This window comes from Acidovorax sp. GW458-11-26-14-TSB4, assembly GCF_059423865.1.
In genome coordinates, this window is sequence record NZ_JBWKYR010000024.1 from 1 (window position 1) to 56508 (window position 56508).

Annotated in this window: 51 protein-coding genes and 1 riboswitch (1 of these 52 only partly in view); of the genes, 40 read left to right on the forward strand and 11 right to left on the reverse strand. The window is 69.1% G+C overall.

Annotation, left to right across the window (positions count from 1 at the left end; all coding sequences use genetic code 11):
* Positions 1–168: 168 nt before the first annotated feature.
* On the reverse strand, positions 169–615 hold the full coding sequence (locus AC07X5_RS28130) for a universal stress protein (protein ID WP_409957489.1): 447 nt from the start codon (positions 613–615) through the stop codon (positions 169–171).
* 99 nt (positions 616–714) lie between these two features.
* On the opposite strand from AC07X5_RS28130, the gene AC07X5_RS28135 reads away from it, so the two are divergent.
* From AC07X5_RS28135 to AC07X5_RS28180, 10 genes are all read left to right on the forward strand, one after another.
* The gene (locus tag AC07X5_RS28135) at positions 715–3168 is read left to right on the forward strand and encodes a heavy metal translocating P-type ATPase (protein ID WP_494772808.1); all 2454 of its coding nucleotides are present in this window, start codon (positions 715–717) and stop codon (positions 3166–3168) included.
* Complete coding sequence (gene ccoS / locus AC07X5_RS28140; protein ID WP_007860012.1) at positions 3168–3305, forward strand: cbb3-type cytochrome oxidase assembly protein CcoS; 138 nt, start codon at positions 3168–3170, stop codon at positions 3303–3305. Before AC07X5_RS28135 ends, ccoS begins: the two co-directional genes overlap by 1 nt.
* A gap of 62 nt (positions 3306–3367) precedes the next feature.
* On the forward strand, positions 3368–4813 hold the full coding sequence (gene ccoN, locus AC07X5_RS28145; RefSeq protein WP_494772809.1) for a cytochrome-c oxidase, cbb3-type subunit I: 1446 nt from the start codon (positions 3368–3370) through the stop codon (positions 4811–4813).
* A gap of 27 nt (positions 4814–4840) precedes the next feature.
* Positions 4841–5479: a cytochrome-c oxidase, cbb3-type subunit II gene (gene ccoO, locus AC07X5_RS28150; protein WP_494772810.1), complete on the forward strand. Its 639-nt coding sequence runs from the start codon at positions 4841–4843 to the stop codon at positions 5477–5479.
* Between the two features lie 139 nt (positions 5480–5618).
* The gene (locus AC07X5_RS28155) at positions 5619–5756 is read left to right on the forward strand and encodes a cbb3-type cytochrome oxidase subunit 3 (RefSeq protein WP_184864295.1); all 138 of its coding nucleotides are present in this window, start codon (positions 5619–5621) and stop codon (positions 5754–5756) included.
* Between the two features lie 57 nt (positions 5757–5813).
* Positions 5814–6740 carry a cytochrome-c oxidase, cbb3-type subunit III gene (ccoP, locus tag AC07X5_RS28160; protein ID WP_494772811.1) on the forward strand — a complete coding sequence of 309 codons (927 nt, stop codon included), beginning with the start codon at positions 5814–5816 and terminating at the stop codon, positions 6738–6740.
* A gap of 116 nt (positions 6741–6856) precedes the next feature.
* Positions 6857–8317, forward strand: a complete 1461-nt coding sequence (gene ccoG / locus AC07X5_RS28165; RefSeq protein WP_494772812.1) for a cytochrome c oxidase accessory protein CcoG — start codon at positions 6857–6859, stop codon at positions 8315–8317.
* Between the two features lie 45 nt (positions 8318–8362).
* The gene (locus tag AC07X5_RS28170) at positions 8363–8647 is read left to right on the forward strand and encodes a FixH family protein (protein ID WP_494772813.1); all 285 of its coding nucleotides are present in this window, start codon (positions 8363–8365) and stop codon (positions 8645–8647) included.
* 160 nt (positions 8648–8807) lie between these two features.
* Positions 8808–9101: a hypothetical protein gene (locus AC07X5_RS28175; RefSeq protein ID WP_494772814.1), complete on the forward strand. Its 294-nt coding sequence runs from the start codon at positions 8808–8810 to the stop codon at positions 9099–9101.
* Between the two features lie 131 nt (positions 9102–9232).
* Positions 9233–10003 carry a helix-turn-helix transcriptional regulator gene (locus tag AC07X5_RS28180; RefSeq protein WP_494772815.1) on the forward strand — a complete coding sequence of 257 codons (771 nt, stop codon included), beginning with the start codon at positions 9233–9235 and terminating at the stop codon, positions 10001–10003.
* A gap of 19 nt (positions 10004–10022) precedes the next feature.
* Here AC07X5_RS28180 and AC07X5_RS28185 read toward each other — a convergent pair whose 3' ends face one another.
* Entirely contained in the window at positions 10023–11018 is a 996-nt protein-coding gene (locus AC07X5_RS28185; RefSeq protein WP_494772816.1) for an MBL fold metallo-hydrolase, read from the reverse strand.
* A 37-nt stretch (positions 11019–11055) separates the two neighbouring features.
* Positions 11056–11739 carry a glutathione S-transferase family protein gene (locus AC07X5_RS28190; RefSeq protein WP_494772817.1) on the reverse strand — a complete coding sequence of 228 codons (684 nt, stop codon included), beginning with the start codon at positions 11737–11739 and terminating at the stop codon, positions 11056–11058.
* Between the two features lie 97 nt (positions 11740–11836).
* On the opposite strand from AC07X5_RS28190, the gene AC07X5_RS28195 reads away from it, so the two are divergent.
* Complete coding sequence (locus AC07X5_RS28195) at positions 11837–12748, forward strand: LysR family transcriptional regulator (protein WP_494772818.1); 912 nt, start codon at positions 11837–11839, stop codon at positions 12746–12748.
* A 2-nt stretch (positions 12749–12750) separates the two neighbouring features.
* Here the strand turns inward: AC07X5_RS28195 and iaaH are convergent, their stop codons facing one another.
* The 3 genes from iaaH to AC07X5_RS28210 form a co-directional block, all read right to left on the reverse strand.
* A complete protein-coding gene (gene iaaH / locus AC07X5_RS28200) occupies positions 12751–14196 on the reverse strand; it encodes an indoleacetamide hydrolase (protein ID WP_494772863.1) in 1446 nt (481 codons plus the stop codon).
* A gap of 205 nt (positions 14197–14401) precedes the next feature.
* Positions 14402–16741: a cytochrome P450/oxidoreductase gene (locus AC07X5_RS28205; RefSeq protein WP_494772819.1), complete on the reverse strand. Its 2340-nt coding sequence runs from the start codon at positions 16739–16741 to the stop codon at positions 14402–14404.
* A 60-nt stretch (positions 16742–16801) separates the two neighbouring features.
* Complete coding sequence (locus tag AC07X5_RS28210; protein ID WP_494772820.1) at positions 16802–17608, reverse strand: IclR family transcriptional regulator; 807 nt, start codon at positions 17606–17608, stop codon at positions 16802–16804.
* Positions 17609–17694: 86 nt separating this feature from the next.
* On the opposite strand from AC07X5_RS28210, the gene AC07X5_RS28215 reads away from it, so the two are divergent.
* The 3 genes from AC07X5_RS28215 to AC07X5_RS28225 all read left to right on the forward strand — a co-directional run bounded on the left by AC07X5_RS28215 (position 17695) and on the right by AC07X5_RS28225 (position 20346).
* Positions 17695–18678 (forward strand): Bug family tripartite tricarboxylate transporter substrate binding protein, encoded by a 984-nt coding sequence (locus AC07X5_RS28215; protein WP_494772821.1) that lies wholly within the window; start codon positions 17695–17697, stop codon positions 18676–18678.
* Positions 18679–18794: 116 nt separating this feature from the next.
* Complete coding sequence (locus tag AC07X5_RS28220) at positions 18795–19766, forward strand: MBL fold metallo-hydrolase (RefSeq protein ID WP_494772822.1); 972 nt, start codon at positions 18795–18797, stop codon at positions 19764–19766.
* On the forward strand, positions 19744–20346 hold the full coding sequence (locus tag AC07X5_RS28225; protein ID WP_494772823.1) for a histidine phosphatase family protein: 603 nt from the start codon (positions 19744–19746) through the stop codon (positions 20344–20346). The genes AC07X5_RS28220 and AC07X5_RS28225 overlap by 23 nt, the downstream gene beginning before the upstream one ends.
* 12 nt (positions 20347–20358) lie before the next feature.
* On the opposite strand, the gene fnr is transcribed toward AC07X5_RS28225, so the two are convergent.
* Positions 20359–21078, reverse strand: coding sequence for a fumarate/nitrate reduction transcriptional regulator Fnr (fnr, locus tag AC07X5_RS28230; protein ID WP_184864259.1), 720 nt, complete (start codon positions 21076–21078; stop codon positions 20359–20361).
* 443 nt (positions 21079–21521) lie between these two features.
* Between fnr and hemN the strand changes: the two genes are divergently transcribed.
* The 4 genes from hemN (at position 21522) to AC07X5_RS28250 (ending at position 27733) form a co-directional block, all read left to right on the forward strand.
* Positions 21522–22904 (forward strand): oxygen-independent coproporphyrinogen III oxidase, encoded by a 1383-nt coding sequence (gene hemN / locus AC07X5_RS28235; RefSeq protein ID WP_494772824.1) that lies wholly within the window; start codon positions 21522–21524, stop codon positions 22902–22904.
* Positions 22905–22906: 2 nt separating this feature from the next.
* A complete protein-coding gene (locus AC07X5_RS28240) occupies positions 22907–23644 on the forward strand; it encodes a sulfite exporter TauE/SafE family protein (RefSeq protein ID WP_494772825.1) in 738 nt (245 codons plus the stop codon).
* 295 nt (positions 23645–23939) lie between these two features.
* Positions 23940–25268 carry a cyclic di-GMP phosphodiesterase gene (locus AC07X5_RS28245; protein ID WP_409956146.1) on the forward strand — a complete coding sequence of 443 codons (1329 nt, stop codon included), beginning with the start codon at positions 23940–23942 and terminating at the stop codon, positions 25266–25268.
* A complete protein-coding gene (locus AC07X5_RS28250) occupies positions 25265–27733 on the forward strand; it encodes a putative bifunctional diguanylate cyclase/phosphodiesterase (RefSeq protein ID WP_494772826.1) in 2469 nt (822 codons plus the stop codon). Before AC07X5_RS28245 ends, AC07X5_RS28250 begins: the two co-directional genes overlap by 4 nt.
* Positions 27734–27756: 23 nt before the next feature.
* Here AC07X5_RS28250 and AC07X5_RS28255 read toward each other — a convergent pair whose 3' ends face one another.
* The 4 genes from AC07X5_RS28255 to AC07X5_RS28270 form a co-directional block, all read right to left on the reverse strand.
* Positions 27757–28572, reverse strand: a complete 816-nt coding sequence (locus AC07X5_RS28255) for a sulfite exporter TauE/SafE family protein (RefSeq protein ID WP_494772827.1) — start codon at positions 28570–28572, stop codon at positions 27757–27759.
* Positions 28573–28703: 131 nt separating this feature from the next.
* On the reverse strand, positions 28704–29291 hold the full coding sequence (locus AC07X5_RS28260; protein ID WP_409956143.1) for an ankyrin repeat domain-containing protein: 588 nt from the start codon (positions 29289–29291) through the stop codon (positions 28704–28706).
* A gap of 361 nt (positions 29292–29652) precedes the next feature.
* Positions 29653–30069, reverse strand: coding sequence for a cell division protein ZapA (locus tag AC07X5_RS28265; protein ID WP_494772828.1), 417 nt, complete (start codon positions 30067–30069; stop codon positions 29653–29655).
* Positions 30066–30290: a hypothetical protein gene (locus tag AC07X5_RS28270; RefSeq protein WP_007858570.1), complete on the reverse strand. Its 225-nt coding sequence runs from the start codon at positions 30288–30290 to the stop codon at positions 30066–30068. The genes AC07X5_RS28265 and AC07X5_RS28270 overlap by 4 nt, the downstream gene beginning before the upstream one ends.
* A gap of 36 nt (positions 30291–30326) precedes the next feature.
* Positions 30327–30565, forward strand: a riboswitch (cobalamin riboswitch).
* An 88-nt stretch (positions 30566–30653) separates the two neighbouring features.
* Here AC07X5_RS28270 and AC07X5_RS28275 point away from each other — a divergent pair.
* From AC07X5_RS28275 to cobT, 22 genes are all read left to right on the forward strand, one after another.
* Positions 30654–32528: a TonB-dependent receptor domain-containing protein gene (locus AC07X5_RS28275; RefSeq protein WP_494772829.1), complete on the forward strand. Its 1875-nt coding sequence runs from the start codon at positions 30654–30656 to the stop codon at positions 32526–32528.
* A gap of 41 nt (positions 32529–32569) precedes the next feature.
* Positions 32570–33937, forward strand: coding sequence for a cobyrinic acid a,c-diamide synthase CobB (locus AC07X5_RS28280; protein WP_494772830.1), 1368 nt, complete (start codon positions 32570–32572; stop codon positions 33935–33937).
* The gene (locus tag AC07X5_RS28285) at positions 33934–34524 is read left to right on the forward strand and encodes a bifunctional adenosylcobinamide kinase/adenosylcobinamide-phosphate guanylyltransferase (protein WP_494772831.1); all 591 of its coding nucleotides are present in this window, start codon (positions 33934–33936) and stop codon (positions 34522–34524) included. Before AC07X5_RS28280 ends, AC07X5_RS28285 begins: the two co-directional genes overlap by 4 nt.
* Complete coding sequence (locus tag AC07X5_RS28290) at positions 34524–35429, forward strand: ABC transporter substrate-binding protein (RefSeq protein WP_494772832.1); 906 nt, start codon at positions 34524–34526, stop codon at positions 35427–35429. The genes AC07X5_RS28285 and AC07X5_RS28290 overlap by 1 nt, the downstream gene beginning before the upstream one ends.
* Positions 35426–36460: a FecCD family ABC transporter permease gene (locus AC07X5_RS28295; protein ID WP_409956137.1), complete on the forward strand. Its 1035-nt coding sequence runs from the start codon at positions 35426–35428 to the stop codon at positions 36458–36460. Before AC07X5_RS28290 ends, AC07X5_RS28295 begins: the two co-directional genes overlap by 4 nt.
* The gene (locus tag AC07X5_RS28300; protein ID WP_409956136.1) at positions 36457–37230 is read left to right on the forward strand and encodes an ABC transporter ATP-binding protein; all 774 of its coding nucleotides are present in this window, start codon (positions 36457–36459) and stop codon (positions 37228–37230) included. The genes AC07X5_RS28295 and AC07X5_RS28300 overlap by 4 nt, the downstream gene beginning before the upstream one ends.
* 52 nt (positions 37231–37282) lie before the next feature.
* Entirely contained in the window at positions 37283–37960 is a 678-nt protein-coding gene (locus AC07X5_RS28305; protein WP_494772833.1) for an energy-coupling factor ABC transporter permease, read from the forward strand.
* A gap of 831 nt (positions 37961–38791) precedes the next feature.
* A complete protein-coding gene (cobO, locus tag AC07X5_RS28310; protein WP_494772834.1) occupies positions 38792–39361 on the forward strand; it encodes a cob(I)yrinic acid a,c-diamide adenosyltransferase in 570 nt (189 codons plus the stop codon).
* A 17-nt stretch (positions 39362–39378) separates the two neighbouring features.
* Positions 39379–40236, forward strand: a complete 858-nt coding sequence (locus AC07X5_RS28315) for an ABC transporter substrate-binding protein (protein WP_494772835.1) — start codon at positions 39379–39381, stop codon at positions 40234–40236.
* A 43-nt stretch (positions 40237–40279) separates the two neighbouring features.
* Positions 40280–41338: a cobalamin biosynthesis protein CobW gene (gene cobW / locus AC07X5_RS28320; protein ID WP_494772836.1), complete on the forward strand. Its 1059-nt coding sequence runs from the start codon at positions 40280–40282 to the stop codon at positions 41336–41338.
* Between the two features lie 10 nt (positions 41339–41348).
* The gene (cobN, locus tag AC07X5_RS28325) at positions 41349–45146 is read left to right on the forward strand and encodes a cobaltochelatase subunit CobN (RefSeq protein ID WP_494772837.1); all 3798 of its coding nucleotides are present in this window, start codon (positions 41349–41351) and stop codon (positions 45144–45146) included.
* Positions 45143–46222, forward strand: coding sequence for a magnesium chelatase ATPase subunit I (locus tag AC07X5_RS28330; RefSeq protein WP_494772838.1), 1080 nt, complete (start codon positions 45143–45145; stop codon positions 46220–46222). Before cobN ends, AC07X5_RS28330 begins: the two co-directional genes overlap by 4 nt.
* A complete protein-coding gene (locus AC07X5_RS28335; RefSeq protein WP_494772839.1) occupies positions 46201–46920 on the forward strand; it encodes a vWA domain-containing protein in 720 nt (239 codons plus the stop codon). Before AC07X5_RS28330 ends, AC07X5_RS28335 begins: the two co-directional genes overlap by 22 nt.
* Positions 46921–46958: 38 nt before the next feature.
* The gene (locus AC07X5_RS28340) at positions 46959–47354 is read left to right on the forward strand and encodes a DUF1636 family protein (protein ID WP_494772840.1); all 396 of its coding nucleotides are present in this window, start codon (positions 46959–46961) and stop codon (positions 47352–47354) included.
* Positions 47355–47415: 61 nt separating this feature from the next.
* Positions 47416–49536 (forward strand): TonB-dependent receptor, encoded by a 2121-nt coding sequence (locus tag AC07X5_RS28345; RefSeq protein WP_494772841.1) that lies wholly within the window; start codon positions 47416–47418, stop codon positions 49534–49536.
* Between the two features lie 19 nt (positions 49537–49555).
* On the forward strand, positions 49556–51121 hold the full coding sequence (locus AC07X5_RS28350) for a PepSY domain-containing protein (protein ID WP_494772842.1): 1566 nt from the start codon (positions 49556–49558) through the stop codon (positions 51119–51121).
* The gene (gene cbiB, locus AC07X5_RS28355; RefSeq protein WP_494772843.1) at positions 51109–52110 is read left to right on the forward strand and encodes an adenosylcobinamide-phosphate synthase CbiB; all 1002 of its coding nucleotides are present in this window, start codon (positions 51109–51111) and stop codon (positions 52108–52110) included. Before AC07X5_RS28350 ends, cbiB begins: the two co-directional genes overlap by 13 nt.
* Positions 52107–53207 (forward strand): aminotransferase class I/II-fold pyridoxal phosphate-dependent enzyme, encoded by a 1101-nt coding sequence (locus AC07X5_RS28360; RefSeq protein WP_494772844.1) that lies wholly within the window; start codon positions 52107–52109, stop codon positions 53205–53207. The genes cbiB and AC07X5_RS28360 overlap by 4 nt, the downstream gene beginning before the upstream one ends.
* Positions 53207–54001, forward strand: coding sequence for a HipA family kinase (locus tag AC07X5_RS28365; RefSeq protein WP_494772845.1), 795 nt, complete (start codon positions 53207–53209; stop codon positions 53999–54001). The genes AC07X5_RS28360 and AC07X5_RS28365 overlap by 1 nt, the downstream gene beginning before the upstream one ends.
* Positions 53988–54386, forward strand: a complete 399-nt coding sequence (locus AC07X5_RS28370) for a DUF3037 domain-containing protein (RefSeq protein WP_409960826.1) — start codon at positions 53988–53990, stop codon at positions 54384–54386. Before AC07X5_RS28365 ends, AC07X5_RS28370 begins: the two co-directional genes overlap by 14 nt.
* A gap of 38 nt (positions 54387–54424) precedes the next feature.
* Complete coding sequence (locus AC07X5_RS28375; protein ID WP_494772864.1) at positions 54425–55885, forward strand: cobyric acid synthase; 1461 nt, start codon at positions 54425–54427, stop codon at positions 55883–55885.
* 27 nt (positions 55886–55912) lie between these two features.
* On the forward strand, positions 55913–56508 hold the 5' portion of the coding sequence (cobT, locus tag AC07X5_RS28380) for a nicotinate-nucleotide--dimethylbenzimidazole phosphoribosyltransferase (RefSeq protein ID WP_494772846.1). Its footprint extends 460 nt past the window's final position; only the first 596 of its 1056 coding nucleotides appear in the window; the start codon lies at positions 55913–55915; its stop codon lies beyond the right edge, outside the window.

Below are 56508 nucleotides of genomic sequence, written 5' to 3' on the forward strand. Positions count from 1 at the left end.
TTCTTTGGGGTACGTTTCTTTGGCGACGCAAAGAAAGGTACCTCGGCCGCCGGGCCGAGACCCGGCTCCCGCCCTCAGCAAAGGCAAGCCCTCAAAACAGCCACGCCGCCGGGCGCACATCCCTGCCCGCGCCCTCAACCAAGGCACGCAGCAACCACCGACAGCAAGCTACCTCAACACCAAAACAGGAATGTGCGAATGGGTGAGCACATGCTGCGTCTCACTCCCCATCAACATCCTCTTCACCCCTTTGCGCCCATGCGAAGCCATCACGATCAAATCCGCCTTGTGCTTCTTCGCCGCAGCGATGATCGCCTCGGCCACCAGATCGGACTTGCTCACCACGGCCTTCACCGTGATGCCCCGGGCCTTGCCCCGCGCCTGCACGGCATCGACCAAAGCCTGCGCCGCATCATTCCACTGCTGCTCGATACGCTTCACATCGGCCAGCTCCACGGACACGCCGCCCTCGAAGTAACTGCGCGGATAGCGCGGCACGACCTTGATAGCGATGGCCGTGGCGCCGGACAGCTCCGCCAGTGCCAGGCCATGGTCAACAGCCTTCTCGGACAGGGTGGAGCCATCAGTGGCGATCAGGATGCGTTGGTAGTACATGGTCGTCTCCTTGTAGATACCGCAAGCGTACGGACCATGATGTTCCTCGCCTTGATCCAGGTCAACCCGCCAACCCTGCTGCGGCGATAGGCTTGAGCCATGTCAAATGCCACCCCCATCTCCGCAGAGCCAGACGTGCCGGTGGGCCCCTGGCAGCAGCGGCAGGACCACCAAGCCGCGCTGCTCGACGACCCGCAGGAGTGGGCGTCGTTCGGCCGTCCATGCGCCGCAGGTGGCGCACCGGTCGAATGGCCGCCGGGCGCAGCCCCGCAGGACGCGCCGGCCTGGGAGTCGCATGTGGTGCTCTCGGGCATGCACTGTGCAGCCTGTGCCCTCACCATCGAAGAGGCGCTGCGCAGCGTGCGTGGCGTGCTGCAGGCCGATGTGAGTGCCACCACCCACCGCGCACGCGTGCTGTGGCAGCCCGCGCAGGTGCAGCCCTCGGGCTGGATGGCGGCCGTGGCCCGCGCTGGCTACCAGGCGCTGCCGGCGGTGGATGCGTTCGCGCGCACGGCGCGCCAGCAAGAGAGCCGGCGCGCGCTGTGGCGCTGGCTGGTGGCCGGCTTTTGCATGATGCAGGTGATGATGTACGCATGGCCCGCCTACGTGGCGCAGCCGGGCGACCTGTCGCAGGAGATGGAAACCCTGCTGCGCTGGGCCTCATGGGTCATCACGCTGCCGGTGGTGTGCTTTGCCTGCGGGCCTTTCTTCTCCAGCGCGCTGCGCGACGTGCGGCTGCGTCGCGTGAGCATGGACCTGCCCGTGGCGCTGGGCATGGCCATCACCTTTGCGGTGAGCACGGCGGGTACCTTCGACCCCGCGGGCATCTTCGGCAGGGAGGTGTTCTTCGACTCGCTCACCATGTTCGTGTTCTTTCTGCTCACTGGCCGCTGGCTGGAGCTGCGCTTGCGCGACCGCACGACCGGCGCGCTGGAGGCGGTGATGAACCGCCTGCCCGACAGCGTGGAGCGGCGGGATGCCGACGGGGCTACCTTCACCCGCGTGGCCACGCGCCGCCTGGCCGTGGGCGATGTCATCCGCGTGTTGCCGGGCGAGGCCTTTCCGGCCGACGGCCGCATCACCGAGGGCAACACCCAGGCCGACGAGGCGTTGCTCACGGGCGAGTCCACGCCCGTCGACCGACCCCTGGGCAGCCGCGTGGTGGCAGGCAGCTACAACCTGCAGGCACCCGTTCAAGTGCGTGTAGAGAGCGTGGGCGGCGACACGCGCTTTGCGCAGATCGTCGCGCTGATGGAAAGCGCATCGCTGCAAAAGCCCCGGCTGGCGCAACTGGCCGACCGCGTGGCGCGTCCCTTCCTCGCCGCCGTGCTGGTGGCAGCGGTGCTGGCCGCTGCGTACTGGTGGCGCAGCGATCCGGGCCATGCACTCATGGTGGCGGTGGCGGTGCTCATCGTCACCTGCCCGTGTGCGCTGTCGCTGGCCACGCCGGTGGCCATGCTCACGGCCGCGGGCACGCTGGCGCGCCACGGCCTGCTGGTGCGCAACCTGCAGGGCCTGGAGGCGTTGGCCGCAGTGGACACCATCGTGGTTGACAAGACCGGCACGCTCACGCGCGATGGCATGGCGCTGCAGGCGGTGCACACAAGCATCGCCGGCCTGGCGCACAGCGATGCGCTGGCGCTGGCCGCCGCGCTGGCGCGCCAGTCGGTGCATCCGGCATCGCGCGCACTGTGCGCGGCGGCGCCTGCAGACGCGGGGCGGTGGGTCGCCACGCAGGTGGTCGAAGAGGCCGGCAGTGGCCTGACTGCATTTGTGACAGATGCCCAGGGTGCTGCAGCTCCGCGCAGGCTGCGCCTGGGCTCCGCGCGCCATGCGGGCGTGGGTGCGGGGGAGGAGGGCGCCCACGGCGCCGCGCTGCAGGTGGTGCTGTCCGAAGAGGTCGACGGGCAGGGCACGGCCGTGGAACTGGCACGCTTCACCCTGGCCGAGCAACTGCGGCCCGAGGCCCGCGCCGTGGTGCAGGCCCTGCAGCACGAAGGCGTGGCCGTGCACATGCTCTCCGGCGATCGCATGGCGTCGGTGCAGCGCGTGGCCGGGCAGGCCGGCATCGACCGGGCGCAGGGTGACTGCACGCCGGCCGGCAAGCTGGCCGCACTGCAGATGCTGCAATCCCAGGGGCGCCACGTGGCCATGGTGGGCGACGGGCTCAACGACGGGCCGGTGCTTGCAGGTGCCCACGTGTCCTTTGCCTTCGGCAGCGCGGTGCCGCTGGCGCGCGCGCAGGCCGACTTCGTGGTGCTGGGCGCCAGCCTGGCGCTGGTGCCCGAGGCCCTGCTGCTGGCGCGCAGAACCCTGCGCGTGGTGCGCCAGAACCTGTGGTGGGCCGCGCTGTACAACGCGCTGTGCGTGCCGCTGGCGGTGCTCGGCACCATGCCGGCCTGGCTGGCCGGGCTGGGCATGGCATTGAGTTCGCTGCTGGTGGTGCTCAACGCCTCGCGCCTGGCGCGCCTGCCGGGTGAGAAGCTGATGGAGCCGAGGGGCACCCCGGCCCCTGCGCAAGGCCTTGCTCGCGCCGCGCTGGAGACCTTGTGATGGACATCCTGTACCTGCTGATCCCCCTGTCCGTGGTGCTGGTGCTGCTGATCCTGGCAGGCCTGTGGTGGGCCGTGTACCGCGGCCAGTTCGAGAGCGTGGAACAAGAGGGCGAGCGCATTCTCAGGAACGATTGACATGCGTCAATACCCTCCGGGCCCCTCTGCGGGAGACTCTTTACAACACAAAGAGGTGCCCGATGGATTCAACGCAAAACACAGCTGCAGCGCACTACAACGACACCGTCGTGCGGCAGTTTTCTATCATGGCAGTGGTATGGGGGGTGGTAGGGATGTTGGTCGGCGTCATCATCGCCGCCCAGCTGGCCTGGCCTGAACTCAACCTCGGCATTCCGTGGCTCAGCTACGGGCGCCTGCGGCCGCTGCACACCAACGCCGTCATCTTCGCCTTTGGTGGCTGCGCGCTGTTCGCCACCAGCTACTACGTGGTGCAGCGCACCTGCCAGGTGCGCCTGTTCGCGGGGCCGCTGGCGGCATTCACCTTCTGGGGCTGGCAGCTGGTCATCGTGGCGGCGGCCATCAGCCTGCCGCTGGGCTACACCACGGGCAAGGAATACGCCGAGCTCGAATGGCCCATCGATATCCTGATCACGCTGGTGTGGGTGTCCTACGCCATCGTGTTCTTCGGCACCGTGGGCATGCGCAAGGTGCGCCACATCTACGTGGCCAACTGGTTCTTCGGCGCCTTCATCCTGGCCGTGGCCATCCTGCACCTGGTCAACAGCGCGGAAGTGCCCGCCGGCTGGATGAAGAGCTACTCGGCCTACGCTGGCGTGCAGGACGCCATGGTGCAGTGGTGGTACGGCCACAACGCGGTGGGCTTCTTCCTGACCGCGGGCTTCCTGGGGATGATGTACTACTTCATCCCCAAGCAGGCCGGCCGCCCGGTATACAGCTACCGCCTGTCCATTGTGCACTTTTGGGCACTGATCTTCACCTACATGTGGGCCGGCCCGCACCACCTGCACTACACCGCGCTGCCCGACTGGACGCAATCGGTGGGCATGGTGTTTTCGCTGATCCTGCTGGCGCCCAGCTGGGGCGGCATGATCAACGGTGTGATGACCCTGTCGGGCGCCTGGCACAAGCTGCGTGACGACCCCATCCTGCGCTTTCTGATCGTGTCGCTGTCGTTCTACGGCATGTCCACTTTCGAGGGCCCGATGATGTCCATCAAGACCGTCAACGCCCTGAGCCACTACACCGACTGGACCGTGGGCCACGTGCACTCCGGCGCCCTGGGCTGGGTGGGCCTGATCTCCATGGGATCGCTGTACTACCTGGTGCCGCGCCTGTTCGGCCGCGACAAGATGTACTCGGTCAAGGCCATCGAGCTGCACTTCTGGATGGCCACCGTGGGCATCGTGCTGTACATCGCCGCGATGTGGATCGCCGGGGTGATGCAGGGCCTGATGTGGCGCGCCGTGAATCCCGACGGCACGCTCACCTACACCTTCGTCGAGAGCGTCAAGGCCACCTATCCCTTCTACGTGGTGCGCCTGCTGGGCGGCCTGCTGTACCTGGGCGGCATGGTGGTCATGGCCTGGAACACCTGGGCCACCGCCATCGCCGGCCGTTCGGTCCGGGTGGCCATTCCCGCAGTGCACGCTGCTGCCCACGCATGAGCGGCCCGTACGGAGAGATTTTCAATCATGTCTGACAACAAGAATCCCGCGACCACCGCCACCGGCTTCAGCCACGAAAAGGTGGAGACCAACAACTTCCTGATGATCGTGCTGATCCTGCTGGTGATCGCCGTGGGCGGCCTGGTGGAGATCGTGCCCCTGTTCTTCCAGAAGTCCACCACCGAGGCCGTCAAGGGCGTGGAGCCCTACACCGCCACGCAGTTGATCGGCCGCGACGTGTACATCCGCGAGGGCTGCTACAACTGCCACTCGCAGATGATCCGCCCCTTCCGCGCCGAGACGCTGCGCTACGGCCACTACTCGGTGGCTGGCGAGTTCGTCTACGACCACCCCTTCCAGTGGGGCAGCAAGCGCACCGGCCCCGACCTGCACCGCGTGGGCGGCAAGTACAGCGACGAGTGGCACCGCATCCACCTGCACAACCCGCGCGATGTGGTGCCCGAGTCGAACATGCCCGCCTACCCCTGGCTGGAGAAGACCCCCGTCGATCCCGCCGTGGCCGCGCCCCGCATGAAGGCCCTGCGCACCGTGGGCGTGCCCTACACCGACGCGCAGATCGCCGACGCCACGGCCGAGCTCAAGGGCAAGACCGAGATGGATGCCCTGGTTGCCTACCTGCAGGTCATGGGCCGCGCGCTCAAGTAAGAGCGGCTAAAAAACTCTTCTGGCGTCGTTGCTGCGTCTTGTCGTACTACTCGTACTGCCTGCGACGCAGCGCCTAGCCAGAACCGCTTCGCTGAGTTTTTTCCCCGCTCTAAGTGACACCACATTTTGGGAGATAGCAATGGACATCACCACCATGCGCATCGTTGCCACGCTGGCCTCGCTGGTTTGCTTCATCGGCATCTGGGTCTGGGCCTACCTGGGCAGCAACAAGGACCGTTTCGACGAAGCGGGCCGCGTGCCCTTCGAGCACGAGTGAATGGCCGCATCCGCCACGCGCACAACGACGACAACAACATGAACGAGAGAGCACCCCATGAGTGACTTCACCAGCAATTTCTGGTCGGTCTTCGTGACCGCCGTGACCCTGGGCGGCATCGTCGCCTGCGGGCTTCTGCTGTGGATGGCCGGTCGCAAGAAGGTCATGGCCAACGCAGACAACACCACGGGCCACGTCTGGGACGAGGACCTGGTTGAGATGAACAACCCCCTGCCGCGCTGGTGGGTGTGGCTGTTCGTCATCACCATCGTCTTCGGCCTGGCCTACCTGGCCGCCTACCCGGGCCTGGGCCAATTTGCCGGCAAGCTCGGCTGGACCCAGCTGGGCGAGTACCAGGCCGAGATGGACAAGGCCAAGGCCGAACTGACCCCCCTGTACGCCCGCTTCGCCGACATGAAGCCCGAGGACATGGCCCGCGACCCCCAGGCCCATGCCATCGGCGAGCGCCTGTTCATGAACAACTGCGCGCAGTGCCACGGCTCGGATGCACGCGGCAGCAAGGGCTTTCCCAACCTGGCCGACGGCGACTGGCTGCACGGCGGCACGCCCGACAAGATCCGCGAAACCATCGCTCAGGGCCGCACCGGCGTGATGCCGCCCATGGCGGCGGCCGTGGGATCGCCGGAGGACGTGCGCAATGTCTCGCACTATGTGCTGAGCCTGTCGGGCAGCCCGCACGACTCGCTGCGCGCCTCGCTGGGCAAGTCCAAGTTCGGTGCCTGCGCCGCGTGCCATGGCATGGACGGCAAGGGCAACCAGGCCCTGGGTGCCCCCAACCTGACGGACGACGTATGGCTGCACGGCTGGGGCGAGGCCGCCATCACCGCCATGGTCAACAACGGCAAGACCAACCAGATGCCGGCCCAGGCCGAGAAGCTGACGGATGCCCAGATCAAGGTGCTGGGCTCGTACGTCTGGAGCCTCTCCAACAACGGGTCCGCGCCCGCCGCCGCTGCGCAATGAGGCGCTGAAAGCCGCACCCTTGGCCCTGCCGCCACGGCGGGCCCAGGGCGCACCAGGCCGGCCGCATGCCCCGAACGGGCAGAGCGAAAGGCCATCCCTTTTCGAGAACCGATGCCATGAAGCCACCCAGCGGGCCTGCCCGCAAGGTCATTCCCATCATCCCGGTCGCCGCAGCTCCCGGCGGCGGTACCACCGATGCAGCGGCCGAAGTGGTGTCGCTGTACGAAGCACAAAAGAAGATCTACCCGCGCAGCATCAGCGGCACCTTCGCGCGCTGGCGCTGGGCCATGGTGGCGCTCACGCAGCTGGTGTTCTATGTGGTGCCTTGGCTGCAATGGGGCGAGCGGCAGATGGTGCTGTTCGACCTGGGCGCGCGGCGCTTCTACCTGTTCGGCTATGTGCTGTACCCGCAGGACTTCATCTACCTCACCGGCCTGCTCATCGTCAGCGCGATGTCGCTGTTCCTGTTCACCACGGTGGCGGGGCGCCTGTGGTGCGGCTTTGCCTGCCCGCAGACGGTGTATACCGAGATGTTCATGTGGATCGAGCACAAGGTGGAGGGCGAGCGCAGCGCCCGCCTGCGCCTGGATGCTGGGCCCTGGACCTGGGAGAAGGTCCGCAAGAAGACCACCAAACAGGCCCTGTGGCTCGGCCTGGCGCTGTGGACGGGGTTCACCTTCGTGGGCTACTTCGTGCCTATCCGCGCGTTGGGTGCCGAGCTGCTGGCGCTGCAGGGCAGCTGGCAGATCTTCTGGGTGCTGTTCTACGGCTTTGCCACCTATGGCAACGCGGGCTACATGCGCGAGCAGGTGTGCAAGTACATGTGCCCGTATGCACGCTTCCAGAGCGCCATGTTCGACCGCGACACCCTCATCGTGACCTACGACAACGGGCGTGGCGAACCCCGTGGCCCGCGCAGCAAGGCCGTGGACCCCAAGGTCAGTGGCCTGGGCGACTGCATCGACTGCACTCTGTGCGTGCAGGTCTGCCCCGTGGGCATCGACATCCGCAACGGCCTGCAGTACGAATGCATCGGCTGCGGCCTGTGCGTGGACGCCTGCAACACCGTGATGGACAAGATGCACTACCCGCGCGGCCTCATCCGCTATGCCACCGAGAACGCCGTGGCCGCCCGCTGGAGCGGCGCACAGATGCTGCGCCGCGTGCTGCGGCCCCGCGTGCTCATCTACAGCGCCATTTTGTTGGCACTGTGCGTGGGCCTCACGGCCAGCCTGGCCCTGCGCACCGCCTTCAAGGTCGATGTGGTGCGCGACCGTGCCGCGCTCTCGCGCATCGTTGCGGGTGGGCAGCTCGAAAACATCTACCGCCTGCAGATCATGAACGCCACCGAGGCCGGCCAGCGCTACCGCATCGGTGCCCACGGGCTCGATGGGCTGCAGGTGGCGTCCGAGGCTGAAGTCGACATCGGCGCCGCCGAGTCGCGCTGGGTCGCCGTGCGCCTGCAGATCCCCTACGGCTCGGCCCCGCCCGGATCGCACCCCGTGCAGTTCGAGATCGAGGCCCTGGGCGGCGGGGGCCATGTCACCGAGAAGTCGGTGTTCCTGGTGCCACGCTGACCGGGCCTTCCAGCCCGACGACCCCATTTTTTCAGGAGCAATCACATGCCATCCCCCTCCGTCGCCGCATCGCCCGTGGCCGTCCCGTCCGCCCCCTGGTGGAGGTTCGGCCATGTCTGGCTGGTCATCTCCGGTCCGGCCATCGTCGTCGTGGCAGGCTTTGCCACCTTGTGGCTGGCCATCGCCCGCCCCGACCCCGTGGTGGCCGAGGACTACTACCGCCAGGGCATCGAGATCAACAAGACGCTGGAGGACAACCCCAGCAGCCTGGCCCCCGCCATGAAGGCTCGCAACAATGCGGCCACACCCGAGCAGGACAGGCCGCGTTGAAAGCGGCGCAGCCTCCAAACAACGAAACACCCAACGAGCAAAGCGGTTTTGAATTCGATCGGATAACTAGGCGGGGAGCCGCAGACAGTGCTGTAGCACGGCAAGGCTCCCCAACGACGTTAGCCGATTGAAGGCAAAACCGTAACAAGGAGACAAGCCCATGAGATTGCAGCGACTGATGTGGATTGCCTGGCCCGCCTTTCTGATGGCGGGTGTGCTGGAGATGCTGGTCTTCGCCTTCGTGGACCCGCAGGACATGCACTGGTTCGGCGACCAACCCCTGGCCTTGTCCCGCGAGGGTGTCTACACCGTCGCCTTCTTTGCATTCTGGCTGATCACGATGGCATCGAGCGCGCTCACCACACTGCTGGCCATGTCGCCGTTCGAGCTCAATCGCTGCCCGGTGCCGGTGACGGAGCGGCCTGCGGACTGCGCCCGGCATCACCAGCCCTGAGTGGACGGCGACAGGTGGAGGAAGGCAGGGAAAACCGGGAGGACAAGGGCTGGCACGGCTCTTGAATGCACCAGGGGATCTGCCTACAGTAGCGGGCGGGCCATCCCGGTCCGCAGCCCGCCCCCGCCGCCATGTACCTGAGCCAAGCCCGCGTCGAGAAACTGTCCCGCCTGATGGGCCAGCTGGAGGCGGCCGACCTGCCCGCCAGTGCACCGCTGCGCCTGGCCGTGGGCCAGGACCTGCTGGACCTGTTGCAGGCCGACCACTTTGCCTCCTACACCTGGGACGATGCCGCCCAGCGCTTTGGCGACCGCGCCGCCATCCACATGGACGACGCCAACCTGCAGGCCTACGAAACCTACTACCAGTACCGCGACCCCATCACCCACCAACTGCGCCAGCGCCGTGCGCCCACCCTGGTCACGCAGATCCTGCCCCAGCAGGAACTCATGAAGACCGAGTTCTTCAACGACTTTTTGGCCCGCGATGGCCTGCACCACGGCGTGAACCTGTTCGCCTGGGACGGCGAGCGCAATCTGGGTGACCTGCGCATCTGGCGGGGCCGCCAGCGCGGGCCATTCGACAGGGATACGCTGGACCTGCTGCGGCTGGTGCAGCCGGCATTCACCGGGGCGCTGCGGCGGCTGCGTGACCGCACGGCGGAAATGGCAGCGGTCGCAACTTTGACTGTATCACCTGACCCGTGGCAAGGCCTCAATGGCCGCGCCCGCGAGATCGCCCAGGCCCTGTGCGCCGGCTGGCCCGACAAGAAGATCGCGGCCGAGCTGGGGATTGGCTACTCGACGGTGCGCACGCATGTGGATGGGCTGTTCGAGCGGTTTGGGGTGCATAACCGGACGGAGCTGGTGCGGCGGTTGCTGGGGGTGGGTCGGCGGCACTGAGGTTCGACCAGGCAGTTGCTCAATCTCCGGCCCGGTACCGGTAGTCCACCGGCACAAACGCATACCTCCCCTTGCCCTCCTCGCGCAGATAACCTACCCCTGGGTACGGTATGTGCGCCGCGGCCACCATGCGCCGCTCCCTGGCCAGCCGCGCGAACTGCTGCAGCCGCTGTGCCCGGGCATCGCGCGGCACCACGTCGTAGGCGATGGTCACGTCGGGCCGGGGCATCTGCACGGCCTGCACGTGCAGGATGTCGCCGATGAACTCCAGCGCCTCGCCGCCTTTGCCCTGCAGCACGAAGAAGGCGTGGCCGGGCGTGTGGCCCGGGGTGGGGCGCGAGCGGATGCCGGGCACGATCTCCAACGCGCCGGTGAAAGGGCGCACCTGGCCTGACTTCACATACGGCCCGAGGGCGGTGGTGCCCTGCTGGAAGTAGGCCTTGTCGTAGCCGCGCACGCCTTGCTGGTTGCCGGGGGCGAGGAAGAAATCGACGTCGGCCTTGCCCACGTGGATGGTGGCGTTGGGGAACACGCGCTCGCCTTGGGCATCCACCAGCCCGCCGCTGTGATCGGTGTGGATGTGGGTGATCAGCACGTCCTGGATCTGGCCGGGCTCCACGCCCACGGCCTTCAGGCTGGCCACCAGCTTGCCACCGGCACCGGGGCCGAAGAAGGCGCCCGCGCCGGTATCGACCAGCACCAGCCGGTCGCCCGCGTAGACCAGGTAGGCATTGATCGAGGCCTCCACCGGGTTGGCGAGGAAGCCGCGCGCGAGCAGTTGGTCGGTCTGCGCGGGCTTCAGGTGCAGCAGGGCGTGCAGGTCCTGGGGCACGGTGCCATCGGACAGAGCCACCACCTGCACGCCGCCTACGCTGAAGCGGTAGAAGCCGGCCTGCTGTGTGGCAGGAGGTGTGCTGGCGGGCGCCGCAGGCGCGGCGGCCTGGGCGATGGCCAAAACGGGGCCGAGCAGCGATGCGGCAACGGCCAGGGAAATGAAGGAGCGGCGAATCGTCATGGTCTTGAACAGGTGAGGGGTGAAATACCGGTAGGGGTCAGGCCACACGGCCATGCGGAAACAGCTGAGCTTTGGCATCGGCATCGAGCTCGGCCTTGAAGGCGTGTTTCGTGGCCAGCGCCATGGCAGCGATGGCGGCGGGCCGGGCATTGAGTTCGTCGAAGTGGTGCTTGACGTTGGGAAACTTCGCCCACGCCGCATCGCCCATCAGGTAGGCCAGGCCGCCGCACCAGCCCCAGAGCGACATGTCGACGATGCTGTAGTGCTCATCGCCCAGTACGTAGCGGCGCGTGGCCAGCCGTGCATCGAACAGGGCCCAGTGGCGCTCGGCCTCGAAGAGGTAGCGGTGCAGCGCATACTCCTTGGGCTCGGGGGCGTAGTGGGTGAAGTGCACGGCCTGGCCGGTGAAGGGGCCCAGGCCCGTGGCGGCCAGCATCAGCCACGAGAGCATGTCGGCGCGGCCTGCTGCGCCGGGCGCGCCGAGAAAGCGCCCGGTCTTCTCGGCCAGGTGCAGCAGGATGGCGGCGCTGTCGAAGACCACCGCGTCGCCATCGATCAGGGCCGGCACCTTGCCGTTGGGGTTGATGGCGCGGTAGGCGGCGCTGTGCTGCTCGCCCTTCGAGGTGTCGACCGGCACCATCTGGTAGGGCAGGCCCAGTTCCTCCAGCAGCAGCGCGACCTTGCGCGGGTTAGGGGTGGGGTGGTAATAAAATTGGATCATCTGCAGCTCACAATCAGTGCAATGGAAAGGTGCGCAACGATAGGCCGCACAGGCACCGCAGCGTGAGTCGGAATTGCCGATAGGAGGTATAGGCACCATGGATATACGGCGTTCCGATCTGCCGCTGTTGATCTCGCTCGATGCGCTGCTCGATGAGCTCAACGTCACGCGCGCAGCGCGGCGCCTGAACATCAGCCAGCCCAGCCTGTCGGGCCAGTTGGCCAAGCTGCGCGACCTGTTCGAAGACCCTTTGCTCGTGCCTGCCGAGAACGGCCGTGGCATGGTGCCCACGCACCGCGCGCTGGAGCTCAAGCCCCGCTTGAGCGAGGCGCTCAACCAGCTGCGCGGCGCGGTGGAGTTGGGCGACAGCTTCGACCCCGCCAGCGCGCGCCGCGCCTTCGTGATCGCTGCCAACGACAGCGTGTTCAGCATCCTGGGCCTGCCGGCATTGGGCCGCATTGCCGCCATCGGCAACCCGGACCTGCGCGTGAGCTTCGTGCCAGCAGCCGACTCCGGGCTGGTGGAGCGAATGGAACGCGGCGAGGTCGACCTGTACCTTGGCGACGTGGGCAAGGTGCCCGGCCCGCTCAAGTCGCGCTACCTGATGGGCGACCGCTTCGAGATGGCGCAGCGCATCGGCCACCCGCGCGGCAAGGCACCCGCCACGCTCGACGAGTATTGCGGCCTGCCGCACGTGCTGGTCTCGCAGGTGGGCCACCCGCATAGCCAGATCGACGAGTTGCTCGCGGCCCTTTCACGCAGCCGGCGCGTGGTCGTCACCGTGCCCAGCTACAACCAGGTGGCCCTGGTGCTCACGCACACCGACTGCGTGGCCACCCTGCCCAGCCAGTTGCTGCGCCGCTACGCGGCCATTTTGGAGATACTGCCCGTGCCCTTCGAGATACCGGTGTTCAACCTGGCCATGGCCTGGCACGCCCGCGCGCAGGAGGACGCGGGCCACCGCTGGCTGCGCGAGCTGTTCGTCAGCGCGGTGGGCGCAGGCGCGTAGCGTTACAGGCGGGGCGCTGGCAGGCTGCCCAGCAGCTTCTCGATCCCCAGGCCAATGGCCAGCAGCCTGCGGTCACTGCCTACCGGGCCATCTAGCTCCAGGCCCACGGGCAGGCCCGCGCTGGTGAGGCCCGCCGGCACCGAGAGGCTCGGTATGCCGGCATTGCTGCCCGGGTCGGTGTTGCGGATGAAGGTCGCAAACGTGTCCGCATCCGCGCCGCCGTTGACCTTGACGGTGGACGAGCCCTTGGCCCGGTCCATGGGCACGGCGGGCAGCGGCGTGGTCGGGAACAGCAGGGCATCGAACTTTCCCTGCGCGAAGGTGCTGGCATACAGCGCCTGCAGCTGCGGGCGGTGCACGGCCATGGCCTCGGGGTAGGCGGCGCCGAAGGCATCGGCCTTGATCGCACCGAAGGCGCCCTGCACATCGGGGCTGGCGACCTTGGCTGCGACCTCGGCCACCGTCTTCACGGGTGCGTTGTTGGCCGCCAGGTAGGCGGGCAGATCGGCCACGGGCTCGTGCAGCGCGATCTGGAAGGACATCTTCTCGTTGAGCAGCATCAGCTGCGCCATGTCCACTTCCACCAGTGTGGCGCCGGCCGCACGCAGCTTGGCCAGCGCAGCGTTCACCACCGCAGCCAGCGAGGCATCGAGCCCCGCCCACAGCGGGCGCGGCAGGCCCAGGCGCACACGCGCCAGGGGCATTGCGGGCAGGCTGGCGTCGCCGGTGATCACCGCATCGAGCAGGGCCACGTCGGCCACCGTGCGGCCCATGGGGCCCACGGTATCGCGTGTGTGGCTGATGGGCACCACGGCCAGCGGGTCGTGGTAGCGGCGCTCGGCCCCGCCGTTGCCCACCGAGGGGCGCAGGCCCACGATGCCGCACAGGGCCGCAGGCACGCGGGTGGACCCGCCCGTGTCCGTGCCCAGGCCGGCCGCCACCATGCGCGCGGCAATGGCCGCCGCCGTGCCGCCCGACGAGCCGCCGGGGATGCGCGTGGGGTCGTACGGGTTGCCCACGGCGCCTGCGAACGGCGAAAAATTGGTGCTGGTGATGCCAAAGGCCAGCTCGTGCAGGTTGGCCTTGCCCAGCACGATGGCGCCCGCGTCGATGAGCTTTTGCAGCGAAGGCGCCGTGCGCGCTGGCCGAAAGCCCTGCAGCGCGGGCGTGCCGCCGGTGGTGGGCAGGTCGGCGGTGTTGATGTTGTCCTTGGCCACGATCACCAGGCCCGCCAGCGGGCCGAGTGCGGCGCCCGAGGCGCGTGCCGCATCCACGCGCCGCGCGGCGGCCAGGGCGCCGGCTTCGTCGAGGGTGATGAGGGCGTTGAGCGACTGCAGCGCCTTGGCGCGCGCCACCAGCGCGGCCACATAGTCCACCGCCTTGAGCTGCCCACCCTTGATCTGCGCAATGGCCTGGGCGGAGGTCAGCTGGGTCAGGTCCGACGGCATGGATGCCGTGCTGGCACACGCAGCCAGCCAGGTGGGGACGGTGAGGACACCGGCCAGCGCGCCGGTGCGTTGCAGAAACCGGCGGCGGGGCTCGGGCGAAGGGTGGCTCATGAAGGCGCTCCTGAAGGTCGAAACTGGGAGCCTTCAGGTTATCGGCGCAGGGCCGGGTGCGGTATCCCCAGGATTGAGGAGGGTGCTGGCGTTCCTAGAGGAACAGCACCACCCGCTCCCCCGCAGCCCTCGAGCAGCAGGCCATCATGCGCTGGTTGGCCTGGCGCTCGGTCTTGGTGAGCACCTTGTCGCGGTGGTCGATGTCGCCGCCGGCCACCTGCACCTCGCAGGCGCCGCACAGGCCCTCGCCGCAATCGCAGGGCACGTCCACCCCGGCGGCCTGCAGTGCCTGCAGCAGGGTCTGGTGGCGCGGCACCTCGATGGTGAGGCCCGAGTCCTTGAGCTCGGCGGTGAACGCATGCTCCTTGCTCGGATCGAGCGCCGCGTTGTCGGTGCTGAAGTGCTCGAAGCGCAGCACGGCCTCGGGCCAGTGCTCGGCCAGGGTTTCCAGTTCGGCGATCAGGCGGTCGGGCCCGCAGGCATACACCCGGGTGGCGCCGTCCACATGTTGGAGCAGGGCAGGGAGGTCCATGCGAGCGCCTTCGGCCTTGACGTGCAGGGTGGCGTGGCCCGCATGGTCCTTGAGCACGCGCGCAAGCAGCGCCATGTTCTGGCGCGATCGGCCCGCGTAGTGCAGCTCGTACGGCAGGCCCAGGGCCTTGAGCCGGTCCGCCATGGCCAGGATGGGCGTGATGCCGATGCCTGCGGCCAGCAGCACGTGGTGAGCACCCGCTTCGTCGATGCGAAACAGGTTCTTCGGTCCGGCCAGCTGCAGTTCATCGCCCGGCTGCAGGGTGTCGCAGAAGTGCCGCGAGCCGCCGCGCCCGCCTTCCTCGCGCTGCACCACGATCTCGTAGCAGCCCGGGTGGGCACCCGCGCCGCACAGCGAGTACTTGCGGCGGTGGCCGCCGGCGATCAGGTCGATGTGCGAGCCTGCCGTCCACGTGGGCAGCGGCGTGGTGCCGGCGGCAGCCAGCACGAAGCGGTAGAGGCCCTCGCCCTCGGCGATCTTGTCCTTGACGACCACCGCGCGGGCAATGCCATCCTTGGGTGGCGGGCCGATCTGGAACTTGGCCAGCACGGCCTGTGCCTTGTCCGCCTGGCGCTCGGGGTTCTGCATGGGGTCCCACTGCACCCACAGCGCCGAGGGCCCGCGGAACGAGGTGTTCGACAGGAACTCGAACTGCTGCCCTTCGACCAGCCGGATGTGCGGCAGGCGGCGCACGAATTCTTCAAGGAAGATGCGCATCTGCATGCGCCCGATGTTCTTGCCCATGCACTGGTGCGCGCCGTAGCCAAAGGTCAGGTGCTCCACCGCATTCTCGCGGTGCAGGTCCACGCGGTCGGGGTCCTCGAAATGGCTGGCGTCGGCGTTGGCCGAGGCCTGGAACAGCAGCAGCTTGCCGCCCTGGGGGATCTCCACGCCGCCGACCACGGTGTCGCGCGTGGCCATGCGCCGCCAGGCGATGATGGAGCCCGCCACGCGCAGGCATTCCTCCACCGCATTGGGGATCAGCGCGGGTTGTGCGCAGATCTCCTCCCAGGCCTCACGGTGCGACAGCAGGGTCATGAAGGCATTGGCCGTGGCGTTCGACGTGGTCTCGTGCGCGGCGGCCAGGATGGCCATCATCATCGAGCGCAGGTAGGACTCGGTCACGATGTCCGGGTGCGCGTGGTGCTGGCGGATCGAGTCGTACATCCAGCCCTGGCCCTCGGGCTGGGCCATCATGGTGTCGAGGATGCCCTGGGCGGTCTGCCAGAAGCGGCCCACGTTGTGGGCGATCTCCAGTTGCTCCTGCGCCGTGGGCCGGCCCCAGGTGTTCAGGGTGTGCGCCACCGCGAAGTTGCGCAACTGCTCGGCCCCTTCGTCCGGCACGCCCAGGAAGTGCAGCGCGATGGTCAGCGGAATCTCGTAGAACATCTCCGCCACCAGGTCCGCGCGGCCCTTGTCCACGAAGCGGTCCATGTACTGGCGCGCTAGGTCGCGGATGGGCTGCTCGTAGTCCATCAGCCGCTCGGGCATGAAAGCATCCATCAGCAGGCGCCGGCGTGCCATGTGGTCGGGCTCGTCCTCGTTGACCATGGTGCGGTTCATCGCGAAGCCATAGCTTTTCAGGATGGCCATCACCTCGTCGGTGGCGGGCGTGATCTTTTCGAGCGCGACCGAGGGCGAGAACAGGAGGTTGTCGCGGAACACCGCCTTCACGTCCTCATAGCGCGTCACCACCCAGTAGCCCAACTCTGGGCTGTAGAAGACCGGCTCCTCCTCGCGCGCCCAGCGCACCACCTCGGCCGGGTTCTGCTGGTAGCTGGGGGCAAACGGGTCGAATGCCGCCGCACGCGCGCTCACCGGGCAGCCCGTGGGGCTCTTCAGGGCGGCAGCCATCGCGGCATGGTCGACCGGGCAGCGGGAGCCGTTGGCGGGGGTAGTCATTGTGTATCTCCTTTTGCGTAAATGTATTACGCAATATGATTGAGAAATTACGGGTTTACCCTAGCTCCCTTGGTAGCCCATGGCGCGGCTGATCAGCCGCGCCTCCTGCAGCAAGGCGGGGCAGATGGCGCCATCGGGCCGCAGGTCGAAACCGCCCGTGGCCCCCAGCGTGGTCAGGCAGGCACAGACGTTGCCGGTGGCGTCGAAGACCGGCGCGGCGAGTGCGCTGATGCCCTTGAGCAGCGAGTCATTGGCCATGGCCCAGCCCCGCGCGCGCACCTGCTGGCGCAGTTGCTCCACCGGCCGCGTGCCGTCGAGCTGTGCACGGCGCTCGGCAGACGCCTCGGACAGCTCCTGCTCGGCCATGTCGATCACCAGCCGGTCGTTGGAAAAGCCCAGAAACACCCGGCCCGTGGCCGACCACAGCGTGGAGAGCACCGAGCCCGCGCGGATGTTCACCGTGACGGGTAGGGTGGGCTCTTCCATGCGCAGCACGGTGGCGCCTTTGTTGCCCATCACCGCCAGGAAGGCGGTGACTTCCAGCGCCTGGCGCAGCCGCTGCAGGGAGGCCTCGCCCAGGCGGATCGGGTCGCACTGGCGCAGGGCGGCCAGGCCAATGGCGATGGACTCCTGGGCCAGGTAGTAGTGCTGGTTGGTGGGCGACTGCTCGACAAAGCCCTGCTGGCACAGGCTGGCCAGGTAGCGGTGCACCTTGGCGGGGCTCTCGTCGACCTCGGCGGCGGTCGCGGTCAGGCTGGCGGCGCCGCCCAGGCGGGTCAGCGCCTTCAGGACGCTCAGGCCCATTTCTGCCGACTGGACGCGCTGGCGGCGGTCGGCCACCCGGACGGTGGAGGAAGGTGTGTTCATGCTTGGAAACCTAGGGTAAACGCTGCCCCGTGGCATTACGCATAGCGGAGTAACATCACGCAGATATTAACCTGCGAGGTATGGAAATGTTGAAGAATCGACGCTTGATTGCCGGAATGCTGGCCTTGCCGGCGCTGCTGGCATGGGCTGCCCCGGCCAGCGCGCAAACTGCCTACCCGGCCAAGGCCATCCGCTGGCTGGTGCCGTACCCGGCGGGCGGCGGCTCCGATTTTCTTGCGCGCACGGTGGGGCAGCAGCTGTCGACGCAGGTTGGCCAGCCGGTGCTGATCGACAACAAGCCCGGTGGCAACACGGCGATTGCCGCCGTCGAGACGGGCCGCTCCACGCCCGATGGCTACACCATCCTGTCGGCCGACAACGGCACCATGGTGTTCAACCCCGCGCTGTACAGCAAGCTCACCTACAACCCCAGCAAAGACCTGGTACCGGTGACGCTGATGGGCAGGTTCCCGATGATCCTAGTGGTCAACCCGGGTGCCGACTTCAAGGACGCCAAGGACTTCGTCGCCAAGGCCAAGGCCAAGCCCGGCGCCATGAGCTTCGGCTCGGCCGGCGCGGGCAGCCCGCACCACCTGGCGATGGAGCTATTGAAGGTCGATGCCGGCCTGTTCATGACCCACATCCCTTACCGCGGCGCTGCGCCGGCGCTCACGGACCTGGCCGGCGGCCAGATCCCCGCCATGATGGTCGACCTGGCCGCCGGCGGCGCCTTCATCAAGGCCGGCAAGGTGCGCCCCCTGGCCGTGGCCAGCGCCAAGCGGCTGCCGCAACTGCCCGACGTGCCGACCTTCGCCGAGCTGGGCTTCAAGAACGTCGAGGCGTCTGCCCAGGTGGGCATCGTCGCGCCCGCAGGCACGCCGGCGGATGTGGTGGCTTCGCTGCAAAAGCAGGTGGCTGCCGCCATCAACCAGCCTGCGGTCAAGCAAAAGCTGATCGATTTCGGCATCGAGCCCGTGGCCAGCACGCCGGCCCAGTATGCGGACCTGATCCGCACCGAGACGGACCGGTGGCACAAGCTGATCAAGGCCCAGCGCATCACCCTGGACTGAACCCCACCCTGGCAAGACCCCATGGCCCCTACTGGTTTGCAGCGGGCCTGGTGCCATCGTGCCACTCCCCGTTACAGTTGAAAACCCATCAGTTCAACTCAATACCGGAGAGTTTCATGCTGTCACGTCGCCATTTCCTGGGTGCTGGGCTTGCCGCCCCTGCCTTGTACGCTGCGGGTTCGTTCGTGCCCGTGTGGGCGCAGAACGCGCCCAACTTCGGTACGCCCACCCTGCCCAACCCCGGCTTTCGGCGCATGAAGGTGGGCGATGTGGAGGTGGTGGCGCTGGTCGATGGCATCACGCGCCGCCCGCTGGGCGAGGAGTTCGTGAAGAACGCGCCGCTGGCCGAAGTGCGCGCGCTGCTCACCTCGCAGGGCCTGCCCACGGACTACATCGACGTGCCCTACACCCCCTTCCTGGTGGTCGCAGGCGGGCGCAAGATCCTGATCGACACGGGCCTGGGCGAGTTCGGCGGGCCTACCACCGGCAAGCTGCTGGAAAGCCTGGCCGCTGCAGGCCTGAAGGCCGATGACATCGACACCGTGCTCATCAGCCACTACCACGGCGACCACATCAACGGCATTCGCAACAAGGCGGGCGCGCTGACCTTCCCCAAGGCCAAGGTGCTGGTGCCGGCTGCCGAGCATGCCTTCTGGATGGACGATGCCCGCATGGCGGCCGCCCCTGCAGGCATGAAGGGCGCCTTCGAGAACGTGCGCCGCACTTTTGCAACCATGCCGGCCGACACGCTGGTGCAGTTCGGCGCGGGCACCGAAGTGGCGCCAGGCATCCAGTCCGTGGCGGCCTACGGGCACACGCCGGGCCACACCCTGTTCGAGCTCAAGTCCGCCGGCCAGAACTTCTTTTACGTGGCCGACCTGACCAATGTGCCGGCCCTGTTCGCACGCAACCCTGACTGGGCCGTGACCTTCGACATGGACGCCGAGGCCGCGCGCAAGGTGCGGCGCGAGGTGTTCCAGCGCATTACCGCCAGCAATGCCATGCTGGGGGGCTTCCACTTCCCGTTCCCGGCATTCGGGCGCATGGCTGTATCGGGCAATGGCTATGCCTTCCAGCCCGCAGCCTGAGGCGGTGGTTGGCCGGCGCGCCCTGCTGGGCGCAGGGCTGGCGTGGACCACGCTGCATGCCTGGGCCGCCCAGGACACCGAGGCCGAGGCCCTGCTGCGCAAGGGCGGGGTGGTGGCCGCATTCCGCCATGCGCTGGCGCCCGGCACCTTCGATCCACCGGGGTTTCGCCTAGGCGACTGCAGCACGCAGCGCAACCTCAGCGAAGAGGGGCGCGAGCAGGCGCGGCGCACGGGGGCGTGGTTCAAGGAGCGCCAGCTGCAGCCGGCCAAGGTGCTTTCGAGCCCGTGGTGCCGCTGCATCGACAGTGCCACGCTGGCATTCGCCGCGCCCCAGGTGTGGCCCGCGCTGGGCTCGCCGCGCGGCGCGCCGGAGACCACCGGTACCAGCCACCTGCGCGAGCTGCGCCAGGCGCTGGTGGCCGCCTCGGCACGGGGCGGTAGCTTCGAGGCCTGGTTCACGCACATGTTCGTGCTGTCCGATCTGGCCAGCAGCAACACCAGCTCGGGCGAGGCGCTGATCCTGCGGGCCGACCGCAGCGGCAAGACCGAGGTGCTGGCCCGCCTGCAGGTCCAGGCTTGAACGCCTGACGGCTCAGCTACACGTCTGCGAGTTCACGATGCGCTTGAGCGCGTCCGTATCCAGGATGCGCACATGGCGCTGCTTGACCTCGACGATGCCTTCCTCGACGAACTTGGAGAAGGTGCGGCTCACGGTTTCGAGCTTGAGGCCCAGGTAGCTGCCGATTTCCTCGCGCGTCATGCGCAGCACCAGCTCCGACTGCGAGAACCCGCGCGCATGCAGGCGCTGCACCAGGTTCAGCAGGAAGGCGGCCAGGCGCTCTTCGGCGCGCATGCTGCCCAGCAGCAGCATCACGCCGTGCTCGCGCACGATCTCGCGGCTCATGATCTTGTGCACATGGTGCTGCAGGGCGGTGACCTCGCGCGAGAGTTCCTCGATGCGGTCAAACGGCATCACGCAGACCTCGGCATCTTCGAGCGCCACGGCGTCGCAGGTGTGGTGGTCGTTCACGATGCCGTCCAGGCCGATGATCTCCCCCGCCATCTGGAAGCCCGTCACCTGGTCGCGCCCGTCCTCGGTCGCCACACAGGTCTTGAAGAAGCCGGTGCGGATGGCGTACAGCGAGGTGAAGGTCTCGCCATTGCGGAACAGCGTGCCTCCGCGCTTGACCTTGCGCCGCGTGGCCACGATCTCATCGATGCGTTCCAGCTGCGCGTCGTTCAGGCCCACGGGCATGCACAGTTCGCGCAGGTTGCAGTTGGAGCAGGCGACTTTGATGGTGAGCGGGTTCATGGGCGCAGCAGCAACAGGTTGGGGGAGCGAACGGATCGCATCCGCAGGGTGGAGCGTGGTGGTGGCTGACATGCATCAAATTGTGGGCCCTGTGGGCCTTTCAACACTTGATCCAGGTCAAGGACGGGGGACGGGAGCTGCGGCAAAGTTCATAAGAACCTGCTGACGCCTTATTTCGGGTCGCGCAAGTACCTTGTCAGGATGGGTTGCTAGGCGCAGTGCGCAGCCAATAGTTCAGCTATTGGCAAGCGCTGCAACGACGCAGACCGCCTGACAAGGCACTTGCCCGAGGGGTTGGGGTGAAATCGGGCGATTGTGGGCGCAAGTCGCTTGCATGGGCATGGGCCCATGCGGCGCACCTTGCACCCGCACTCATCCCGATTGCACCCCAACGCGACCCGAAATAAGGCGTCAGCAGGTTCTCAATAAGGAATTCCCCCGAAATGACCGCTGTGACGCCCGAACTCCTGACCCGTTTCGACGTGCCGGGCCCCCGTTATACCTCCTACCCCACGGCCGACCGCTTCGTGGAGGCTTTTGGTGAGAACGACTATGTGCTGGCCCTGGACCAGCGCAAGGCCGGCACGCCGGGCAAGGCGCTGCCGCTGTCGCTGTACGTGCACATTCCGTTCTGCGAGTCGCTGTGCTACTACTGCGCCTGCAACAAGATCATCACCAAGCACCACGACCGGGGCGATGTGTACCTGCGCTACCTGGCGCGCGAGGTGGAACTGCACACGGCCCACTGCGGCACCGGCCAGGTGGTGAGCCAGCTGCACCTGGGCGGGGGCACGCCCACCTTTCTGTCGGATGACAAGCTGCGCGAGCTGATGGCCGTGCTCAAGCGCAGCTTTGCCTTTGCACCGGGTGGCGAGTACTCCATCGAGGTGGACCCGCGCACCGTGACGGCCGAGCGCCTGGCCGTGCTGGCCGAGCTGGGCTTCAACCGCCTGAGCTTTGGCGTGCAGGATTTCGACGCCGACGTGCAGAGGGCTGTGCACCGCATGCAGCCGGCCGCGCAGGTGTTCGCGCTGGTCGAAGCGGCGCGCAGCCTGGGCTTCGAGTCGGTCAATGTGGACCTGATCTATGGACTGCCGCGCCAGACGCCCGAGTCCTTTGATCGCACGCTGGAGCAGGTCAAGGCGCTGCGGCCCGACCGCATTGCCCTGTATGCCTATGCCCACCTGCCCGAGCGCTTCAAGCCGCAGCGGCGCATCGTGCAGGCCGAGCTGCCGGCGGCGCCCTCCAAGGTGGCCATGCTGTCGCGCTCGCTGCAGCAGTTCATGGATGCGGGCTATGTGTATGTGGGCATGGACCATTTCGCGCTGCCCACCGATGCACTGGCGGTGGCCAAGCGCCAGGGGCGGCTGCACCGCAACTTCCAGGGCTACAGCACGCAGCCTGATTGCGACCTGATCGCCTTGGGGGTCTCGGCCATCGGCCGGGTGGGCGCCACCTACAGCCAGAACGCCAAGACCCTGGACGAGTACTACGACCTGCTGGACCAGGGCCGCCTGCCCGTGGTGCGCGGCCTGGCGCTGAACCGCGACGATCTGGTGCGCCGCGCCGTCATCATGGCGCTGATGTGCCAGGGCGAGCTGTTCTTCGAGTCCATCGAGGCGGGTTGGCTGATCGACTTTCGCCGCACCTTTTCGGCCGAGCTCACCCAACTGGCCGGTCTGCAGGAGCAGGGCCTGGTGAGCGTGACCGAGGAGGGCATCACCGTCACCCCCATGGGCTGGTTCTTCGTGCGCGGCATCGCCATGGTGTTCGACCGCTATTTGCAGGCGGACCGCAACCGCGCCCGGTTCTCCCGGATCATCTGACCATGCTCGCCACGCTGGGCTGGACCGCGCTGCTCATGGGCCTGGCCGGTGGCCCGCACTGCCTGGCCATGTGCGCTGCACCTTGCGGGGCGCTGGTGGGGCAGGGTGGATCGGGCGAGCAGCCCGTGCGCTGGGCCGGGACGGGTGGGGCAGGGCTTGCCCAGCCAGGTACCTCGCCGGCCCTGGGGCGGCTCGTGGCCTTCCATGGCGGGCGGGTGCTGGGCTATGCGGGCCTGGGCGTGGTGGCGGCCCTGGCCATGGGCAGCCTGGCCTGGCTCACCCAGCGCACGGCGGCCCTGCAGCCGGTGTGGACCTTTCTGCACCTGGCTGTGATGGCCTGGGGTGTGCTGCTGCTGGCGCAGGCGCGCCAGCCGGCCTGGGTGGAGCATCTGGGGCGTGGCGTGTGGCAGCGCGTGCGGCCGCTCACGGCGGGGGCGGGTGGCGTGGGGGCTGCCGGATTGCTCTGGGCGCTCATGCCCTGCGGACTGCTGTATTCGGCGCTGCTGGTGGCCGCGCTCAGCGGCGGGCCGGTGCAGGGGGCTGCCACCATGGCCTTGTTTGCCCTGGGCAGCGGCCTGTGGCTGGTGGGAGGGCCCTGGTTGTGGGCGCGGCTGCGCAGCCGCATCAACCAGGCGCGGGCCGACTGGGGCACGCGCGTGGCCGGGGGGCTGCTGTGCGCAGCGGCCGGCTGGGCGCTGTGGATGGACCTGGTCGTCAAGCCGTCGCTGTGGTGCCGGTGAAACAGCTGCGGGACGCGCCCGCGCCCGCGTCCGGGCGGAAAAATTGTTGTTTTGTGGCTCCTACGTATTTCTACGCATGCGCGTGGCCACCGGGTTTGCGTGGCACCTCGCTCCGGCCCGCTTCCAGGGGCAGGGTTTTTACCAGAGGGTAAAAAGGCCGATGCCTCGCGGAGCCCTGTGACCATGGGTATGTCCTATGACACAGGGGGACAAGACATGCGTCCAGAACTGGAGATAATGGGTGTAACCAATGGTGGCAGAGATGCCGCCATGCTTCCTCACGTATGCCCTTAGTGTGAATTCCTCCGTCCTCATCGATATCCGCCAGCTGCGCATCGGCATGTACATCCAGCTCGACCTGGGCTGGATGCACCATCCGTTTCCGGTGAGCAGCTTCCGGGTGGCGTCGGCCGAACAGATTGCCACCTTGCGCGAACTGGGGCTGACCGAGGTGCGCTACGTTCCCAAGAAAAGCGACCCCGACCTGCGCGAGCTGCCCCTGCCGCTGGTGGGCAACCCCGGCGAGGCGCAGCCCGCCGACGCTCCAGGCGCCGTGCGGGAGGCGACGGCCCCGGCGCCGCTGGCCACGCCAACGGACGCCGCGGTGGATGAAGCCGCCGCCCGCCGGCGCCAGTTGCTGGAGGCGCAGAACCGTGCCCTGGCCCAGTGCAACCAGCGCTTTGGCGAGGCCACGCGCCGTTATGTGGCGCTGGAAAAGGTGGTCGTGGACCACCCCGAGCGTGCCCGCACCGAGGGCGAGGTGCTGGTCGCCGGCTGCGTGAACGACCTGCTCAACAACGGCGATTCGGTGATCCGCCTGCTCTCCGAAGGCGTCGGCGAGCCTGGCGCCCTGCACCCGGTGAACGTGCTGGTGGTCTGCCTGCTGCTGGGCAAGGCCTTGGGCATGAAGGCCGAGGAGCTGCAGGACCTGGGCGTGGCGGCATTGGTGCACGACGTGGGCAAGCTGCGCCTGGCCGACGTGCACAAGAATGCCCAGCCCCACATGCCAGCCCCCGACCGCGCCCGCTACGAAGGCCATGTGCGCGAATCCGTGGCGTTGGCGGGCCGCATGGGCCTGGGCAAACCGGTGCTGCTGGCCATTGCCCAGCACCATGAAATGGTGGATGGCAGCGGCTTTCCCATGCGGCTCACGGCGCACGACCTTTCGCGCGCCGGCCAGGTGCTGGCCTTGGTCAACCACTACGACCGCCTGTGCAGCCCCGGCAGCGGCATGGGCGGGCTGACCCCGCACGAGGCGCTGTCGGTCATCTTCGCCCAGCACAAGGCGCGTTTCGACGCGGTGGTGTTGGGGGCCTTCATCCGCATGATGGGGGTGTACCCGCCGGGCTCCATCGTGCAGCTGGTCAACGACCGCTATGCCATCGTGGCCTCGGTCAACTCATCGCGCCCCCTGCGCCCCAAGGTCATCGTGCACGACCCGCGCGTGCCCAAGGACGAGGCGCCCATCCTTGATCTGGAGACGGTGCCCGAGCTCGGCATACGCCGCAGCCTCAAGCCCGCCCAGCTGCCGCGCGAGGCGCTCGACTACCTGTCGCCGCGCAAGCGCATCTGCTACTTCTTCGAACGCGCCGTGGCCCCTGTCCCCGAAGAGGGTGGAGCGTGATCCGGCCGCTGCCGCAGGCATGGATCGACGGTTTGCTGGAGGCGGTGTGGCTCGTCGATGAAAAGACGCTGCACATCCTGGCCGCGAACCAGGCGGCCGAGCAACTGACGGGCCTGTCCATCGCCGACATGCATGGCATGCCGGTGACCCAGCTGGCCGCGACGCCGCAGGACATGGTGTTCTGGAGCCAGCCCGCGGCGGTGGTGGCCGATGGCATCCACTCCCACACCAGCGTGCTGCATGCCACCGGCATCCTGGTGGCGGTGGAGCGGCGCGTGACGCGCGTGCCTCGGCTCGAAGGCGGCACTGCCTTTCTCGTCACCATGGTGGACCGCAGCCACCAGCAGGCCACCGAGCGCGAGCTCGAAACCCTGCTGGCCGAACTGCGCGCCACGCTCGACTCCGCTGCCGACGGCATGCTGGTCTGCAGCCTGGACGGGCGCGTGCGCGCCTTCAACCAGCGCCTGGCCCAGCTGTGGAACGTGCCGGCCCCGCTGCTGGTGCGGCGCGACGACGAGGCCCTGTTTGCCCACATGGCCGACCAGGTGGCCGATGTGCCGCTCTACATGGAGCGGCTGGCGGCCATCGGCGCCGAGCCCATGCAGGAGAGCATCGACATCATCACGCTGCGCAACGGCATGAGCATCGAACGCCGCTCGGTGCCCCAGTTCAGCCAGGGGCGTGCCGTGGGGCGGGTGTATTCCTTCCGCGACATCACGCGCCAGCACGAGGTGCAGGCCAGCCTGCGCCTGGCGGCGCGGGTGTTCGAGTCGAGCATGGACGCGATCTTCATCGCCGACAGCCAGCACCGCCTGATGCGCATGAATCCCGGCTGCGAGCGCCTGGTGGGCAAGACCGCGCGCTCCTTCGAGGGCGCGGCTGCGGCCTCGCTGTTCGGCGGCGGGCCCGACGCGGACTTCATGGCCCAGGTGGAGGCTGGCTGGGCACGCGACGGCTTTTGGGAGGGTGAGCTGTGGCTGCCGCGCGAGAACGATGCCTATTGCGCCGTGCAGCTGTCCTGGGTGGCGCTGCGCGATGACGAGGACCGGCTGGTGCAGAGCATCGGCTTCATGCGCGACCTCACGCTGCAGCATGCCGCACAAAAGCGCATCGAGGAGCTGGCCTACAGCGACGTGCTGACCGGCCTGCCCAACCGCCTGCTGCTGTCGCAGCGCGTGGACACGGCGATCCAGGGCGCGCGCCAGACCGACACGGGTTTTGCCATCCTGTTCCTGGACCTGGACCGCTTCAAGATCATCAACGACTCGCTGGGCCACCCCTTTGGCGACCGCGTGCTGCAGCTGGTGGCCGGGCGCCTGCAGACCTGCCTGCGCCAGACCGATATGCTGTGCCGCCTGGGTGGCGACGAGTTCGTGATCTACCTGCACGGCGGCGACGCCGTGGTGGCCGAGAGCGTGGCGCGGCGCATCCTCGACGAGATGCTGCGCCCGTTCACGCTCGACAGCATGGGCTTTTCGATCCAGTGCAGCATCGGCATGGCGCTGTACCCGCAGGACGGCGCCACGCTGGACGAACTCATCAAGCAGGCCGACACGGCCATGTACCAGGTCAAGGAGCGCGGCCGGGGCAGCTACGGCTTCTACCAGCCGCAGATGAACGCCAACCTGCTTTCGCGCATGAAGCTGGAGCACGCCATGCGCCAGGCCCTGGGCGAGCAGCGCATGGCCGTGCACTACCAGCCCCAGGTGAGCATGGAGACCGGCGCCATCACCGGTGCCGAGGCCCTGATCCGCTGGACCGACCCGGAGTTCGGCCCGGTCTCTCCCGGCATGTTCATCCCGCTGGCCGAAGAATCGGGCTACATCGTCACGCTGGGCGCCTGGGTGATGGAGCAGGCGGTGCGCGAGGCCGCGGCCTGGATCCACGGCGGCCATCCCATCGTGGTGTCGGTCAATGTCTCGGCGCTCGAATTCCGCCAGCCCGACTTCGTGGACCGGCTCACGCGCCTGCTGGCCGTGCACCAGTTGCCGCCCACCTTGCTGGAACTGGAGCTGACCGAGACCATCCTGCTGCAGGATGCTGCCGAGATGGAGCAGCGCCTGCACGAGCTGGCGCGCCTGGGCGTAAGCCTGGCCATCGACGACTTCGGCACCGGCTATTCGAGCCTGGCCTACCTCAAGAAGCTGCCCATCCACAAGCTCAAGGTGGACCAGTCCTTCGTGCGCGGCCTGCCCGACGATGATGGCGACCGCGCCATCGTCAGCGCCATCATCAGCATGGGCCGCGCCATGCGCATCGAGGTGGTGGCCGAAGGGGTGGAGACCGAAGTGCAGCGCGCCGTGCTGGCGCAGATGCAGTGCGATCATTACCAGGGCTTTCTGTGCGCGCCCGGCCTGCCGGCCGAGGACTTCCGCCGCCTGCTGGGCCGGCCGGTGGCTTCACCACCCGGAGTACCGGCACCGCAGCCGGTGGTCGCCAGGCCTGCCCCCGGGCCGCAAGACTGAGCCAATTCCTCCGGCTTGCGGCATCAGATGCTCGTGATGCCCTTGTAAAGCATGTAGGCCGCCAGACAGAAGAGAAGGCTGGCGAACACGCGCTTGAGCTGTTTGACCGGCAGCTTGTGCGCGGCCTTGGCACCCAGCGGCGCGGTGAGCACGCTGCACACGGCGATCACGGCCAGGCCCGGCAGCCAGATGTAGCCCAGCGAGGCCGGCGGCAGGTTCTGCACCGACTGGCCGCTGACCGCGTAGCCCACCACGTTGGCCAGTGCGATCGGAAAGCCCAGCGCCGCGCTGGTGGCCACCGCGTTGTGGATGGTCACGTTGCACCAGGTCATGAAGGGCACGCTGACAAAGCCGCCGCCCGCGCCCACCAGGCCCGAGAGAAAGCCGATCACGCCGCCGGCGGCGAGTTGCCCTGCCGTGCCCGGCATCTGCCGCGAGGGTGCGGGCTTTCTGTCCAGCAGCATCTGCGAGGCAGAGAAGCTCACGAACAGCGCGAAGAAGATCGCCAGCGCCGAGCCCTTGAGCAGCGCGAACACGCCCAGGCTGGCCGCAAAGCCGCCGATCACGATGCCCGGCGCCAGGCGCTGCACGATGTCCCAGCGCACGGCGCCACGCTGGTGGTGCGCACGCACGCTGGAGACGGAGGTGAAGACGATGGTCGCCATCGAGGTGGCGATGGCCATCTTCACGGCCAGTTCCGGCGCCACCTGGCGCGCGCCCAGGATGTAGGTGAGAAACGGCACCATCAGCATGCCGCCGCCAATGCCCAGCAGCCCCGCGAGAAAGCCCGTGCACAGGCCAAGAACACCGAGTTCAACAATCAGGAGGGGGTCGAGCATGGGGAGGGGATGGGGTTTGGTATGGGCCGCGACGCGCTGCAGAGGGCGCAGGCATTGTAGTGCGCGGGGTCGTGCGGCGCTTGGTGCGCGCGCCTTGCGCAGTGCAGCCCCAGGGCGGCTTCGAGCGGAGTCTAGGGCGTGTTTCCGCGGCGCGCGCCGTAGCGCTTGAGCAGGGCCGCCTTGCCGGGCTCATCGCGTGCGGTGGCGATGTCCAGCGGGGTCTTGCCCGCCTGGTTGCGTGCATTGGCGTCGGCCTTCATCCTGAGCAACTGGGCCATCACGTCCTGCATCTCGGGGTGCTCGGTCGCGGCGTGCAGCGGGGAGTTGCCGCCGTGGTCGCGGGCTTGGATGTTCGCCCCTGCATCGACCAGCAGCTTGGCCATCCCGGGCGATGCCGCCAGATGCAGCGGCGTGGTGCCTTCGCCGTTGGCGGCATTCACGTGGGCGCCGCGCGCGATCAGAAGGCGGGCCATGGCCGTGTGCTCTTCGCCAGCCACGCCGTGCAGCGGTGTGAAACCCCATTGGTCGCCCCGGTTCACGCTGGCCGGGTCGCGCGCCAGAAAGGCCTCGACGGCGGCGCGGTCGTTGAACACGGCGGCGTCGTACAGGGTGGCGTGCTGGCGTGGCCCGGCTTTGCCTGTTTGCGCGCCGGCTGGCGGCGCCCACAGCGCTGGCAGGGCGCAGCACAGGGCAAGGCAAAGGCGGATGCAGGCGCGCATGACAAAGGCTCGGGTGGTGCTTGCAGCATACCGGAGGCCCAAAGAAAAAGGCTGCCGGGTCACTCCGGCAGCCTTTGGGTAGAGGTGTCTGCGGTATTTGCTACCGGGCCTGTCATCCTGAACCGGGGGTTCAGGTGGGCGAGGGCAGCCAGGCGTTGGGTTCATCTGACGCGAGACGATCACGCTCCCCTGGCGATGTACCAAGCCCGTGCTCAGAGAGCATTGGTTCAAGGAAATATAAAACCCGGCGGCACCGCAGACACCTTCATTGTAGGGGCTCCGAAAGCCCCTGAAAGTCGTCGGCGATGTAAAGAAATCTCTGATTTGTAGGCCATTGATAGCCCACGGCCCGGACTGGCTTTTACAGCAGCCGCCCGTCCTCGCCCAGGGCCTGGTCCAGGCGCTGCACCAGGCCTTGCAGGCGCTGCAGTTCGTCGGCGTCGGGTGGCAGCAGCGACTCCTGCACGCCGGGGCCACCGCGGCGTGGCGGTGGCGGGGGAATGTCGTCGCCCACCGCCACGGGCGTGGCCATGGGCACGGGGTGGGGCTGGTCCGCTGCAGCGGCCATGTCGGCGGCCTCGCGGTCGGCGATCTCGAAAGCGAGGTTCAGCGCGGCCAGCACGGCTATGCGCTCGCGCGCACGCACCTTGCCGGCATCGCGGATGCGCGTCATGGCAGTGTCCACGCGCTCCACGGCATCGAGCAATCGGCTCTCGTGCCCCTCGGGGCAACTGAGCAGGTAGCTTTGCTGCAGGATCTGCACCTCGATTTGCTTCATGCGGCGTCTTTCGCGGGAGGGGCCTGGGGCAGGCGCTCTAGCAGGGCGTCCACGCGCGAGCGCGCGGCGGAAAGTCGGGACTTGAGGGAGTCGCGCTCCTGGGTGAGTGCGGCCACTTGCTCGGACAGCAGGGCATTGGTGCGCTGCAGTTCGGCGTGGCGCACCAGGAGCCGCTCCACGCGCTCGGCGATCTGGTCGGTGGTCGATGGTGTTGTTGCCATACAGCCACCGATTGTAGGACGGCGGGTTGTAATCGGTCGTAAAATCACCCTGTTGGTGCTCGCGGTGTGGTTCACATGCCGCAGTTCAACGGGAAGCAGGGAGGTGGCGCCACGCATGGCGCGCCGAGCCTGCGCTGCCCCCGCAACGGTCAGCGGACGAAGCCTTCGGGCTTCTCTCTCCAGCCACATGCCACTGGGTGCCTTGAACAAGCACCTGGGAAGGCGTTGGGGAGTGTTCCGCCAGCCCGGATACCGGCCAACACGGTGGCTGTGTGCGTCCTGAAAGGGATTGCGCGCAGCCGTATCACCCATTTCGCTGGCGGGAGGCCGGCACGGGTTTTTTGCTTGCCGATGATCCGCCCCATGAAGATCCGTACCCCCCGTGCGCGCATTGCCGCGTCCCTGTGCCTGCGCCCTGCGCTCGTGTCCCTGGCCGTGCTCGGCGCCTGCGCCGCCCAGGCCCAGCAGAACGGTTCCACGCCCATCCTGATCGCGCAGAACCTGCGCGCACCCTCCATGGCCGAGACCGTGGTGACCGCCACGCGCACGCCCCAGCCCCTGTCCGATCTGGTGGCCGACGTCACCGTGATCGACCGCGAGACCATCGAGACCAGCGGCGCCACCGGCCTGGCCGACGTGCTGGCGCGCGTGCCGGGCATCGAGATCTCGCGCAACGGCGGCCCGGGCACCACCACCAGCGTGTTCCTGCGCGGTGCCGAGTCGCGCTTCACGGCCGTCTACATCGATGGCGTGCGCATCGACTCGCAATCCACCGGCGGCGCCGCGTGGGAGTCGGTGCCGCTGGCGCAGATCGACCGCATCGAAGTGCTGCGCGGCCCGGCCGGCGCGGTCTACGGCTCCGACGCCATGGGCGGCGTGGTGCAGATCTTCACCAAGCGCGGCGAGCAGGGTGTGGCGCCCTATGTGGGCGTCGGCATCGGCAGCCACCGCACCACCAAGGTTGAGGCCGGCGTGAGCGGTGCCAGCGGCACCATCGACTATGCCTTCGGCATTGCGCGCGAGGAGAGCAAGGGCTTCAACGCGCGCACCACCGCCACGGCCAACCCCGACCGCGACGGCTACGACAGCACCTCGGCCAACGCCCGCGTGGGCCTGCAGCTCAACGCCGCGCACCGGCTCGAAGCCACGTTGCTCAGCAACGACATGGACAGCGGCTACGACACCAGCCCCACGGCCGACGACCGCAACCTGCGCAAGCTGCATGCCCTGGGCCTGAACTGGCAGGCGCAGTGGAGCACTGCGTACAAGACGCGCGTGCAGGTCACCGATTCGCGCGACCAGTACGAAACCCGCCCCTCGCCCTACCTGACCGAGACACGCCTGCGCGGCTACCTGTTCCAAAACGAATGGCGCCAGGGCCCGCACCTGCTGACGGCCGCGCTGGAGCGCCGCGAAGACCGGCTGGAGAACGCCCCCATCGACCGCAAGCGCTCGCAGGACGCATTGGCCCTGGGCTATGGCTACACCGCCGGTGCCCACACGCTGCAGGCCAATGTGCGCCACGACTCGGACAGCGAGTTCGGCGGCAAGGGCACGGGCAGCCTGGCCTATGGCTTCAGCTTCGCCCCGCAGTGGCGCGCCACGGCCTCGGTGGGCACGGCCTTCCGCGCCCCCACGCTGTACCACCGCTTCAGCGAGTACGGCACGGGCCGCCTGAACCCCGAAAGCAGCCGCAATGCCGAGCTGGGCCTGCGCTGGGCGCAGGGATCGAGCAGCTTCTCTGTGACGGCCTACCGCAACCGCGTGGAGGACCTGATCGTCTTCGGCGCGGCAGGCCCCTGCCCGTCGAGCTTGGGCTGCTACGCCAACGTCGCACGCGCCGAGTACAAGGGCGTGACCTTCGCCGGCTCCTACCGGCTGGGCAGCGTGCAGCTGCGCGGCTCGCTGGACCTGCAGAACCCGCGTGACCTGGCCACCGGCAAGATGCTGGCGCGCCGCGCCAAGCGCCACGGCACCCTGGGCGCCGACACGCAACTGGCCGGCTGGACGGTGGGCGCCGAAGTGCAGGCCTCGGGCCGCCGCTTCGACAACGCCGCCAACACGCTCAACCTGGGCGGCTATGCGCTGGTGAACCTGTACGCCAGCACGCGCATCGCGCGCGACTTCACGCTGGTGGCGCGCCTCGACAACGCGGCCGACAAGCAGTACGAACTGGCCCGCACCTATGCCACGCCAGGCCGTGTGGCTTACCTGGGCGTGAAGTGGGCACCGAAATAAGCAAGCGAGTAAGTGAGAGGGAAGGGGAGAGTGGCAACGAGATGGTCACCCTGGCACGCTGTCCGGCGATATTGATCGCCGCCCCGGCATCGGGCCAGGGCAAGACCACCGTCACCGCGGCCCTGGCGCGCCTGCATGCGCGCCAGGGCCGGCGGGTGCGGGTGTTCAAGTGCGGGCCGGATTTTCTCGACCCGCACTGGCACCAACTGGCCAGCGGCGCGCCGGTGGACCAGCTCGACCTGTGGATGAACGGCGAGGCCGATTGCACACAGCGATTGCACGAGGCTGCGCGTGAGAGCGACCTGGTCCTCATCGAAGGCGTCATGGGCCTGTTCGACGGCACGCCGAGCGCGGCCGACCTGGCGCAGCGCTTCGGCGTGCCCGTGCTCGCCGTGGTCGATGCCTCGGCCATGGCCGGCACCTTCGGTGCGCTGGCCTTCGGCCTGCGCCATTACCGCGCGAACATGCCCTGGGCCGGTGTGCTGGCCAACCGCGTGGGATCGGAGCGGCATGCACAGATGCTGCGTGAAGGCTTGCAGGACGCTGCCGACTGGATGGGCGCGTTGGCGCGTGTGGCTCCTGGTGATGTCGCGGCCAAGGCATCGGCCCCGCTGCTGCCCGAACGCCACCTGGGCCTGGTGGTGGCGCACGAACTGGGCGATGCCCTGCAGCGCCTGGACGCCGCGGCCGATGCGCTGGCCGCCACGCCCCTCGGGCAGATGGGCCTGGACGATCTGCAGCGCTGGGCGGTGGATTTCCCTGCGCCCGCATCGCCCACCCCTGTTGCGCCACTGCTCGCCGGCCGCACCGTGGCCGTGGGCCGCGACGAGGCCTTTTGCTTCCTCTACAGCGCCAACCTGCAGTGCCTCACGCAGATGGGCGCCCAGGTGGTGTTCTTCTCTCCCTTGCACGATGCAGCGCTGCCCGCCTGCGATGCGGTGTGGCTGCCCGGCGGCTACCCCGAGCTGCATGCCGCCCGCATCGGGGCCAACACCGCCATGCAGGCCAGCCTGCGTGCACACGCCTCGGCGGGCAAGGCGCTGTGGGCAGAATGCGGCGGCATGATGTCCTTGTTCGAATCGATCACCCTGGCCGACGGCAACACGCAGCCGCTGTGGGGCCTGCTGCCCGGCCGCGTGGCCATGCACAAGCGCCTGGCCGCGCTGGGGCCGCAGCAGCTCATGGTGGCGGGCCACACGCTGCGCGGCCACACTTTTCATTACTCCACCGCGCAGAGCACGGCGCAAGTCGTGGGGCGCACCGCGCGCCCGGATGCCGTGCCCGCGCCGGATGCCGGCGAGGCCTTGTACCGCCACGGCAGCATCCACGCGAGCTATTTCCATGCCTGGTTTCCATCAGCGCCTGCGGCCGTCGTACACCTGCTGGGCGGGGAGGGTGCCGCAGCATGAGCGCCATCGTTTCCGAACTGATCCTGGGCGGTCAAAAAAGCGGCAAGTCGCGCCGTGCCGAGTTGATCGCGCGCGATTGGCTGGCGCAGTCGCCGGACCATGGGGCGGTGCTCATCGCCACTGGGCAGGCCTGGGATGACGAGATGCAGGGGCGCATCGCACGCCACCAGCGCGAGCGCGCCGAGCGCGTGCCCGGCCTCGCCACGCTGGAGGAACCGCGCGACCTGGCGGCTGCGCTGCGCGAGCGCAGCCGTGAGCAAACCTTGATCGTGGTCGACTGCCTGACCCTGTGGCTCACCAACTGGACCATGCCGGTCGGAGCGGAGGCCATGGACGCGCAGGAACGCGAAGCTCTGGCGCAGGCCTGGGCCGCACAGCGCCAGGATTTCATCACCGCAATGCAGGAAGCCCCCGGCCCCGTTGTTCTGGTGGGCAACGAAATCGGCCTGGGGGTCATTCCCCTGGGGCGCGAGGTGCGCGCCTTCGTTGATGCGCTGGGTGTGCTCAACCAGTGCGTGGCGGCAGTCTGCCCGCGCGTGACCCTGATGGCAGCCGGGCTGCCGCTGACCCTGAAGGAGCCGCGCTGATGGAGCCGACGCCGACCCCTGTGCGCCGCATCCTCTGGGTGATCGCCATCCTCCTGGTGCTGCTGTTGGTGATGGCAGGCCTCGCGCGTGCCGAGCCCGTGCAGGTCAAGGACGACCGGGGCCGCGTGGTCGTGCTGCCCCAGCCGCCGCAGCGCATCGTCTCGCTGCTGCCCTCGCTGACCGAGAGCGTCTGCGAGCTCGACCAGTGCCACCGCCTGGTGGGGGTGGACCGGTATTCCAACTGGCCCGAATCGGTGGCCCGGCTGCCCAAACTGGGCGGCGGGATCGATCCGAGCATCGAGGCCATCGTGGCCGTGAAGCCCGATGTGGTGCTGCTCGCGGCCAGCTCGCGCGCCAGCGACCGGCTCGAAGCCCTGGGACTCAAGGTCGTGGTGCTGGAGCCCAAGACCCATGCCGACGTGCGCCGCGTGCTTGGCGTGGTGGGCCAGGTGCTGGGCGTGCCCCAGGCCGAAGGTGCCGACCGCCTGTGGCGCGTGATCGACGCCGCCGTGCGGGCGGCAGCTCAGTCGCTGCCGCCCAAGGCGCGTGGCACGCGCGTGTATTTCGAGGTGAGCCGCGGGCCGTATGCGGCCAGCGAGGCCTCCTTCATCGGCGAATCGCTTACGCGCCTGGGCGTGCGCAACGTGGTGCCCGCGTCGCTGGGCCCCTTCCCCCGGCTGAACCCCGAGTACGTCGTGCGCGCCAACCCCGATGTGCTGATGATCGGCAACAGCAGCATGCAGAGCATGGTGCCGTACCCCGGCTGGGCCACCATGCGCGCGGTGCGCGAGAACCGAGTGTGCGTGTTCGGCCCCGGCGATGCCGAGGTGGTGGTGCGCCCCGGCCCGCGCATGGCCGAGGCCGCGCGCATCATGGCGCGCTGCCTGACGGAAAAAGCGCGATGACTGCCGAGAAGACCTTGATGCCCTCGGCTGCCGGCCGACGCCGCGCCGCCTGGTGCGTGCTGTGGCTGGGCCTGGCCAGCGTGCTGCTGCTGGTGCTGGGCACCGCCGTGGGCAGCACCGGGCTGGAGAGCCTCACGCACATGGGTGACGACCCGGTGGCGCGCCAGATCGTCTGGGACATCCGCCTGCCGCGGACCCTGGGCGCCTGGCTGGCCGGTGCGCTGCTGGGCCTGGCTGGCGCGGTGGCGCAGGGCCTGTTCCGCAACCCCCTGGCCGACCCCTACCTGCTGGGCAGCGCATCGGGCGCGGCCCTGGGCGGCGCGGTGGCCATGGCGATGTTTGGCGTCTCGCCCGTGGCGGCGCAGTGGATCGCGCGCATCGGCATCACGGGCATGGCCTTTCTCGGTGCGGCGGGGGCCGTGGTGCTGACCCTGCTGCTGGCGCGCGGCGTGCAGCACACGCTGCGCCTGCTGCTGGCCGGCGTCATCGTGGGCGTGGTGCTGGGCGCCCTGCGCGACCTGGTGGAACTGGCTTCGCCCGACATCCTGCAGGCCATGCAGGCCTTCATCCTGGGCAGCACGGCGTTCGTCGGCTGGATCGCCTGCGTGCTGATGGGCGCGGCCTGGGCGCTGTGCGCGCTGCTGGCCTGGGTGCTGGCGCGCGCGCTCGACGGCCTGACCCTGGGCGAGGCCACGGCCGCCAGCCTGGGCCTGCCGCTCGGCCCCATGCGCGCCGGCCTGGTGGCCGCCATGGCGCTGGCCACCGGCACGGCCGTGGCGCAGACTGGGCTCATTGCCTTTGTCGGCCTGGCCGCGCCGCACCTGGTGCGCTCCATCGTGCGCGTCACGCACGAGCGGCACATCCTGCTATCGAGCCTCATGGGTGCGGTGCTGCTGCTGGCGGCCGACATCCTCGCGCGCTGGATGCTGGCGCCGCAGGAGCTGCCCGTGGGCGTGCTCACCGCAGCCCTGGGCGGCACCTACCTGCTGTGGCTGATGCACCGGCGCACCGCGCACGGGGGCGGCCTGTGAAGGGCATCGCGCTCAGCGCCCACCACATCACCGCGCGCGTGGGCGGGGTCGAGGTGCTGCACGGCATCGACCTGCACCTGCCCGAGGGCCGCTGGACCAGCATCGTCGGCCCCAACGGCGCGGGCAAGTCCACCCTGCTCAAGGTGCTGGCCGGCCTGCTGCCGCGCCACCAGGTCGACGGCCAGGTGGCGCTGCTCGGCCGCATGCTCACCCAGGTGCCGGCGCGCGAACGTGCACGCCAGCTGTCCTGGCTGGGGCAGAACGAGGGCTCGGCCGACGATTTGACCAGCTACGACGTGGCCATGCTCGGCCGGCTGCCGCACCAGCCCTGGCTGGCCCCGCCATCGCCCGCCGACCATGCCGCCGTGGAGCAGGCCCTGCGCACCACGCAGGCCTGGGACTGGCGCGACCGCCCCCTGTCGCAGCTCTCGGGCGGCGAGCGCCAGCGCGTGCTGCTGGCCCGCGCCCTGGCCGTGCAGGCCCAGGTGCTGCTGATGGACGAACCCCTGGCCAACCTCGATCCGCCACACCAGACCGACTGGCTGCATACCGTGCGCGCCCTGGTGGCCGGCGGGGCCACGGTGGTCAGCGTGCTGCACGAGATCTCGCTGGCCCTGCATGCCGATGACCTGGTGGTGATGGCCCAGGGCCGTGTCACGCACCAGGGTGGCTGCAACGACGCGGTGACGCACCGCGCGCTGGAGGCGGTGTTCGACCACCGCATTGCGGTGCATGAATTGCTCGGGCAGTGGGTGGCCTTGCCGCGCTGATCCGTTTTTGTTTTTCTTTCTTTCTTTCTGTATTTAACCAAGGAGCCGTGCCATGCACATCGAACCTGGACTGGTGGACACCACCAAGATCTTCCTGAGCTACGCCACGGGCGCGACGGCTTTGTTGTACGCCAGCAAGCTGGCGGTCGACATGGTGAAGAAGGAGGGGCCCGTGGCGCTGCTGTTGCGCTCGATCATTACCACGGCGCTGGTGTTCGCGTTCTTCGAGCTGCTGCCGCACCATCCGGTGGGCGTGTCCGAGGTGCATCTGATTCTGGGTACGACCTTGCTGCTGCTGTTCGGTGCTGCGCCTGCGTGCATCGGCCTGGCGGCTGGCCTGTTGATCCAGAGCGTGTTCTTTGCGCAGCAGGATCTGCCGCAGTACGGGATGAACGTCACGACCTTGCTGGTGCCGTTGTTCGCCACGGCGGCGCTGGCCAAGCGCATCGTGCCGGAGAGCATGGCGTATGTGGACATGACGTATGCGCAGACGTTCAAGCTGTCTGTGGCTTATCAGGGCGGGATCGTGATGTGGGTGGCGTTCTGGGCTATCTATGGTGCGGGTGTGGGGTCTGCGAATCTGGAGAGCATTGCCACGTTTGGCGCTGCGTACATGGCGGTGGTGTTGTTGGAGCCTCTGGTGGATTTGGGTGTGTTGGCGGCTGCCAAGGCGTTGCGTCGTCTTGAAGGCTCTTCTTTCGTTGAGCGTCGGTTGCACCAGGCGGCTTGAGTCTTTTGTTGGCGTCGTTGGCTGTGGGTACTTCTGTTTTCCTGCCTGGGACGGAGGCCGGGTCTCGGCCCGGCGGCCGAGGTACTTGCTCTTTGCTTCGCCAAAGAAAAGTACCCAAAAGAAAGGCGACCCCGCTGCCCGTGTCCCCACTCGCCCGTTGGGCGAGTGGGGCAACCTGCGATGCTCGGTCCTGGGGTGGTGCCGCAGAACTCGCTGCGTTCCCCCTTCGGGCGAACTCCGCTCAAACAGCTGCGGCAAGCCAGATCACGAAGTGCGTGTGTCCTTCGGCACACGCACCCACCCCAGGCCCTGCGCTTCTCGGCACGGTCAGAAGGGGCGGGGGAGCGGGCTCCACTCGGGCCATTGCTTCGCTCGGCCTGAACTGCCTTGCTGCGCTTCGGCCTGGGCGCAGAGGTCGTGCCAGTTTCGTCGGCAGCGCGCAGCGCGTAACCGACCCCAGGCGTAGCTGCGAAGCAGCAGCCGTCTTTGACCCCGCTCCCTACCCCTTCTGGCTGCGCCGAGAAGCGCAGGAGCTGGGGTGGGTGCATGTGCCGAAGGACACATGCACTTCGTGGTCTGGCTCGTCGATGCTGTTTGAGCGGAGTTCGAAGAACGCAGCGAGTTCATCGACGCCCACCCCAGATCCGAGCATCGCAGGCTGCCCCCATCGCCCGCCAGGGCGATGGGGGACGCAGACTGGGGGTCGCCTTTTCTTTGCCTTCTTTCTTTTGGCGACGCAAAAGAAAGAAGGTGCGCCGCCGGGCGCACATCCCGGCCTCCGCCCTCAAGACAACAACAGAAGCAAGCACCGCCTCAGGTCTTGAAGAAAAAATGCAAATCGAATCTCCCCCCATCCTCCGCGACACCCCCAAACCCCAAGGCGAACGCCGAGGGCTTGTCTTGGTCCACACCGGCACCGGCAAAGGCAAAAGCACCGCCGCCTTTGGCCTCGCCATCCGAGCGCATGGAAGAGGCAAGCCCGTCAAGATCTACCAGTTCATGAAAGTCCCCACAGCGAGGTTCGGCGAACACCGCCTGTTCGAACAACTGGGCATCCCCATCGAAGGCCTGGGCGACGGCTTCAGTTGGAAGAGCCGTGACCTGGACCACTCCGCGCAGCTGGCCCTGGACGGCTGGGCCAAGGCCGAAGCCACCATCCGTGCGGGCGAGCACTTCCTCGTGGTGCTCGACGAGATCATGTACCCCCTGCGCTACGGCTGGATCCCGCTGGAGACCATCCTCACCTGCCTGCGCGAGCGCCCGCCGCATGTGCACGTGGTGCTCACCGGCCGCAATGCGCCGGCCGAGCTGATCGAACTGGCCGACACGGTGACCGAGATGACCCTCGTCAAGCACCACTTCAAGGCCGGTGTGCCCGCGCAACGGGGAATCGAGGACTGATGACCCCCTCCTTGTCCATGCCATTGGCCCGCACCCGCCTGCACCCCACGGTGCCGGCGCTGGCCATGCTTGGCCTGCTGGGCGGCCTGGCTGCGCCCATGGCGCAGGCCCAGCAGCACCGCATCGTCACGATGTCGCCGTCTCTCACCGAGGCCGTCTGCGCCCTGGGCCATTGCGCCGAGCTGGTGGGCACCGACCGCTATTCGAGCTGGCCCGGAACCGTGGCCAAGCTGCCCAAGGTGGGCGGCCTGCAGGATGCGCAGATCGAGCGCATCGTGGCCCTCAGGCCCGACATGGTGCTGCTGGGCCCGCGCAGCCGCGCGGGCGAGCGCCTGGCCGCGCTGGGCGTGCCGGTGCAGGTGTTCGACGCGCGCACGCATGCCGACCTCAAGCGCATGCTTGTCAGCGTGGGCCAGTCGCTGGGCGAATCGGCGCGCGCGGCCGAGCTGGTGGCGCGCATCGAGCGCGAGCTCGACGCCGCGGCGCGGCGCATGCCGGCGCACCTGCGCGGGCGCAGCGTGTATGTCGAGGTGGGCGTGGGGCCCACGGCGGCCAGTGCGTCGAGCTTCATTGGCGAGACCATTGCGCGCCTGGGCCTCGTGAACATCGTGCCGGGGGACATGGGGCTGTTCCCGCGCGTCAACTCCGAGATGGTGGTGCGCGGCGCCCCCGACCTGGTCATCGGCCCGGCGGCCTCGCTCATGAACCTGGCCGAGCGGCCCGGCTGGTCGGGCATGAAGGCGCTGCGCCAGCACCAGGTCTGCCAGCTCGACGCCGAGCGCATGGACCTGCTCTCGCGCCCCGGCCCGCGCCTGGGCGAGGCGGCGCACATGCTGGTCGATTGCCTCACCGGCCTCCCTCAAGTGCTGCGCTGATCCGCAGTTTTCACACTGATTTTTCTGACTGGAGACTCCTTCCATGCAAGTGAACAAGATTCCCGCCACCATCGTCACCGGCTTCCTGGGCAGCGGCAAGACCACGCTGCTGCGCCACCTGCTGACCAACGCGCAGGGCAAGCGCATTGCCGTCATCGTCAACGAGTTCGGCGAGCTGGGTATCGACGGCGAACTGCTGCGCAGCTGCGGCATCGGCTGCGACGAGAACGGCGTGGAGAACGGCCAGTTGTTCGAACTGGCCAACGGCTGCCTGTGCTGCACCGTGCAGGAAGAGTTCGCACCCGTGATGGAGCAGTTGGCCGCGCGCCGCGACCAGATCGACCACCTGGTGATCGAGACCTCGGGCCTGGCGCTGCCCAAGCCGCTGGTGCAGGCCTTCCAGTGGCCGGCGCTGCGCAATGTGTTCACGGTGGATTCGGTGATCACCGTGGTGGATGCGCCTGCCGTGGCCGCCGGCCAGTTCGCTGATGACCCGGTGGCCGTGGACGCCCAGCGCCGCGCCGACGAGAACCTGGACCACGAATCGCCCCTGCACGAGCTGTTTGAGGACCAGCTCGCCACCGCCGACCTGGTGGTGCTGCACAAGACCGACGGCCTGACAGCCGAGGCCCTGGCCCAGGTGGAAGCCATCGTGCGCGGCGAGACCCTGCCCGGCGTGAAGTTCGTGCACGCCCAGCACGGCCGCATCGACCCCGGCGTGTTGCTGGGCCTGGGCAACGCGGTGGAAGACGTGATCGACGCGCGCAAGACCCACCATGACGAGGAGGAGGACCACGACCACGACGAGTTCGAGTCGGTCCAGATCACCCTCGACGTGGCCGACCGCGGCCGCCTGGTGGAGGCCCTCGTCGCCCTGGTGCAGCGGCACGAGATCTACCGCATCAAGGGCTTTGTGGCGCTGCCGGGCGCGGCCATGCGCCTGGTGGTGCAGGGCGTGGGCCAGCGCTTCGACAGCCATTTCGACCGCGCCTGGCGCGCCGACGACAATCGCACGACGCGCCTGGTGGTGATCGGCGACCACCTGGACGCTGCGGCCCTGCAGGCCGAGGTGCAGTCGGCCCTCTCGGCAGTCGCCGCCTGAGGCCCGCCGCATGCATCTGCTGTCCACACGCCCCGGTGGCTACGTCGAAGACGGTGGCCAGGGCCTGGTGCGCGTGGAGCAGACGCCGGGCGACATCGTCATCCTGAGCGCGGCCGACACCACGCTGTCGCTGCTGTCCGATGCGGCCGCCAGCCTGGGCGACGACTTCCCGCGCGTGCGCCTGGCCAACCTGATGTGGCTGCGCCAGCCCGCGTCCACCGACATGTACGTGGACGACGTGCTGCGCCACGCGCGCGTGGTCGTCATCGACCACCTGGGCAGTCCCAGCGACTGGGCCTATGTGGTGGAGCAGGCGGTAGCGCTGGCGGGCCGCAACGGCCAATGGCTGGCCCTGTTTTCGGGCGACAACGTCGAAGACCCGCAACTGCTGATGCGCAGCACCGCCAGCCCGGCCGATTGCCACCAGCTGTGGCGCTGCCTGCGCGAGGGCGGGCGTGAGAACGCGCTGGCCTTCTTCGGGCTCATCGGCCATGCGGCCTTCGGCATCGGGCCCCGCCCGCCCGCACCCAGGCCCTTGCCGCCCGTGATGCCTTACACCCCCACGCAAGCCGCACCCTGGATGCCCGGGGCACCGGTGGTGATGCTGGTGTTCTACCGCGCCCACCTGCAGTCGGGCAACACGGCGGTGTTCGATGCCGTGCAGGCGGCGCTGGCAGCGGCCGGCCTCAACACCCTGGCCGTGGCGGTCGATTCGCTCAAGAACCCCGAGAGCCTGGCCACGCTGCAGGCCCTCGCGGCAGAGCAGGGCGTGGCCGTGGTGCTCAATGCCACGAGCTTCGCCGTGGCCTCCATCGACGGCAGCGAGGAGGCGCCGTCCGTCGCCCTGGCGGGCGATGCCCCGGTGCTGCAGCTCATCACGGCCGGCTGCTCGCAGGAGCAGTGGCAAGCCGACCCGCATGGTCTGGCCCCACGCGACCTGGCCATGCAGGTGGTGCTGCCCGAGGTGGACGGGCGCATTGGCGCGCGCGCCATCAGCTTCAAGGGCCTGGCCTGGCGCTGCGAGCGCACCGAGGTCGACGTGGTGCGCTACCAGCCCGAGCACGGGCGCATCGCCTTCGTGGCGGAGCTCGCGCGCCGCTGGTGCGCGCTGCGCAGCAAGCCGCAGGTGGGCAAGCGTGTGGCGCTGATTCTGGCCAACTACCCCAACGACGATGCGCGCCTGGCCAATGGCGTGGGGCTGGACACGCCGGCCTCCACCGTGCTCATCCTGAAAGCGTTGCGCGACGCCGGCTACACCACGGGCGAGCTGCCTGCGAGCGGTGACGCGCTGATCGCTCAACTGGTGGACGGCGTCACCAACAACCTCGATGCCAACCCCGACCGCCCCGCCGGGCAGAGCCTGGCGATGGAGGACTACCTGGCCGACTTTGCCGCGCTGTCCGCCGACAACCAGCAGGCGGTGAATGCGCTGTGGGGCCCGCCCGCGCTGGACCCCATGGTGCGCAGCGGCCGCTTCATGGTGCCGGGCGTGCGCCTGGGCAACATCTTCGTGGGCATACAGCCTGCGCGCGGGCGCGACCTGGACCTGGTGGCCACCTACCACGATGCCGACCTGGTGCCAACGCACGGCTACCTGGCCTTCTACTTCTGGCTGCGCCGCGTGTTCGCTGTGGATGCCGTGGTACACGTGGGCAAGCATGGCAACCTCGAATGGCTGCCGGGCAAGAGTGTGGCGCTGGGTGCCGACTGCTGGCCCGATGCCATCCTGGGCCCGCTGCCGCACCTGTACCCCTTCATCGTCAACGACCCGGGTGAGGGCAGCCAGGCCAAGCGCCGCACACAGGCCGTCATCATCGACCACCTGATGCCCGCGCTCACGCGGGCCGAGACCTACGGCCCGCTGCAGCAGCTCGAACGCGCGATGGACGAGTACTACGAGGCCCTGTCGCTCGACCCGCGCCGCGCCAAGCTGCTGCGCCAGAGCATCCTCGACCAGGTGCTGCAGCACCGCCTGCACCAGGAGCTGGGCTTTGCCCCGCCGGCCGACGATGCGGGGCGCGAGGCCCTGCTGCAGCGCCTGGATGCCTACCTCTGCGAGATCAAGGAGTCGCAGATCCGCGATGGCCTGCACATTCTGGGCCGCTCGCCCAAGGGGCGCCAGCGCACCGATACCCTGGTGGCGCTGGCGCGCTTTCCGGGGGGCGTGGCGCCAGGGCAGGGCAGCCTGCTGGTGGCGCTGGCCCAGGACCTGGGCCTGGCCGATTTTGACCCGCTGGACCCCGAATGGGCCGCCCCCTGGACCGGCCCGCGCCCCGCAGCACTGCAGGCCCTGGGCGACGACCCCTGGCGCCACGTGGGCCACACGCGCGAGCGGCTCGAAAAGCTCGCTGCGCAGTGCGTCGAGCGCTACCTGAGCGCTGAGGATGTGCCTGTCGACGCCGCGCTGTGGCCCGGTGCCGCGGCGGTGCTGGCGCGCATGCGCGCCGTGCTGGCGCCCCGGCTCGATGCCTGCGGCGCCAACGAGATGGGCCAACTGCTGCGCGGCCTGGCCGGCCGCTTCGTACCCCCGGGGCCCAGCGGTGCGCCCTCGCGCGGTCGGCCCGACGTGCTGCCCACGGGCCGCAACTTCTATTCGGTGGACACGCGCGCCGTGCCCACGCCCACCGCCTATGGCATGGGCGCGCTGGCGGCGGACCGCGTGGTGGAGCGGCACCTGCAGGACCATGGCAGCTTTCCCACGGCGGTGGGCCTGTCGGTCTGGGGCACCAGCACCATGCGCACGGGCGGCGAAGACATCGGCCAGGCCTTTGCCCTGCTGGGCGTGCGCCCGAAATGGGCTCCGGGCAGCCACCGCGTGGTGGACATCGAGGTGCTGCCCATGGCGATCCGCAACCGCCCGCGCATCGACGTGACCTTGCGCGTGTCGGGTTTTTTTCGCGATGCCTTCCCGGGTGTGATCGACCTGTTCGATGCCGCTGTGCGGGCGGTCGCGGCCATCGCTGAAGAGGACGAACCCGACGACGTGAACCCCATCCGCGTGCGCGTGCGGCGCGAGGCCGCGCAAGCCCAGGCGCAGGGTATGGCCGCCGAGGACGCCGAGCGCCGCGCCACCTGGCGCGTGTTCGGTCCGCGCTCCGGCGGCTATGGCGCCGGCCTGCAGGAGGTGATGGCCAGTGGCCGCTGGAGCACCGCCGACGACCTGGCCCAGGCCTACCTGCGCGCAGGGGCCTTTGCCTACGGCCAGGGCGGCCATGGCGAGGCCGCGCGCACGGCTTTCGAGCAGCGCCTGGCCGCGGTGGACGCGGTGCTGCACAACCAGGACAACCGCGAGCACGACATCCTCGACTCGGACGATTACTACCAGTTCCAGGGCGGCATGGCCGCCGCCGTGCAGCACTTGGCCGGCGCGCCCGCCGCGCTGTACCACGGCGATTTCAGCGTGCCCGGTGCGCCGCGCATCCGCACGCTGGGCGAGGAACTGGCGCGCGTGGTGCGCTCGCGCGCGGTCAACCCCAAGTGGATCGATGGAGTCAAGCGCCACGGCTACAAGGGCGCGTTCGAGATCGCGGCGACGGTGGACTATTTGTTCGCCTTCGACGCGACCACCGGCGTGGTCGCCGACCACCAGTACGCGCTGGTGGCCGATGCCTACCTACACGACGACGATACGCGCGCCTTTCTGCAGCAACACAACCCGCTGGCCCTGCGCAGCGTGGGCGAGCGCCTGCTTGAAGCCATGCAGCGCGGCCTGTGGGCCGAGCCCGGAGAGCACCGCGAGCGCATCGAGCAGCACCTGCTGGCGCTCGAACACCGCCTGGAAACCCAGGGCGAAGGACCTTTGCCATGACGACGACCATTTCCCTGGCCCCCGTGCCTTCCACCGTGTTCCCTTTCACCGCCCTGGTGGGCCATGACACGCTGCAGCTGGCGCTGCTGCTGGCCGCCATCGACCCCGGCCTGGGCGGGGTGCTGATCAGCGGCCCGCGCGGCACGGCCAAGTCCACCTCTGCGCGCGCACTGGCTGCACTGCTGCCCGATGCGCCCTTCGTGACCCTGCCGCTGGCGGCCAGCCTGGAGCAGCTGGTGGGCACGCTCAGTATTGAAGACGTGCTGCGCGATGGCCAGGTGCGCCTGGCGCCCGGGCTGGTGGCGCGTGCACATGGCGGCGTGCTCTATGTGGACGAGGTCAACCTGCTGCCCGATGCGCTGGTGGACTCGCTGCTCGACGTGGCCGCCAGCGGCGTGAACACGGTGGCGCGCGACGGTGTGTCGCACCAGCACGCCGCGCGCTTCGTGCTGGTGGGCACCATGAACCCCGAAGAGGGCGAACTGCGCCCGCAGCTGTTGGACCGCTTCGGCCTGTCGGTGGCGCTGGCCAACCCCACGGACCCTGCCGTGCGCCAGGCCATCGTGCGCGCGCGCCTGGCCTTTGACCTGGACCCACAGGCCGTGGTGGCGCAGCATGCCGCTGCGCAGGCCGGGCTGGCGATATCGGTAACCCGCGCCCGCGCCGCCCTGGCGGGCCTGGCATGGACCGACGAGGTGGTGCAGCACGCCGCGCAGCGGGCGCTGGAGGCCGGCGTAGATGGTATCCGCGCCGATCTGGTGATGCTGCGCGCTGCGCGTGCGCTGGCCGCGCTGGAGCAGCGCGGCAGCGTGCGCGTGCAGGATGTGGACGCCGTGGCTGAACTGGCGCTGGCGCACCGCCGTACTGAGAATGCTGCTGCTGCTGCGGGCCCGGCCCCCGCTTCGGCCGCCGCGCCGCCGCCTTCTTCTGCACCCAGGCGCTCTCCCGCAGCTGGGCAGGGCGCAGCAGCATCTGGTCAGAACACGGCAGAGGGCGACTGGGGCGCCCTGCCGCCCGAGCCGCAGGCCATGGCGCGTGTGCGCAGCACGGGGGCATGGCCGCCAAAAAAAGCCTGAGCCACCCCGGCCCGCGCCCACCTGGTTCAACCAAGGCAAGCGCAGGCTGGCGGTGGCAAGCCCCGCGCAATGCCTGGCTGCGCACGCCGCAGCCGGTGGCCCGGCCCGCCGACCCCGAGGGTGCGGGCATCGCCTGGCTGCCCACGCTGGTGGCCAAGGGGCCGGCACGCCTGCAAGCGGCCCACCTGCGCCGCCAACCGGCCAGCGCCGTGCCGCCCTGCCTGCACCTGATCGCGCTCGACACCTCGGGCTCGATGCGCCAGGGCGGGCGCCTGGCCTGGGCCAAGGGCTATGCGGCGCGCCTGATCGAGCAGGCCGCGCGGGCCGGGGACGAGGTGGCGCTGCTCAGCTTTGGCGGCCAGGGGGTGACCTTGCTGCTGCCCCCCGGGCCAGCGCGCGCCTCCGGCACGGCCCGCGTGCGGCCGATGGGCGGCGGTGGGGGCACGCCCCTGGCCGCAGGCCTGGCCGAGGCCGAGCGCCTGCTGCGCACGGCGCGGCGCCAGCGCGGCGCGGGCGCACCGTCATGCCTGTGGTTGCTGACGGATGGGCGCACGCTGGAGCAGCCTGCTGCACCCACTGCGGCCACGCATGTCGTGGTCGTGGATTTCGACGACCCGCTGCGGCCCATAGGGCGCTGCGCCGGCTGGGCCCAGCGCTGGCAGGCGGAGCACCGCATGCCAGAACCCCTTTCTTCCTAGCACACGAGCTTTTCCTGATGTCCGAAGCCGCATCCCCGATGCCATTCCCAACCGACGTGATCGTCTGCACCACCTGCCGCCCGGCCGGTGCTTCGCGCGATCTGCCCACTGCGGGCGAACTGCTGTTCGAGGCCGTGCAGACCGCGCAGCTCGAAGACGATGCCGGCGCCTGGGCCCAGGTGCGCGTGCGCGGCGTGGCCTGCCTGAGCAGCTGCGGGCGCGCCTGCTCGGTGGCCTTCCAGGCACCGGGCAAATACACCTTTGTCTTTGGCGACCTGCAGCCCGATGAAGAGACTGCGCGCCATGTGCTGGAGTGCGGCGCCATGCACGCCAGGACCGGCGACGGCATGCTCAACCGCAACGAGCGGCCCGCGCGCCTCAAGAGCGGCATCGTCGCGCGGCTGCCGCCTTTCGGGGCGAACCCCACCGGGTGATCCAGCAAAGCACAGTCCTCAGTTTCGCGTTTTCTGTATTTGCCTTTGGAGTTTTTCTTTCGTGCGCCGACACCTCACCCCCTTGTCCCTGGCCGTGCTGGCCTGCATCGCGCAGACCGCTGTCCAGGCCCAGACCACCATCTCGCTGCCTGCCGTGCAGGTCACAGACACCCAGACCGCGCCCGGCAGCACCCTCTCGCTCGACACCCCCAGCGCCACCGGCTCGCGCCTGGGCCTCACCGCGCGCGAAACCCCGGCCAGCGTCAGCAGCCTGGGCGCGGCCGACATGGCAGAGCGCAGCCTCACGCGCGCGCAGGACGTGGCCGTGCGCATGCCCGGCATCACCGAGGCGCCGGCCCCGGGCAACGGCGGCACCAGCCTGGTGGCGCGCGGCTTTGCCGGCCACAACTCGGTGGCGCAGATGGTGGACGGCACGCGCCTCATCGTCGCCTCGGGCACCATCACCTACCCCTTCTCGACCTGGCCCATGGAGTCGGTCGAGGTGCTGCGCGGCCCGGCTTCGGTACTGTATGGCGACGGCGCCATCGGCGCGGCGGTGAACTACTTGAGCAAGCGCCCCAGCGTCGACACCACGCAGCGCGAGGCCTTCTTCTCCGTGGGCTCCTACGGCACGGTGCAGGGCGGTGTGGGCCTGCGCGGCCCGATCAACGACGTGCTGGCCTACTCGGTCTACCTCGATGCGGAAAAGAGCGACGGCTACCGCCAATTCATGGACACGCAGCGGCACAACTACGCGCTGGCCCTGGCCGTGCGGCCGGGCCGCGACCTGAACATCACCCTGTCGGCCGACGGCGGCGTGAACGACGATGCGCGCTACTTCGGCACCCCGCTGCGCAATGGCGTGCTCGACGAGCGCCTGCGCCGCACCAACTTCAACGTGGCCGATTCGGTGGTCAAGTACGACGACCGCGTCTGGCGCGCCAAGGTCGACTGGCAGGCCACCGCCGGCGTGCGCCTGCGCAACGAGACCTACCACCTGAGCACCGACCGCCATTGGCGCAATGCCGAGGCCTACAGCTTCAACGCCGCCGGCACGGCCGTGAACCGCAGCGACTACCTGGAGATCCTGCACGACCAGGAGCAGACCGGCAACCGCTTCGACGCCGCGTTCGACGGCCAGCTCGGCGGCATGAAGAGCCGCTTCATCGTGGGCCTGGACTGGTACCGCACCAAGCTCTTGCACACCAACAACTCGCCCTACGGCGGCGCCAGCACGGTGGACCCGTTCAATTTCGCGCCTGGCGGCTTCCTGAGCCCCGTGCCCACCATCCCGGGCCGCGCATCCGAGCTCAAGACCACCGCGCTGTTCGCCGAGAACGCGCTCGATCTGACGAAGGAGTGGAAGCTGGTGGCAGGCCTGCGCAGCGACCACATGGAACTCGACACCACCGACCTGCGCGGCGGCGTGCGCATGGTCAAGAAGTACTCGCCCGCCACCGGCCGCCTGGGCGCCGTGTGGTCGCCCAGCGAGGCGCTGTCGCTCTACGGCCAGTTCGGCACGGGCACCGATCCGCTGTCCGGCGCGCTCTCGCTGCCCGGTGGTGGCAACATCTTCGATCTGGCCAAAGGCCGCCAGGTGGAAGTCGGCGCCAAGGGCGCCGTGCCCGCGGTGCGTGGCGAGTGGACGGTGGCGCTCTACAAGATCGAAAAGCGCAACCTGCTTTCGCGCGATGCCAGCAACCCCAACATCACGCAGCAGATCGGCCAGCAATCGTCCACCGGCATCGAGCTGGCGTTTGCGGCCGAGCCCGTGCGCGGCTGGACCATCGACGCCAACGCCGCCTTCCTGCGTGCGCGCTACGACGATTTCAAGGAACTGGTCTCGGGTGCCCTGGTCTCGCGCGACGGCATGACGCCCACCGGCGTGCCCGAGCGCACCGCCAGCGTCTGGACGGCCTACCGCTTCCTGCCCCGGTGGCAGGCCGGCTTTGGCGCGCGCTATGTGGGCGAGCGCCAGGGCAACACCGCCAACACCACGAAGCTGCCGTCGTACACGGTGCTCGACGCCTCGCTGGCCTACGACTACTCGCGCAACCTCAAGCTCGGCCTGGCGGTGAAGAACCTGGCCAACCGCGACTATGCGCTGGCCGGCACGGCCAACACGCGCTGGCTGCTGGGCGCACCGCGCACCGTGCAGCTGACGGCGCGCGCTTCGTTCTGACCCGGGTGGGGCGCAGCGCATGGCCAAGAAGCTCGTCATCCTTGTGCACAAGTGGCTGGGCGTGGTGCTGGCGCTGTTCTTCCTCATGTGGTTCGTGAGCGGGGTGGTGCTGTACTACGTGCCGTTTCCCAGCCTCACGCAGGCCGAGCGGCTGGCGGCACTGCCCGCGCTGCAACTTCCGGCCGACTGCTGTCTGGCAGCGCCCGAAGCTGCGCAGCGCGCCGGTCTGCGCCCAGGCGGTGGCGAGGCGCGCCTGGGCATGTTGGGCGACGCCCCCGTGTGGCGCATGCAGGCCACGGTAGCAGGCAGCGATGCCGATGCGGCGCCACGCCAGCGCTGGCACACGGTGGATGCGCGCACGGGTGCCCAGGTGCCACCGCTCGACGATGCGCAGGCCGCCCACGTAGCCGAAGCCTTCAGCGGCCGGCGCGCCACGGGCACCGAGCGGCTGGAGCGCGACCAGTGGACCGTGCCCCAGGGCCTGGATGTGCACCGGCCGCTGGTGAAGGTGCTGCTCGAAGGCGACGACGGGCTGGAGCTCTACGTATCGCCCGGCGCCGCCGAGGTGGTGCGCGACACGCGCCGTGCCGAGCGCTTCTGGAACTGGCTGGGCGCCGTGCCGCACTGGATCTACCCGACGGTGCTGCGCCAGTTCCCCAAGGCCTGGCACCACGTGGTGGTGTGGCTCTCCATCCCCGGCGTGCTGCTGGCGGCCACGGGCATCGCCCTGGGCATCTGGCAGCTGTTTCTCAATCGCCAGCGCTGGATTCCTTACCGCCAATTCTGGATGCGCTGGCACCACATCCTCGGCCTGGTGGCCGCCGTGTTCACGCTCACCTGGATGTTCTCGGGCCTGATGTCGATGAACCCCTTCGGCGTGTTCACCGGCCGCGCGGCCGACCCGCAGGTGCGCACCCAGTGGGCCGGTGAGGCGCCGCGCACGGCGCGCGGCCCTGCCGAGGCCGTGGCCCTGGCGGCGGCCGATGGCATCGTTCCACTGGAGCTCGACACCCTGCGCATCGCCGGCCAGGCCTGGTACCGCGTGCGCGGACAGGGCGAGGGCTCCGTGCAGCGCCTGGTGCGCGCCGATGGTCCCGAAGCTTGCGTGGTGCGCGCCGTTCCCGATGCAACAGTGCTGGCCGCACTGCAGGGCCTGCGTCCCGGCAGCCCGCCGCCGGTGATCGAGCAGCTCACGCAGTACGATGGCCTGTACTATGCGCGCCACCATGACGCATCCACCGCCTTCAACCGCCCGCTGCCCGTGTGGCGTGCCCACTGGGCCGGGGACGACGTGAGCGTGTACGCCGACCCGGCTTCCGCCCGCATCGTGCTGCGCGCCGACGCCACCACGCCCTGGCAGCGCGTGCTCTACAACGGCCTGCACAGCCTGGACTTCGCGCCGCTGCTGGCGCGCCCGGCGCTGCGCACCGCACTGGTGTTGGGCCTGTCGCTGCTGGGCATTGCGCTGTGCATCACCTCGTGCGTGATTGCCTGGCGTGTGTTCGTGCCGGCGCGTCGCCGGCAGGTCCGCAGCGGCTCGAAGCGCGTGGTGGGCGAGCCGTCGGGGGGCACATGGACGGCGTGATCGATCTGCTGCTGCCCGGCACACAATGGGATGCCTTGCGGGCGATGATCTGGGTGCCCTTCGTGGCTCTGGCCATCGACTGGTGGCGCGGCGAGCCCCCGGTGCCCATCCACCCCGTGGTGTGGATGGGCAAGGCGCTGGGCTGGTGCGGGGAGCGCTGGGCGCCGCTGTCGCCGGTGGCCCGTGATCTGCGCGTGTTCTGGACCATGGCGCTGGCATGGTGTGCGCTGGCGGTCGCGGCGATGGCGGCTGCCTGGGGCCTGCAGTGGCTGGCGCTGCGCTTTCACGACGTGATTGCCGCGGCGCTGCTCGGGCTGCTGCTCAAGCCGCTGCTGTCCTGGCGCATGCTGCACGACGAGGTGCTGGCGGTGGAGGCGGCGCTGGCCCGGTCCCTGCCCGAGGGCCGTGAGCAGCTGGCGCGCCTGGTGAGCCGCGACGTGAGCGAACTCACGGCCGGGCAGGTGCGCGAGTCGGCCATCGAGTCGCTGGCCGAGAACCTCAACGATTCGGTGGTGGCGCCGCTGTTCTGGTTCGTGCTGCTGGGCCTGCCCGGTGCCGCGCTGTACCGCCTGGCCAACACGGCCGATGCCATGTGGGGCTACCCCGGCATGCGCGGCGGGCGCTACTGGCAGTGGGCCGGCAAGTGGGCCGCGCGCGCGGACGACGTGCTCTCGTGGCTGCCCGCGCGCATCACCGCGCTGCTGCTGGCCGTGCTGGCGCGGGGGCTGCAGTTGCCCACCCTGGCGCGCCAGGCACGCCGCACGCCATCGCCCAACAGCGGCTGGCCCATGGCGGCCATGGCGCTGGCGCTGGGCGTGCGGCTCGGCAAGCCCGGGGTCTATGTGCTCAACGCCAGTGCCCGTGACCCCGGCCCGCTCGATACCCGGCGCGCGGCCAAGCTCGGGTCGCTGGTGGCGCTGTCGCTGGTGCCGGTGGGCATGGGCGCGCATCTGCTGGCCAGCACCGTGGCCGCCTGGATGGGCGCATGACCTGGCAGGCCGGCGCATGGCACCACCACGGCGGCCCCGATGCGCTGGGCGCGCCCGTGCACGACTTTTCAACCAACAGCAATGCCTGCGGGCCCTGCCCCGAGGCGCAGCACGCCGTGCAGCAGGCCGATGCCACGCGCTACCCCGACCCGCAGTACACGGCGCTGCGCGAGGCGCTCGCGGCCTTCCATGGCGTGGCACCCTGGCGCATCGTGCCGGCGGCCAGCTCCAGCGAGTTCATCCACCGCATCACGGCGCTGGCCGCGCGGCAGGGCGCGGTGCAGGCCCAGGTGCCGCTGCACAGCTATGGCGACTATGCCCAGGCCGCGCAGGCGCGCGGGCTGGGCGTGGTGCGGCGGGCCGACGGGGCTGGCATGGCTGCGGGCCTGCCGGACCTTGTGGATCTGGAATGGGCCTGCGAGCCCTCCAGCCCTCTGGGCCGCGCCGATCCGGCGCTGGCGCTCTGGGCTGCCGTGCCCCAGGGTGGCGATGGTGCCCCGCTGCGCGTGCTCGATTGCGCCTATGCCCCCTTGCGGCTGGACGACGCCGACTGCGCCGTCCCCTGGCAGGGGCGGCCCGCGCTGCCCGACATGCCGTCCTGCTGGCAGCTGTGGACACCCAACAAGGCCCTGGGCCTCACCGGCGTGCGTGCCGCCTATGCCGTGGCGCCCGGGGGGGCGCAGGAGGCCGTGCGTGCATTGCAGGCCCTGGCCCCTTCGTGGGCCGTGGGCGCGCACGGCGTGGCCCTGCTGCAGGCCTGGGTGCAGCCCGGCGTGCAGCGCTGGCTGGTGCACAGCCTTGACTGCCTGCGCGGCTGGAAGCAGCGCCAGACAGCGCTGTGCCTTGAGCTGGGCTGGACCATGCATGCGGGCAGCCTGGCCAACTATTTCTGCGCCCAGCCTGCGTGTCCGGACCTGCCGAAGAACCTGGCGGTCCTGCGCGCGGCCGGGATCAAGCTGCGCGACGCGGCCTCATTCGGCCTGCCCGGCAGTGTGCGCCTGGGCGTGCTCGCACCCCGCGCGCAGGACGCACTGCGCACCGCCTGGCTGGCCACTCTAAGATCCGGGGCACAACCCAAGGAAAGCGACTCCCCCTGATGCGAACCATCACCGTCACCCGCTATGTCACGCCGCTGCGTGAAGGCGGCTCCATGCCCGCCGTGGTCGAAGGCGACGACCTGGGCCTGTATGTGCTCAAGTTCCGTGGCGCAGGGCAGGGCGTGCGCGCACTGCTGGCCGAGATGATCTCGGGCGGCATCGCCCGTGCCCTCAACCTGCCGGTTCCCGAGATCGTGCTCGCCGATCTGGACCCGGCCCTGGCCCAGACCGAGCCCGACCCCGAGATCCAGAACCTGGTGCGCGCCAGCGGCGGCCTCAATGTGGGGCTCGACTACCTCTCGGGCGCGCTCAACTTCGACCCTCCGGTGGACGAAGTCAGCGACGACTTCGCCTCGCGCCTGGTGTGGTTCGACGCCCTGGTGGCCAATGTGGACCGCACCGCGCGCAACACCAATCTGCTCATGTGGCACAGGAAGCCCTGGCTCATCGACCATGGTGCCTCGCTCACCTTCCACCACGCCTGGAACGGCGCGGTGGCGCAGCCGGCCAAGGCCTTTGCACCGATTGCCGACCATGTGCTGCTGCACCGGGCCACGGCCATTGCCCAGGTGGATGCGGAACTGGCCGCGCTGCTCACACGCGAGGTGCTCACCGGCATTTTGGCCGAGGTGCCCGATGAGTTCCTGGCGCTGGCCGGTGCCGAGCACACCGAGGGGCCGCTGTCGCAACCAGCCAGCCACCGCCAGGCCTATGTGGAGCATTTCTGCGCACGACTGGCGGGCCGCGACGCCTGGGTGAATGCAGTGAAGGGGGCCATCGATGCCCGGGGCTGAAGTGCAGGTCTACGACTACGCCATCGTGCGCGTGGTGCCGCGCGTGGAGCGCGAGGAATTCATTAACGCGGGCGTGATCCTCTCGTGCCAGAAGAGCGGCTTTCTGCAGGCCGCCATCGCCCTCGATGAAGAGCGCCTCTTGGCCATGGACCCGCATGTGGACATCGACAGCGTGCGGCGCCACCTTCAAGCCATCGTGTCCATCTGCGCAGGCCAGGCGGGCTGTGGCCCGATCGCAAAGCTGCCGTTCCGCCAGCGCTTCCACTGGCTCACGGCCAAGCGCAGCGCCATCATCCAGACATCGCCCACACACACCGGGCGCTGCACCGACGCGGCGGCTGCGCTGGAGCATGTGATGGACCGCATGGTGAGGCCCCTGCCTTGACGGCGCCTGCTGCATCGCCCCGGCTCGCGCGCTGCGTGATGGTGCTGGGCACCACCAGTGGCGCCGGCAAGAGCTGGCTGGCCACGGCGCTGTGCCGCTGGTACGCCAACCAGGGCTACAAGGTCGCGCCCTTCAAGGCGCAGAACATGAGCAACAACGCGCGCGTGGTGGCCAGCGAGCATGGCAACGGCGAGATCGGCAGCGCGCAGTACTTCCAGGCGATTGCTGCCCGCACGGTGCCCGACGTGCGCATGAACCCGCTGTTGCTCAAACCCGAGGCCGACACCAAGAGCCAGGTGGTGCTCATGGGCCAGGTGAGCGCCGAGCTCACCGCGCTGCCCTGGCGCGGCCGCAGCGAGCGCGTCTGGCCGCAGATCGCCGCCGCGCTCGACGCGCTGCGTGCCGAGAACGATGTGGTCGTGATCGAGGGCGCGGGCTCGCCCGCCGAGATCAACCTGCACGCCAGCGATGTGGTCAACATGCGCGTGGCACGCCACTGCGGCGCGCGCTGCCTGCTGGTGACCGACATCGACCGCGGCGGTGCCTTTGCCCACCTGTACGGCACCTGGGCCCTGCTGCCCGAGGACGAGCGTGCGTTGATCCACGGCTTCGTGCTCAACCGCTTCCGGGGCGATGCCACGCTGCTGGCCCCGGCACCGCAGATGCTGCAGGAGCTGACGGGCGTGCCCACCGTGGCCACCATCCCCATGCAGTGGCGCCACGGCCTGCCCGAGGAAGACGGCGTGTTCGACGACCGCAGCACCACGGCCGGGGCCGTGCACACCACGGTGGCCGTCATCGCCTACCCGCGCATCAGCAACCTCGACGAGTTCCAGCCGCTCAAGAACGTGCCTGGCGTGCGCCTGCTGTGGGCGCGCAGCCCGGCCGAGCTGGCGGGTTTGAAACCCACCGACTGGGTGGTGCTGCCCGGCTCCAAGGCCACGGCGGCCGACCTGGCCTGGCTGCGTGCGCAGGGTCTCGATACGGCCATTGCCGCGCATGCAGGGCAGGGCGGTGCCGTGCTGGGTGTGTGCGGCGGCCTGCAGATGCTGGGCGAGGCGCTGATCGACACCGCAGGCATCGACGGCAATGCGCCCGGCCTGGGCCTGCTGCCGCTGGTCACCACCTTCGAGACGGCCAAGACCGTGCGCCGTACGGTCGCACGGTTCGGTGTGCTCCAGGGCGCCTGGGCGCCGCTCTCGGGCGTGCAGACCAGCGGTTATGAGATCCACCACGGACAGACGGCCCAGCACCCGGCCATGGCCGCTGGCGGCGATGTGGCGCGCGAGGTGGTGCCCGGCCTGGCCTGGCAGAACGGCGCGGGCAATGTGCTCGGGCTGTACCTGCACGGCCTGCTCGAAGACCCGGTCGCACTTCAAGCCCTGTTCGGCCGCGAGGGCGCGGCCCCCGTTCCCACGCTCGACGCGGTGATGGAGGGCCTGGCTCGCGTGGTGGAAACGCATTTCGAGCCCGGTGTGCTGCAGGCCCTGGTCGCCTGATTTTTGATTTTTTCCCTGACGAACCCCATGACCTTCTCGACCCCCGCCATTGCCGACATCACCGACGCCACGCTCACGGCGCGCCTGCAGCACATTCTCGACTTCAAGACCAAGCCGCTGGGCTCGCTCGGCCGGCTCGAGGCACTGGCGCTGCGCATCGGCCAAGTGCTGGGCACCGAAGCCCCGCACCTGGTGCAGCCGCAGATGCTGGTCTGCGCGGGCGACCACGGCATTGCCGCGCGCGGCGTATCGGCCTTCCCGAGCGACGTGACCTGGCAGATGGTGGAGAACTTCCTGGCCGGCGGCGCGGCCGTGAGCGTGCTCGCACGCCAGCACGGCCTGGCCCTCACGGTGGTGGACTGCGGCGTGGCCAAGCCCATCGCGCCGCGCGTGGCCGCCGTGGGTGCTCCCCAACTGCTGCTGCGCAAGGTGGCGCCAGGCACCGCCGATGCGTCGGTGGGCCCGGCCATGACGGCAGAGCAGTGCCAGCAGGCCATCGCCAACGGCACGGAGGTGGTGCGGGTGCTGCCGGGCAATGCACTGCTGCTGGGCGAGATGGGCATTGCCAACACCTCCATCGCATCGCTGCTGCTGGCACGCCTGGCCGGCCTGCCGCTGGCCGA

Coding starts and splice junctions, on each gene's coding strand:
- AC07X5_RS28180 (WP_494772815.1), top strand. CDS start 9,233: ATGTACCTGAGCCAAGCCCGCGTCGAGAAACTGTCCCGCCTGATGGGC.
- AC07X5_RS28280 (WP_494772830.1), top strand. CDS start 32,570: ATGGTCACCCTGGCACGCTGTCCGGCGATATTGATCGCCGCCCCGGCA.
- AC07X5_RS28365 (WP_494772845.1), top strand. CDS start 53,207: ATGCGAACCATCACCGTCACCCGCTATGTCACGCCGCTGCGTGAAGGC.
- AC07X5_RS28255 (WP_494772827.1), bottom strand. CDS start 28,572: ATGCTCGACCCCCTCCTGATTGTTGAACTCGGTGTTCTTGGCCTGTGC.
- AC07X5_RS28185 (WP_494772816.1), bottom strand. CDS start 11,018: ATGACGATTCGCCGCTCCTTCATTTCCCTGGCCGTTGCCGCATCGCTG.
- AC07X5_RS28315 (WP_494772835.1), top strand. CDS start 39,379: ATGCCATTGGCCCGCACCCGCCTGCACCCCACGGTGCCGGCGCTGGCC.
- iaaH (WP_494772863.1), bottom strand. CDS start 14,196: ATGCCGTCGGACCTGACCCAGCTGACCTCCGCCCAGGCCATTGCGCAG.
- AC07X5_RS28155 (WP_184864295.1), top strand. CDS start 5,619: ATGGACATCACCACCATGCGCATCGTTGCCACGCTGGCCTCGCTGGTT.
- ccoN (WP_494772809.1), top strand. CDS start 3,368: ATGGATTCAACGCAAAACACAGCTGCAGCGCACTACAACGACACCGTC.
- AC07X5_RS28175 (WP_494772814.1), top strand. CDS start 8,808: ATGAGATTGCAGCGACTGATGTGGATTGCCTGGCCCGCCTTTCTGATG.
- AC07X5_RS28260 (WP_409956143.1), bottom strand. CDS start 29,291: ATGCGCGCCTGCATCCGCCTTTGCCTTGCCCTGTGCTGCGCCCTGCCA.
- cbiB (WP_494772843.1), top strand. CDS start 51,109: ATGGACGGCGTGATCGATCTGCTGCTGCCCGGCACACAATGGGATGCC.
- AC07X5_RS28295 (WP_409956137.1), top strand. CDS start 35,426: ATGACTGCCGAGAAGACCTTGATGCCCTCGGCTGCCGGCCGACGCCGC.
- AC07X5_RS28205 (WP_494772819.1), bottom strand. CDS start 16,741: ATGACTACCCCCGCCAACGGCTCCCGCTGCCCGGTCGACCATGCCGCG.
- AC07X5_RS28305 (WP_494772833.1), top strand. CDS start 37,283: ATGCACATCGAACCTGGACTGGTGGACACCACCAAGATCTTCCTGAGC.
- AC07X5_RS28275 (WP_494772829.1), top strand. CDS start 30,654: ATGAAGATCCGTACCCCCCGTGCGCGCATTGCCGCGTCCCTGTGCCTG.
- fnr (WP_184864259.1), bottom strand. CDS start 21,078: ATGAACCCGCTCACCATCAAAGTCGCCTGCTCCAACTGCAACCTGCGC.
- cobO (WP_494772834.1), top strand. CDS start 38,792: ATGCAAATCGAATCTCCCCCCATCCTCCGCGACACCCCCAAACCCCAA.
- AC07X5_RS28330 (WP_494772838.1), top strand. CDS start 45,143: ATGACGACGACCATTTCCCTGGCCCCCGTGCCTTCCACCGTGTTCCCT.
- AC07X5_RS28360 (WP_494772844.1), top strand. CDS start 52,107: ATGACCTGGCAGGCCGGCGCATGGCACCACCACGGCGGCCCCGATGCG.
- ccoS (WP_007860012.1), top strand. CDS start 3,168: ATGGACATCCTGTACCTGCTGATCCCCCTGTCCGTGGTGCTGGTGCTG.
- ccoO (WP_494772810.1), top strand. CDS start 4,841: ATGTCTGACAACAAGAATCCCGCGACCACCGCCACCGGCTTCAGCCAC.
- AC07X5_RS28350 (WP_494772842.1), top strand. CDS start 49,556: ATGGCCAAGAAGCTCGTCATCCTTGTGCACAAGTGGCTGGGCGTGGTG.
- AC07X5_RS28370 (WP_409960826.1), top strand. CDS start 53,988: ATGCCCGGGGCTGAAGTGCAGGTCTACGACTACGCCATCGTGCGCGTG.
- ccoP (WP_494772811.1), top strand. CDS start 5,814: ATGAGTGACTTCACCAGCAATTTCTGGTCGGTCTTCGTGACCGCCGTG.
- AC07X5_RS28340 (WP_494772840.1), top strand. CDS start 46,959: ATGCCATTCCCAACCGACGTGATCGTCTGCACCACCTGCCGCCCGGCC.
- AC07X5_RS28335 (WP_494772839.1), top strand. CDS start 46,201: ATGGCCGCCAAAAAAAGCCTGAGCCACCCCGGCCCGCGCCCACCTGGT.
- AC07X5_RS28190 (WP_494772817.1), bottom strand. CDS start 11,739: ATGATCCAATTTTATTACCACCCCACCCCTAACCCGCGCAAGGTCGCG.
- AC07X5_RS28290 (WP_494772832.1), top strand. CDS start 34,524: ATGGAGCCGACGCCGACCCCTGTGCGCCGCATCCTCTGGGTGATCGCC.
- ccoG (WP_494772812.1), top strand. CDS start 6,857: ATGAAGCCACCCAGCGGGCCTGCCCGCAAGGTCATTCCCATCATCCCG.
- AC07X5_RS28220 (WP_494772822.1), top strand. CDS start 18,795: ATGCTGTCACGTCGCCATTTCCTGGGTGCTGGGCTTGCCGCCCCTGCC.
- AC07X5_RS28240 (WP_494772825.1), top strand. CDS start 22,907: ATGCTCGCCACGCTGGGCTGGACCGCGCTGCTCATGGGCCTGGCCGGT.
- cobN (WP_494772837.1), top strand. CDS start 41,349: ATGCATCTGCTGTCCACACGCCCCGGTGGCTACGTCGAAGACGGTGGC.
- AC07X5_RS28195 (WP_494772818.1), top strand. CDS start 11,837: ATGGATATACGGCGTTCCGATCTGCCGCTGTTGATCTCGCTCGATGCG.
- AC07X5_RS28215 (WP_494772821.1), top strand. CDS start 17,695: ATGTTGAAGAATCGACGCTTGATTGCCGGAATGCTGGCCTTGCCGGCG.
- AC07X5_RS28170 (WP_494772813.1), top strand. CDS start 8,363: ATGCCATCCCCCTCCGTCGCCGCATCGCCCGTGGCCGTCCCGTCCGCC.
- hemN (WP_494772824.1), top strand. CDS start 21,522: ATGACCGCTGTGACGCCCGAACTCCTGACCCGTTTCGACGTGCCGGGC.
- AC07X5_RS28135 (WP_494772808.1), top strand. CDS start 715: ATGTCAAATGCCACCCCCATCTCCGCAGAGCCAGACGTGCCGGTGGGC.
- cobW (WP_494772836.1), top strand. CDS start 40,280: ATGCAAGTGAACAAGATTCCCGCCACCATCGTCACCGGCTTCCTGGGC.
- AC07X5_RS28375 (WP_494772864.1), top strand. CDS start 54,425: ATGGTGCTGGGCACCACCAGTGGCGCCGGCAAGAGCTGGCTGGCCACG.
- AC07X5_RS28210 (WP_494772820.1), bottom strand. CDS start 17,608: ATGAACACACCTTCCTCCACCGTCCGGGTGGCCGACCGCCGCCAGCGC.
- AC07X5_RS28130 (WP_409957489.1), bottom strand. CDS start 615: ATGTACTACCAACGCATCCTGATCGCCACTGATGGCTCCACCCTGTCC.
- AC07X5_RS28225 (WP_494772823.1), top strand. CDS start 19,744: ATGCCTTCCAGCCCGCAGCCTGAGGCGGTGGTTGGCCGGCGCGCCCTG.
- AC07X5_RS28285 (WP_494772831.1), top strand. CDS start 33,934: ATGAGCGCCATCGTTTCCGAACTGATCCTGGGCGGTCAAAAAAGCGGC.
- AC07X5_RS28265 (WP_494772828.1), bottom strand. CDS start 30,069: ATGAAGCAAATCGAGGTGCAGATCCTGCAGCAAAGCTACCTGCTCAGT.
- AC07X5_RS28270 (WP_007858570.1), bottom strand. CDS start 30,290: ATGGCAACAACACCATCGACCACCGACCAGATCGCCGAGCGCGTGGAG.